Origin of the sequence: Mycobacterium sp. 852013-50091_SCH5140682, assembly GCF_001665685.1 — a bacterium.
GTDB lineage: Bacteria > Actinomycetota > Actinomycetes > Mycobacteriales > Mycobacteriaceae > Mycobacterium.
The window spans coordinates 1-57,671 of the sequence record NZ_LZTB01000095.1 but is presented as its reverse complement, the minus strand read 5'-3'; the positions used below and the strand labels follow the sequence as shown (position 1 = coordinate 57,671).

Annotated in this window: 54 protein-coding genes (1 of these 54 running past the window's edge); 30 read left to right on the top strand and 24 right to left on the bottom strand. The window is 67.2% G+C overall.

Translation table 11 applies throughout. The features are described 5' to 3' along the window. A protein-coding gene (gene dapC / locus A5784_RS24055) for a succinyldiaminopimelate transaminase (protein WP_064947386.1) crosses the window boundary here: on the top strand, positions 1-635 show its 3' portion. The gene continues 481 nt to the left of window position 1, outside the view; only the last 635 of its 1,116 coding nucleotides appear in the window; the start codon falls outside the window, past its left edge; the stop codon is at positions 633-635. Positions 636-728: 93 nt separating this feature from the next. On the opposite strand, the gene A5784_RS24050 is transcribed toward dapC, so the two are convergent. From A5784_RS24050 to A5784_RS24040, 3 genes are all read right to left on the bottom strand, one after another. Continuing rightward, on the bottom strand, positions 729-2,174 hold the full coding sequence (locus tag A5784_RS24050; RefSeq protein WP_064947385.1) for a gamma-aminobutyraldehyde dehydrogenase: 1,446 nt from the start codon (positions 2,172-2,174) through the stop codon (positions 729-731). Between the two features lie 14 nt (positions 2,175-2,188). Next, entirely contained in the window at positions 2,189-4,129 is a 1,941-nt protein-coding gene (locus A5784_RS24045) for a primary-amine oxidase (RefSeq protein WP_064947384.1), read from the bottom strand. A 108-nt stretch (positions 4,130-4,237) separates the two neighbouring features. Continuing rightward, complete coding sequence (locus A5784_RS24040) at positions 4,238-5,428, bottom strand: serine hydrolase domain-containing protein (RefSeq protein ID WP_082945048.1); 1,191 nt, start codon at positions 5,426-5,428, stop codon at positions 4,238-4,240. Positions 5,429-5,488: 60 nt separating this feature from the next. Here A5784_RS24040 and A5784_RS24035 point away from each other — a divergent pair, with 60 nt between their 5' ends. From A5784_RS24035 to A5784_RS24010, 6 genes are all read left to right on the top strand, one after another. Next, positions 5,489-6,727, top strand: a complete 1,239-nt coding sequence (locus tag A5784_RS24035) for a serine hydrolase domain-containing protein (RefSeq protein WP_197514860.1) — start codon at positions 5,489-5,491, stop codon at positions 6,725-6,727. Positions 6,728-7,146: 419 nt separating this feature from the next. Continuing rightward, positions 7,147-8,733, top strand: coding sequence for a biotin carboxylase (locus A5784_RS24030; RefSeq protein ID WP_502687539.1), 1,587 nt, complete (start codon positions 7,147-7,149; stop codon positions 8,731-8,733). Between the two features lie 260 nt (positions 8,734-8,993). Beyond that, positions 8,994-10,262: an HNH endonuclease signature motif containing protein gene (locus tag A5784_RS24025; RefSeq protein ID WP_064947382.1), complete on the top strand. Its 1,269-nt coding sequence runs from the start codon at positions 8,994-8,996 to the stop codon at positions 10,260-10,262. An 86-nt stretch (positions 10,263-10,348) separates the two neighbouring features. Further along, on the top strand, positions 10,349-11,701 hold the full coding sequence (gabT, locus tag A5784_RS24020; RefSeq protein ID WP_064947381.1) for a 4-aminobutyrate--2-oxoglutarate transaminase: 1,353 nt from the start codon (positions 10,349-10,351) through the stop codon (positions 11,699-11,701). A 24-nt stretch (positions 11,702-11,725) separates the two neighbouring features. Then, positions 11,726-13,171, top strand: coding sequence for an aldehyde dehydrogenase family protein (locus tag A5784_RS24015; RefSeq protein ID WP_197514859.1), 1,446 nt, complete (start codon positions 11,726-11,728; stop codon positions 13,169-13,171). Continuing rightward, positions 13,168-14,274 carry a CaiB/BaiF CoA transferase family protein gene (locus A5784_RS24010; protein ID WP_064947379.1) on the top strand — a complete coding sequence of 369 codons (1,107 nt, stop codon included), beginning with the start codon at positions 13,168-13,170 and terminating at the stop codon, positions 14,272-14,274. The genes A5784_RS24015 and A5784_RS24010 overlap by 4 nt, the downstream gene beginning before the upstream one ends. On the opposite strand, the gene A5784_RS24005 is transcribed toward A5784_RS24010, so the two are convergent. Together A5784_RS24005 and A5784_RS24000 are read right to left on the bottom strand one after the other, a co-directional pair. Next, positions 14,271-14,846: a DUF6199 family natural product biosynthesis protein gene (locus A5784_RS24005; protein WP_064947378.1), complete on the bottom strand. Its 576-nt coding sequence runs from the start codon at positions 14,844-14,846 to the stop codon at positions 14,271-14,273. The genes A5784_RS24010 and A5784_RS24005 overlap by 4 nt on opposite strands. A gap of 11 nt (positions 14,847-14,857) precedes the next feature. Further along, entirely contained in the window at positions 14,858-16,402 is a 1,545-nt protein-coding gene (locus tag A5784_RS24000; protein ID WP_064947377.1) for a PucR family transcriptional regulator, read from the bottom strand. A 109-nt stretch (positions 16,403-16,511) separates the two neighbouring features. Here A5784_RS24000 and A5784_RS23995 point away from each other — a divergent pair, with 109 nt between their 5' ends. Next, a complete protein-coding gene (locus tag A5784_RS23995; RefSeq protein WP_064947376.1) occupies positions 16,512-17,708 on the top strand; it encodes an acyl-CoA dehydrogenase family protein in 1,197 nt (398 codons plus the stop codon). Positions 17,709-17,723: 15 nt separating this feature from the next. Here the strand turns inward: A5784_RS23995 and A5784_RS23990 are convergent, their stop codons facing one another. Continuing rightward, positions 17,724-19,304, bottom strand: a complete 1,581-nt coding sequence (locus A5784_RS23990) for a PucR family transcriptional regulator (protein WP_064947375.1) — start codon at positions 19,302-19,304, stop codon at positions 17,724-17,726. Between the two features lie 84 nt (positions 19,305-19,388). Here A5784_RS23990 and pruA point away from each other — a divergent pair, with 84 nt between their 5' ends. Continuing rightward, positions 19,389-21,026 carry an L-glutamate gamma-semialdehyde dehydrogenase gene (gene pruA / locus A5784_RS23985; RefSeq protein ID WP_064947374.1) on the top strand — a complete coding sequence of 546 codons (1,638 nt, stop codon included), beginning with the start codon at positions 19,389-19,391 and terminating at the stop codon, positions 21,024-21,026. 1 nt (position 21,027) lies between these two features. Continuing rightward, complete coding sequence (locus tag A5784_RS23980; RefSeq protein ID WP_064947373.1) at positions 21,028-22,011, top strand: proline dehydrogenase family protein; 984 nt, start codon at positions 21,028-21,030, stop codon at positions 22,009-22,011. A 17-nt stretch (positions 22,012-22,028) separates the two neighbouring features. On the opposite strand, the gene A5784_RS23975 is transcribed toward A5784_RS23980, so the two are convergent. Together A5784_RS23975 and A5784_RS23970 are read right to left on the bottom strand one after the other, a co-directional pair. Continuing rightward, positions 22,029-22,514, bottom strand: coding sequence for an Rv2253 family sensor-like surface protein (locus A5784_RS23975; RefSeq protein ID WP_502687537.1), 486 nt, complete (start codon positions 22,512-22,514; stop codon positions 22,029-22,031). A gap of 13 nt (positions 22,515-22,527) precedes the next feature. Further along, entirely contained in the window at positions 22,528-23,073 is a 546-nt protein-coding gene (locus tag A5784_RS23970; protein WP_064947371.1) for an NUDIX domain-containing protein, read from the bottom strand. 49 nt (positions 23,074-23,122) lie between these two features. On the opposite strand from A5784_RS23970, the gene A5784_RS23965 reads away from it, so the two are divergent. From A5784_RS23965 to A5784_RS37785, 4 genes are all read left to right on the top strand, one after another. After that, positions 23,123-24,529: an acyl-CoA synthetase gene (locus tag A5784_RS23965; RefSeq protein WP_064947415.1), complete on the top strand. Its 1,407-nt coding sequence runs from the start codon at positions 23,123-23,125 to the stop codon at positions 24,527-24,529. Next, positions 24,520-24,867 (top strand): VOC family protein, encoded by a 348-nt coding sequence (locus A5784_RS23960; RefSeq protein WP_064947370.1) that lies wholly within the window; start codon positions 24,520-24,522, stop codon positions 24,865-24,867. The genes A5784_RS23965 and A5784_RS23960 overlap by 10 nt, the downstream gene beginning before the upstream one ends. A gap of 43 nt (positions 24,868-24,910) precedes the next feature. Continuing rightward, positions 24,911-26,152 (top strand): glycoside hydrolase family 27 protein, encoded by a 1,242-nt coding sequence (locus tag A5784_RS23955; protein ID WP_064947369.1) that lies wholly within the window; start codon positions 24,911-24,913, stop codon positions 26,150-26,152. A 132-nt stretch (positions 26,153-26,284) separates the two neighbouring features. Then, entirely contained in the window at positions 26,285-26,542 is a 258-nt protein-coding gene (locus tag A5784_RS37785; protein ID WP_082945046.1) for a hypothetical protein, read from the top strand. Between the two features lie 130 nt (positions 26,543-26,672). Here A5784_RS37785 and A5784_RS39980 read toward each other — a convergent pair whose 3' ends face one another. Both A5784_RS39980 and dapD read right to left on the bottom strand, forming a co-directional pair. After that, on the bottom strand, positions 26,673-26,807 hold the full coding sequence (locus A5784_RS39980) for a 9-bladed beta-propeller domain-containing protein (protein WP_502687538.1): 135 nt from the start codon (positions 26,805-26,807) through the stop codon (positions 26,673-26,675). Between the two features lie 81 nt (positions 26,808-26,888). Then, complete coding sequence (dapD, locus tag A5784_RS23950) at positions 26,889-27,833, bottom strand: 2,3,4,5-tetrahydropyridine-2,6-dicarboxylate N-succinyltransferase (protein WP_064947368.1); 945 nt, start codon at positions 27,831-27,833, stop codon at positions 26,889-26,891. Positions 27,834-27,867: 34 nt separating this feature from the next. Between dapD and dapE the strand changes: the two genes are divergently transcribed. The 3 genes from dapE (at position 27,868) to A5784_RS23935 (ending at position 31,075) form a co-directional block, all read left to right on the top strand. Further along, on the top strand, positions 27,868-28,938 hold the full coding sequence (gene dapE, locus A5784_RS23945) for a succinyl-diaminopimelate desuccinylase (RefSeq protein WP_064947367.1): 1,071 nt from the start codon (positions 27,868-27,870) through the stop codon (positions 28,936-28,938). Then, positions 28,935-29,300, top strand: coding sequence for an RNA-binding S4 domain-containing protein (locus tag A5784_RS23940; protein WP_064947366.1), 366 nt, complete (start codon positions 28,935-28,937; stop codon positions 29,298-29,300). Before dapE ends, A5784_RS23940 begins: the two co-directional genes overlap by 4 nt. A 164-nt stretch (positions 29,301-29,464) precedes the next feature. After that, on the top strand, positions 29,465-31,075 hold the full coding sequence (locus tag A5784_RS23935; protein ID WP_064947365.1) for an ABC-F family ATP-binding cassette domain-containing protein: 1,611 nt from the start codon (positions 29,465-29,467) through the stop codon (positions 31,073-31,075). Between the two features lie 3 nt (positions 31,076-31,078). On the opposite strand, the gene A5784_RS23930 is transcribed toward A5784_RS23935, so the two are convergent. Then, a complete protein-coding gene (locus tag A5784_RS23930) occupies positions 31,079-31,915 on the bottom strand; it encodes a type VII secretion target (protein WP_064947364.1) in 837 nt (278 codons plus the stop codon). Between the two features lie 36 nt (positions 31,916-31,951). Then, a complete protein-coding gene (locus A5784_RS23925) occupies positions 31,952-34,048 on the bottom strand; it encodes an ATP-binding protein (RefSeq protein WP_064947363.1) in 2,097 nt (698 codons plus the stop codon). A 75-nt stretch (positions 34,049-34,123) separates the two neighbouring features. Here A5784_RS23925 and log point away from each other — a divergent pair, with 75 nt between their 5' ends. From log to A5784_RS23890, 7 genes are all read left to right on the top strand, one after another. Beyond that, positions 34,124-34,684, top strand: a complete 561-nt coding sequence (gene log / locus A5784_RS23920; protein ID WP_064947414.1) for a cytokinin riboside 5'-monophosphate phosphoribohydrolase — start codon at positions 34,124-34,126, stop codon at positions 34,682-34,684. 101 nt (positions 34,685-34,785) lie between these two features. Beyond that, positions 34,786-36,564: a long-chain-acyl-CoA synthetase FadD6 gene (gene fadD6, locus A5784_RS23915; protein WP_064947362.1), complete on the top strand. Its 1,779-nt coding sequence runs from the start codon at positions 34,786-34,788 to the stop codon at positions 36,562-36,564. A gap of 104 nt (positions 36,565-36,668) precedes the next feature. Continuing rightward, positions 36,669-37,493 carry a dihydropteroate synthase gene (folP, locus tag A5784_RS23910; protein WP_064947413.1) on the top strand — a complete coding sequence of 275 codons (825 nt, stop codon included), beginning with the start codon at positions 36,669-36,671 and terminating at the stop codon, positions 37,491-37,493. Then, on the top strand, positions 37,490-38,440 hold the full coding sequence (locus tag A5784_RS23905; protein WP_064947361.1) for a glucosyl-3-phosphoglycerate synthase: 951 nt from the start codon (positions 37,490-37,492) through the stop codon (positions 38,438-38,440). The genes folP and A5784_RS23905 overlap by 4 nt, the downstream gene beginning before the upstream one ends. Positions 38,441-38,481: 41 nt before the next feature. Then, on the top strand, positions 38,482-38,850 hold the full coding sequence (locus A5784_RS23900; protein ID WP_064947360.1) for a DivIVA domain-containing protein: 369 nt from the start codon (positions 38,482-38,484) through the stop codon (positions 38,848-38,850). Beyond that, complete coding sequence (locus A5784_RS23895; protein ID WP_064947359.1) at positions 38,847-39,416, top strand: DNA-3-methyladenine glycosylase I; 570 nt, start codon at positions 38,847-38,849, stop codon at positions 39,414-39,416. The genes A5784_RS23900 and A5784_RS23895 overlap by 4 nt, the downstream gene beginning before the upstream one ends. Before the next feature lie 170 nt (positions 39,417-39,586). Further along, on the top strand, positions 39,587-39,754 hold the full coding sequence (locus tag A5784_RS23890; protein WP_003406247.1) for a DUF3117 domain-containing protein: 168 nt from the start codon (positions 39,587-39,589) through the stop codon (positions 39,752-39,754). A gap of 49 nt (positions 39,755-39,803) precedes the next feature. Here A5784_RS23890 and glgA read toward each other — a convergent pair whose 3' ends face one another. After that, positions 39,804-40,994: a glycogen synthase gene (gene glgA / locus A5784_RS23885; protein WP_156750742.1), complete on the bottom strand. Its 1,191-nt coding sequence runs from the start codon at positions 40,992-40,994 to the stop codon at positions 39,804-39,806. Between the two features lie 157 nt (positions 40,995-41,151). Here glgA and glgC point away from each other — a divergent pair, with 157 nt between their 5' ends. Further along, on the top strand, positions 41,152-42,366 hold the full coding sequence (gene glgC / locus A5784_RS23880) for a glucose-1-phosphate adenylyltransferase (protein ID WP_064947358.1): 1,215 nt from the start codon (positions 41,152-41,154) through the stop codon (positions 42,364-42,366). A 6-nt stretch (positions 42,367-42,372) separates the two neighbouring features. Here glgC and A5784_RS23875 read toward each other — a convergent pair whose 3' ends face one another. The 5 genes from A5784_RS23875 to A5784_RS23855 all read right to left on the bottom strand — a co-directional run bounded on the left by A5784_RS23875 (position 42,373) and on the right by A5784_RS23855 (position 47,048). Continuing rightward, the gene (locus A5784_RS23875) at positions 42,373-43,050 is read right to left on the bottom strand and encodes a methyltransferase family protein (RefSeq protein WP_064947357.1); all 678 of its coding nucleotides are present in this window, start codon (positions 43,048-43,050) and stop codon (positions 42,373-42,375) included. 13 nt (positions 43,051-43,063) lie between these two features. Then, positions 43,064-44,659, bottom strand: coding sequence for an ABC transporter permease (locus A5784_RS23870; RefSeq protein ID WP_064947356.1), 1,596 nt, complete (start codon positions 44,657-44,659; stop codon positions 43,064-43,066). Continuing rightward, entirely contained in the window at positions 44,656-45,552 is an 897-nt protein-coding gene (locus A5784_RS23865; protein ID WP_064947355.1) for an ABC transporter ATP-binding protein, read from the bottom strand. The genes A5784_RS23870 and A5784_RS23865 overlap by 4 nt, the downstream gene beginning before the upstream one ends. 2 nt (positions 45,553-45,554) lie before the next feature. Further along, complete coding sequence (locus A5784_RS23860) at positions 45,555-46,235, bottom strand: TetR/AcrR family transcriptional regulator (RefSeq protein ID WP_064947354.1); 681 nt, start codon at positions 46,233-46,235, stop codon at positions 45,555-45,557. Positions 46,236-46,382: 147 nt separating this feature from the next. Then, positions 46,383-47,048 (bottom strand): O-methyltransferase, encoded by a 666-nt coding sequence (locus tag A5784_RS23855; RefSeq protein WP_064947411.1) that lies wholly within the window; start codon positions 47,046-47,048, stop codon positions 46,383-46,385. Positions 47,049-47,223: 175 nt separating this feature from the next. Here A5784_RS23855 and sigE point away from each other — a divergent pair, with 175 nt between their 5' ends. The 4 genes from sigE (at position 47,224) to tatB (ending at position 50,443) form a co-directional block, all read left to right on the top strand. Continuing rightward, on the top strand, positions 47,224-47,988 hold the full coding sequence (gene sigE / locus A5784_RS23850; protein WP_064947353.1) for an RNA polymerase sigma factor SigE: 765 nt from the start codon (positions 47,224-47,226) through the stop codon (positions 47,986-47,988). Positions 47,989-48,066: 78 nt separating this feature from the next. Further along, entirely contained in the window at positions 48,067-48,465 is a 399-nt protein-coding gene (rseA, locus tag A5784_RS23845) for an anti-sigma E factor RseA (protein WP_064947352.1), read from the top strand. Positions 48,466-48,544: 79 nt separating this feature from the next. Next, on the top strand, positions 48,545-50,038 hold the full coding sequence (htrA, locus tag A5784_RS23840; RefSeq protein WP_064947351.1) for a serine protease HtrA: 1,494 nt from the start codon (positions 48,545-48,547) through the stop codon (positions 50,036-50,038). Between the two features lie 3 nt (positions 50,039-50,041). Continuing rightward, positions 50,042-50,443, top strand: a complete 402-nt coding sequence (gene tatB / locus A5784_RS23835) for a Sec-independent protein translocase protein TatB (RefSeq protein ID WP_064947350.1) — start codon at positions 50,042-50,044, stop codon at positions 50,441-50,443. A 936-nt stretch (positions 50,444-51,379) separates the two neighbouring features. On the opposite strand, the gene A5784_RS23830 is transcribed toward tatB, so the two are convergent. The 4 genes from A5784_RS23830 to A5784_RS23815 form a co-directional block, all read right to left on the bottom strand. Beyond that, positions 51,380-52,522, bottom strand: a complete 1,143-nt coding sequence (locus A5784_RS23830) for an Mrp/NBP35 family ATP-binding protein (protein ID WP_064947349.1) — start codon at positions 52,520-52,522, stop codon at positions 51,380-51,382. Positions 52,523-52,566: 44 nt separating this feature from the next. Beyond that, the gene (locus A5784_RS23825) at positions 52,567-53,778 is read right to left on the bottom strand and encodes a lytic transglycosylase domain-containing protein (RefSeq protein ID WP_064947348.1); all 1,212 of its coding nucleotides are present in this window, start codon (positions 53,776-53,778) and stop codon (positions 52,567-52,569) included. Between the two features lie 187 nt (positions 53,779-53,965). Beyond that, a complete protein-coding gene (locus A5784_RS23820; protein WP_064947347.1) occupies positions 53,966-54,550 on the bottom strand; it encodes a DUF1003 domain-containing protein in 585 nt (194 codons plus the stop codon). Next, on the bottom strand, positions 54,547-55,833 hold the full coding sequence (locus tag A5784_RS23815; RefSeq protein WP_064947346.1) for a magnesium transporter MgtE N-terminal domain-containing protein: 1,287 nt from the start codon (positions 55,831-55,833) through the stop codon (positions 54,547-54,549). The genes A5784_RS23820 and A5784_RS23815 overlap by 4 nt, the downstream gene beginning before the upstream one ends. A gap of 25 nt (positions 55,834-55,858) precedes the next feature. Here A5784_RS23815 and A5784_RS23810 point away from each other — a divergent pair, with 25 nt between their 5' ends. Further along, positions 55,859-56,815, top strand: coding sequence for an HpcH/HpaI aldolase/citrate lyase family protein (locus A5784_RS23810; RefSeq protein ID WP_156750740.1), 957 nt, complete (start codon positions 55,859-55,861; stop codon positions 56,813-56,815). On the opposite strand, the gene A5784_RS23805 is transcribed toward A5784_RS23810, so the two are convergent. Together A5784_RS23805 and A5784_RS23800 are read right to left on the bottom strand one after the other, a co-directional pair. Next, positions 56,816-57,280, bottom strand: coding sequence for a DUF4190 domain-containing protein (locus A5784_RS23805; RefSeq protein ID WP_232006228.1), 465 nt, complete (start codon positions 57,278-57,280; stop codon positions 56,816-56,818). A 1-nt stretch (position 57,281) separates the two neighbouring features. After that, positions 57,282-57,671: DUF4190 domain-containing protein (locus A5784_RS23800; RefSeq protein WP_156750739.1), on the bottom strand; the 390-nt coding region annotated here is incomplete at its 5' end.

The window sequence follows — 57,671 nt, the reverse complement described above, 5'->3', positions numbered from 1 at the left end:
ATCTCAACTCGCCGAGCAACCCGACCGGCCGCGTGCTGGGGCTGGACCACCTGCGCAAGGTGGTGACATGGGCACGTGAACGCGGCGTCCTCGTCGCGTCCGACGAGTGCTACCTCGGGCTCAGCTGGGATGCCGACCCGGTCAGCGTGCTGCATCCGACGGTCAGCGACGGTGACCACACCGGGCTTCTGGCCATCCACTCGCTGTCCAAGACGTCGTCCCTGGCGGGCTATCGCGCTGGATTCGTCGCCGGGGATCCTGCGGTGGTCGCCGAGTTGCTGGCGGTGCGCAAGCACGCAGGCATGATCGTCCCGACGCCGGTGCAGGCGGCGATGGTCGCGGCCCTCGACGACGACGAACACGAAGCCGTGCAACGGGATCGGTATGCGCGTCGCCGTGCGGTGCTGCTGCCGGCTCTGCAGTCGGCCGGCTTCACGGTCGAGCACTCCGAGGCCGGGCTCTACCTATGGGCGAGCCGCGGTGAACCGTGCCGGGACACCGTCGCGTGGCTGGCCGAACGCGGCATTCTGGTTGCGCCCGGCGAGTTCTACGGTCCGGCAGGCACCCAGCATGTGCGGGTCGCGTTGACGGCCACCGACGAACGCATCGACGCGGCCGTCGCTCGCCTCGCCTGATCTCTGCTCTGGGCGGCCGAGTGGCCAGTTGTCACCCGAGAAGTGCGGAAAAGTGGGCAACAACTGGCCATTCGACGCCCGGGCAGCAGCCGGCTATCCCTCGAAGCCGTGGTAGTGCATCACGTGCTTGATGCGGGTGTAGTCCTCAAGCCCGTACATCGACAGATCCTTGCCGTAGCCGGAGTGCTTGAAACCACCGTGCGGCATCTCGGCCACCAGCGGGATGTGGGTGTTGATCCACACACAGCCGAAGTCCAGTCGGGCCGACATCCGCGCCGCCACATCGACATTGCGGGTCCACACCGACGAGGCCAACCCGTACTCGGTGCCGTTGGCGTACGCCAGTGCCTCGTCTTCGGTGCTGAACTTCTGTGCGGTGACGACCGGCCCGAAGATCTCGGTCTGGATCAACTCGTCGTCCTGGCGCAGATCGGCGATCAGGGTGGGCTCGAAGAAGAAACCGGCGCCCTCTTTCTTCTTGCCACCGGCCAACACTCGGGCATGCTCGGGCGCCCGTGAGACCAGACCCGAGACGTGGGCCAGCTGGTTGGGATTGTTGATCGGGCCGAACAGGATGTCCTCGTCGTCGGGGTCGTACCCGGTCTTGGTGGCGGCAACCGATTCGGTCATCGCCGCCAGCAGCTCGTCGTAAATGCCCTCCTGGACGATCATGCGAGTGGCGGCGGTGCAGTCCTGGCCGGCGTTGAAATAGCCTGCGGCCGTGACGCCCTCGACGACTGCTGCGATGTCGGCGTCATTGAACACCACCACGGGGGCCTTGCCGCCGAGCTCGAGATGGGCTCGCTTGAGGTCCTGTGCGGCGCTCGTCGCGACTGCGACACCGGCACGGGTCGACCCGGTGATCGACACCAACTGCGGCACCGGGTGTGCGGTGAGCGCGGCGCCGGTATCCCGGTCGCCGCAGACCAGGTTGCACACCCCGGGCGGGAAGATCTCCTGCATCTTCTCGACCATCCAGTACGACGACGCCGGAGTGGTGTCCGACGGCTTGAGCACCACGGTGCAGCCCGCGGCGAGCGCCGGCGCGAACTTCCACACCGACATCATCATCGGGTAGTTCCACGGCGCGACCTGGGCCACCGGACCGACCGGTTCGCGTCGGATGGACGACGTGTGACCGCGCATGTACTCGCCCTGCGAGCGGCCCTCCAGCACCCGCGCGGCGCCGGCGAAGAACCGGATCTGGTCGAGCATCGGCGGAATCTCTTCCGACGCGGTCAGCGAAACCGGCTTGCCGGTGTTTTCGCACTCGATGGCGATGAGCTCGTCGGCGTTCTCCTCGATCACGTCGGCGAGCTTGAGCAGCGCCCGCTGCCGCTCGCTGGGAGTGGACCAGCGCCACGTCTCGAACGCTTTACCGGCCGCCTGGAACGCCAGATCCACATCCGCCGCAGACGAATTCGGCGCTGAGGCGAACACCTCGCCGGTGGACGGGTTGACAATGTCCATCATCTGGCCATCTGAGGCGGTCTGGATTTCTCCGTTGATGATGTTGTGGATGACTTTCTTATCCGACATGTAGATAACTCCGATCAGTGGGGGTGGTGACAGGCGGAAGGCGGGGTCGGCTCGACATCGAGAGCCGGATTGCGGTCGAAGAAGCCTGCCGGTTTGAGCCAGAAGGAGACGGCGTCCACCGGCATGATGGGCCATTCCTCGGGCCGCGGGATGTGATGGATGCCGAAGGTGTACCAGAGCACGACATCGGTGTTGTCGATCGGCCGGTTGGCGGCGGTCCACTCCGGCAGGCCGAGGCCCGGGCCGCTCTGGTTGACGAATTCGCCTGACGGCCAGCGCTCGTCGGGGCTGTTGGGGGTGACCCAGAGCGTGTGGGCGATGGCCTCGGCCCGCTGGAAGATGGGCGAGGCGGGGTCGAACATCGCGGGAAAGGCGGCGCCGGGCACCAGCTTGTACGACGGGTGGGTGCCCAGGCCGTTGGTGGTGTTCTCGTTGACCACTTTCCAGGCCCGCTGGGTGTGCCAGTTGTAGTCCTGCTTGCCCTCCGACTCGGTGCGAAGCGCAGTGTTCTTCTGCCGCAAGGACAATCCGTACGGGTTGTCCGGGCCTATCGGTTCGATCTCGGTTTCGGTTGCGTAGACGGTGTTGTCTGCGCCGTCCACGTCGAGGTCGAGCCGGGCGGTGATGAAGTGCTGGTGGAACGGTGCGTAGGTGTTGGTGTCCACCAGCGTGCCGTGCGGGTACTCCTCACCGTCGCGCAGATGGGTGGTGACCATCAAACCCGTTGCGCGGATCTCACATTCGATATTGCCGTCCTGGTAGAACCGCCAGTACACGAGATATTCGTAATTCGCGACGGTCATGTGGCTGGACACCGTGAGCCTGCGCATGCGGCGCACGTCGGCGCTGCCGCCGTGCTCAACGTGCTTCCACAGCACCGCGTTGTCTTCCTCGTGGATGCAGATCGCGTTGCGGATCGAGTACGGCTCGCCCTTGGTGTCGTGCAACACCGCGTCGAGGTAGCGGATCTCACCGAGGCAGTCGCAGCCCAGCTCCAGCGAGGTGGTCATGAACCCGATGCCCCACTCGCCGATGTCGAAGGCGGTGCGCCGGTAGTGATCCGGGCAGTGGTCGCGGTAGGGTACCGCCATCTCGGCCAGTGACATCCGATGCGCGATGGGCCGCACCCGGCCGTGGTCGTTGTAGCTGACCGTGTGCAGCGTCATGCCCTCGCGGTAGTTGAAACCGACTCGCAGCGACCAGTTCTGCCATTGCAGCAGGTTGCCGTCCAGGGTGAAGGACGGGCCTTCGGGCTGGGTGATGTCCAGGGGTTTCAGCGGTGGGCGAGTGCTGGACTCGCGTAGTTGTGCGGGGATGTTGGCGGGCCTGTACTCGGCCATCACCTCCGGGATGTCGATCGGTTCGCCTTCTTCGATCTCCAGCAGCTCCATCGTGTTCATGTCGACGACGCAGTGGAATCCCCGCAAATGGTGCGCGTAGATGTTGGCGCCGCCGGGGGAGCGCAGCCAGGTGTCGGTCCAGCCGAGCCTCCTGCCCTTGTACCGCTCCGGGATCAGGATGTCGCCGTAGGTCCAGACGTCCATGAACACCATGTCCATGTCGGTGACGCCGCGCCGGGCCAATGCGGCGATCACGTCGGGGTTGCTGCGCATCGCCCGATCGCACTCGTCCCATTCGTCGACGGTGAAGTTGGCTTGCACACCCGGCAGGTGCGTCCAGCTCAATACGGCGTCATCGGTGAGTGAGACGGTGGCCTTATAGGTGCTGTTGGAGTCTCGGTGGAAGCACACCACGAGCGCGCGGCGGTCCGGTGCCGTACCGGTCGTGTCATATGCGGCGAGCTGTTGTTTGTCGGGTTCAGCCAGTTCGATGGAGGCGAACCGCCACCGGTCGTCCACGCCACGGTCACGCCGCACGATGGCGGCTACCTGCCGGAATTCCTCCGGGCCCAGTGGATCAAGTGGGTGAAACGTCCGAACGACGGTGTCAGTCATCGACCCTCCGATGTGATTCAGTTCACGATCTGGATCAGTATGCGAGGGGTGCGATGTTTGCACAGCTGCCGAATTGGCCAATCGGCTGTGCGGGGATAGACGTTCCGTCTAAACGGCCAGGGCGGCGCAGGCGCGCAGCGTCGCGGCGAGGTACGTCGCATCCTGCGGCACCGGCCACGATGACATCTTGACGACGACGGTGCGTGACGCCCGGTCGACGTACACCAGTTGCCCGTGAATGCCCAGGCACAGCAACACCGGGCCGGACGTCCTGCGGTAGAACCAGAATTGGTTGCGGTACCAGCCCCCGGGCAGCATCGGCTCGTTGTCGGTGTGGGCAAACGCTTCCCGGACATCCGGTGTGGGATCGAAAGTCTCGGCGAGCCAGCGGGCGGGGATGACCTGGCGGCCGTGAGGGGCGACTCCGTCGTCGAGAATCAGCTGACCGAAGCGGCCGAGATCGCGCAGGGTGGCGCAGATTCCGCCGTCGTGTACCGCGGTACCCGTCGGGTCGCAGACCACCTCGGCGTCGTACTCGGCGCCCATGGGCTGCCATATCAACGTCGAGATCAAGTCGGCCATGCGAACGCCCGCAGCGCGTTCGCACATCCAGCCGAGCATGTCGGTGTCGCAGGAGCGGTAGGTGAACTCGCCGCCGTGCGGGCCGCCCGAACCGATTTGACGCAGGTACGCATATCCGCCGACGACATCGTCGGGCTGTAGCGGAGCCCATCCCACCGAACGTTCCATCTCCCGCACCTCGGAGTCGGGCGCCGTGTACGCCTCCCGGAATGCGACGCCCGTCCGCATGTCGAGCACGTTGCGCAGGGTCGCCCCGGCATACCCGCAGTCGGCGACCTCGGGCACGTATTCGGTCACCGGGGCGCCTGGGTCGAGATCGCCGCGCTCGACCAGGATGCCTGCGACGCACCCCACGAGCGATTTCGACACCGACATCAGCAGATGTCTGCTGGATTCGGTCATCGCGCCGAGATATTGCTCGGCGACGATGCGGCCGTCACGCAGCACCAGCAGCCCGTCGGTGTGGGTCGCGGCGAACACCTCCGACGCGGTGACCTCCCCACCGCCGGGCCAGATGACCTTCGGATCATCCAGCGATGCCTCGTGTTTGGGCAGCGAAGCGTGGTGGGCGTCGGCTGATATGCGGTGCGTCGGCAACAGCTCACGCAGGTGCTGGAAGGCCCACCGCAGACACCGCGGTTCCTGCCAGTTGGCGATGGTGACCTGATCGTCGGATGCCGGTGGGAACCCCGTCATGGGTTCGGCCTCGTCGTGCATGGCAGGAGATGGTACTGCCGGATTGGAGTTATGATGCGCGCTCTCGCCTACGATCGCCCTGTGGAGGTTAACGCCGACAACTGGCAGCAACCGCCGTTCAATCGGTGGGCGTACTGGCATATCGAAGATATCTTGCCGACGCAGCCGATACTTCGCGGCACCGGCCCGGTGCGCGCGCTGCCTGCTGTGGAGTCCGTTGATCCCTTGGAAGTCAACGTGATTCGGTCCGACGGCGAAGAGGCCACGGTCGGCGACGTGCTGGCGGACACCTACACGGACGCTTACGTGGTGCTGCAGGACGGCGGGCTGGTCGCCGAATGGTATGGCGCGGAGGGAGCCGCCGACCGCCCGCACGCGACGATGTCGATCACCAAGTCTGTGGTGGGCGCGGTGGCCGGCGTTCTGGTGGACCGCGGGCTGCTCGACGTCGGCCTGCCTGTCGTAGACATCGTCGGTGAACTCGCGGGCAGTGGCTACGCCGGTGCGACCGTGCGCGACATCCTCGACATGCGCAGCGGTGTGCGGTTCCGGGAGGACTACACCGACCCGCAGTCCGAGGTTCGGCTACTCGGCGATTGGTTGGGAGCCCGCGGGCTTTACGAGTATCTGGTCGGGTTGTCGGCCGAGGCGCCGCACGGGCAACGTTTTTTGTACCGCTCAGCGGAATCCGATGTATTGGGCTGGGTGTGTGAGCGAGTATCGGGCACACCGATGGCCGAATTGATCTCGACGTTGATCTGGCAACCGATGGGCGCCGAGTTCGATGCCGAGATTCTCTGCGACACAGTCGGTACCGCGATCCACGACGGTGGGCTGTGCGCGACCGCGCGGGATTTGGCGCGCTTCGGTCAGCTGCTCCTGGACGGCGGTGTGGTTCCCGATGACGGCGAGGACGGGGTGCGCACCGTGATCGGGCCGCGCTGGCTGCGAGAGGCCTGGGCGGTCGACGCCGATGCCCGGTCGGTATTCATCGAGTCGCCGAACGAGGTGTCGATGCCGGGCGGTTGGTATCGCAATCAGTTGTGGTTCCGCCCGGGTTTGTTTGGAGATGTGTTGCTTTGCTTGGGAATTCACGGCCAGATGATTCACGTCAGCCGACGCACCCGGACCGTCTGCGTGAAATTCTCGACGTGGCCACAGGCCCAGGAACCGCGCTTCATGCAGGACACCCTGCGGGCATTCGACGCGGTAGGAGGGGCGTTGAGCGGCCGCCAACGGATGGGAGACAAGCACCGTCTGCCCGGCATCGTCTCGGGCATGACGCGGCGATCCGGCGCAGGCAATCCTGGCCAGTGTTGAACGGTTCTGCCGAATGTCCGCCCACGGCGCCGTATTCGTCTTAGTCTGAGCGTCCGTCACATGTGAATCGAAGCCGGCTGGCGATGCGGGAGGTTGCAATGGCGAAACGGGTTCCTACGGCGAGCAAGGCCGCCAAAGCACCCGCGGCGCGTAAAGCTGCGAAAGCGCCTGCGGCGCAGAAGGTCACGAAACCACCGGTGCGCAAAGCGGCCGCCAAGAAGGCGCCCGCAGCCAAGCGGGAACCGGCCCGTACCGCGCCGGCCAATAAGGGTACCGCTACTGCTGCGGCGGCCAAGAAGAGCGCTGCGACCAAGTCAGCTGCCAAGCCGGCTGCGAAAAAGACTGCAGCCAAGAAGACTGCAGCCAAGAAGGCGCCAGCCAAGAAGGCGCCCGCCAAGAAGGCGACTGCAGCCAAAAAGGTGACTGCAGCCAGAAAGGTGACTGCAGCCAGAAAGGTGACTGCAGCCAAGAAGGCACCGGCTGCAAAGAAGGCACCCGTACGCAGGACCACCAAAGCGACTGCCGCCAAGAAAGCGACCAAGGCCCCCGCGCGCAAGGGGCCGCTCGGTGGCAAGACGCTCAACGGAATCTCCGAGATCCGTACCTTCTTCCGCACCAACACCCAGCCGATCTACTTCGTCGGGCCGACGGCATTCAATCTGCTCGGCATCGACCGCTGGGTGCGCAACTTCCAATACATCACCTACTACGACTCTTGGGACGGTGCGCATCCGCGGGTGTTCGCGCCGAAGAACAAGCCCTACGTCGAGTTCGAGTCCAGCGAACACATCAACAACTACCTGCTGCGTGATCCAGAGGTGCGCGCCTACCTGAAGCGGCGCGGCGGCACGCCGATGGTCGCGATGGTGTTCTTCGACGAGGAGACCGAGCAGATCTGCGAGGAGCTCGGCTACAAGCTGATCCTGCCGCCGGATTCACTGCGGCGGCGGTTGGACTCGAAGATCGTCACCACGCAGCTGGGTAATGAGGCCGGCGCGCCGTCGGTGCCCAACGTGCTGGGCAAGGCGAGCAACTACACGCAGCTGCGACGCCTTGCAGGCAAACAGCGGCTGGGCTCGGACCTGGTGGTGCAGACGCCTTACGGCGACTCCGGGAAGACCACGTTCTTCATCAAGTCGAAGGCGGACTGGGATAAGGACGCCGCGGACATGGTCGGCCAGGAACTCAAGGTGATGAAGCGGATCAACAACAAGGCCGCCGCGGTCGAAGCGTGCATCACCAGACACGGCACGATCGTCGGACCGTTCATGACCGACCTCACCGGGTACCCGGAGCTGACCCCTTACAAGGGCGGTTGGTGCGGCAACGACCTTTTCCCTGAAGCGCTTTCGGACGAGCAGCGCGCCACGGCGATCAGCCATGTCCGCAAGATGGGGGACCGGCTGGCCAAGGAGGGCTACCGCGGCTTCCTCGAGATCGATGTGCTCATCGACCTCGACACCGACGAGGTGTACCTGGGTGAGATCAACCCGCGCATCTCAGGTGCCTCGTCGATGACCAACGTGACAGCCGGCGCCTACGCCGACGTACCGCTGTTCCTGTTCCATCTCCTCGAGTTCATGGACGTGGACTACACCATCAACGTCGAGGAGATCAACGACCGGTGGCGGGATCTCGCCGCGGTCGACGTGTGGTCGCAGCTGATCATGAAGGAACCGAACAAGGCTGTGGAACGGATCCTGGCCGCACCGAAGACCGGGACGTGGCACCTCGACGACGACGGTGTGTTGACCTTCGCTCAAGTGGTCAACGACTGGCATGACATCACCGGCGAGGACGAGGCCTTCTTCCTCAGGGTCTATGGCGAAGGTGATTACCGGTTCAAGGGCGCCGATCTGGGCATCCTGGTGACGAAGGGCCGGATGCAGACCGCCGAAGGATTGACGCCGCGTTGCCTGCACTACATCGAGGGCATCCGCGACGCCTATCAATCCGAGCCGCTGCCCGATCCGCCGGCGGTCCATCCTGTCGCCTATGTGAAGTAGCAGCGCTCCGTTCGAGCGATCAGAGGGGTCCGATTTTGTCGGGCCCATTGAGGACAAGCGGCTAGTAGCCAGTTTCTGTAGGTGTCGTCGGTTGTAGTCCGCGATCGATAGCGTGCGCGATCACCGAGGCTGTACTCAGGGACAAATCCGGCGCGGGATTTGTCCCTGATGTGAATCTCGGTGCGGTCGGCCCACTGTTTGTCGGCCCACTGTTTTGTCGGCCTCCGGTTTTGTCGGACGCCTGCGCCATAATTGGTGGTATGTCTTCGCCGGCAACATGTTTCGACGCTGATGGGGTGAGCCCTGTGCAGCGGTTGGAGGTGTTGCTCGACGAATTGTCGGAACTGTGCGGGCAACGCAATGCCATCGACGGACGGATCGTCGACATCGTCGCCGAACTCGAACGTGACGAGTTGTGCGGTGCCACCGGCGCCCGGTCCATCGCCGAGTTGGTGGCCTGGAAAACCGGTGCCACCCCGCACAATGCCGGGATCATGGTCACGGTCGCTCGTCGCCTCGACGAATTCCCGCTGTGCGCCGAAGGAATGCGGGAAGGCCGGCTGTCCCTGGATCAGGTCGGGGTGATCGCCGAACGCGCCGCCGACGGTTCCGATGCGCACTACGCCGAACTGGCCGAGGTCGCCACCGTCACCCAACTGCGCACCGCGGTGAAACTCGAACCCCGCCCCGAACCGGAGCCGCGCCCGGAACCCAAACGCGCGTTCCGCAAAGACGTGCACGAGGACCACACCACCTACCAGATCACCCTGCCCCACGACGAAGCCGCCACCGTCGACGCCGCGATGCAATCCCATCAAGACGCGCTCATCGCAGAGTGGAAACGCGACCACGAAGACGAGGATGACGGGACCTCGGAGCAGGCGCCACCGTTCCCGGACACCGTGGATGCCTTCATGAGTGTGGTCGAGTCCGGCTGGGATACCGACGTGGCGCGCCGCCCGCACGGGCAGCGCACCACCGTCGTCGTACATGTCAATCTCGACCGAGACGGCGACAAGCCCGTCGCCGCGCTGCATCTCGGCCCAGTGCTGACCGAGGACGAGCGGCGCTACCTGAGTTGTGATGCCACCTGTGAGGTGTGGTTCCAACGCCACGGGCAGGTCATCGGCGCCGGACGGACCACCCGCACGGTCAACCGGCGGTTGCGCCGGGTGTTGGAGTATCGCGACCGCTGCTGCGCCGTACCCGGCTGCGGCGCGACCCGGGGTTTGCATGCCCACCACATCACCCACTGGGAGGATGGCGGCCCCACCGACCTCGACAATCTCGTGTTGCTCTGCCCCTACCATCATCGACTGCATCACAAAGGTGGCATCGCCATCACCGGCCCCGCCCACCACCTCAGCGTCACCGACCCCACCGGCAAGCAGCTACATCCCGGGTCCCTGGCCCGACGACCAACCACACCCCGACCCCAGGTTCCGCCCTACCCCGGGCCGACCGGCGAACGCGCCGATTGGTGGTGGTACACACCCTTCCAACCCGAACCACCACCGTCGGCCAACTAGCTTCTATACAAATAGTCGCGGATGGACATGGATACCCTCCATTTTGTACATCCAGTGATAGGGCATCTCTGCCTAAAGTCAGGGACATGACTGTCGTTGACACTCGCCAGGACCGCCCGAGCAGCGTGCGTCGAATCGTGACTGCGATCCCCGGGCCCCGCTCGGTCGAACTGGCCGCGCGCCGCGCCGCGGCACTGCCCGCCGGCCTCACCAGCTCGTCGTCCGTATACGCCGAACGAGCCGCCGACGGTGTCCTGGTCGATGTGGACGGCAACTCGTTCATCGACCTCGGCAGCGGTATCGCCGTCACCACCGTCGGCAACAGCGCGCCGCGAGTCGTCGAGCGCGCCGCCGCTCAGCTCGAGCGGTTCACCCACACCTGCTTCCTGGTCAACGGATACGAAAGCTATCTGCAGGTGTGCGAGACCCTGAACCGGCTCACTCCCGGGGACCATGAGAAGCGCACCGCGTTGTTCAACACCGGCGCCGAGGCAGTCGAGAACGCGGTCAAGTACGCGCGCGTCGCCACCGGCCGGCCCGCCGTCGTGGTGTTCGACCATGCCTTCCACGGCCGCAGCCTGCTGACCATGACCATGACGGCCAAGAACATGCCGTACAAGAACAACTTCGGACCGTTCGCGCCTGAGGTGTACCGGGTGCCGATGGCCTACTCGTACCGGTGGCCGAGCGGGCCGGACAACGCGTCCGCCGAGGCGTTTGAAGAATTCCGGCTCGTGGTAGACACGCAAATCGGTGCCGGTTCCGTCGCCGCGGTAGTGGTCGAGCCGATCCAAGGTGAGGGTGGATTCATCGTTCCCGCACCGGGATTCCTGCGCCAGGTCGCCGAATTCTGTGCCGAGCGGGGCATCCTGCTGATCGCCGACGAGGTGCAGACCGGCATCGCCCGCACCGGCCACTGGTTCGCCAGCGAACACGAAGGCATCGTTCCCGACCTCATCACGACGGCGAAGGGGCTGGGCGGTGGACTGCCGCTGGCCGCGGTGACCGGACGTGCCGAGGTGATGGACGTCGCACACGCCGGCGGCATCGGCGGGACCTACAGCGGCAACCCCGTCGCCTGTGAGGCGGCCCTGGGTGTCTTCGAGACGATCGAATCCGAAGACCTGCTGGCCCGCGCCCGCCGCATCGGCGACATCCTGCAGTCCGAGCTCACGGATATCGCGGCCGGCACCAACGTCATCGGCGACATCCGCGGCCGCGGAGCGATGATCGCCGCCGAGTTCATCACGGGTGACGACAAGACACCCAACCGGGACGCGGTCGCCGAGACCGTGCGGTATGCCCAGGACAACGGGGTGCTGACACTGACCGCGGGCACATTTGGCAACGTGCTGAGATTCCTTCCCCCGCTGACCATCCCGGACGAACTGCTGCGCGAGGGCCTCGGCGTGATCCGCGACGCCGTCGCCCGGATCTGATCCGGATCTGAAAGGACTATCGACGTGATACAGCTGCTGAACCACATCGACGGCGCATGGACCGACGGCGCCGCTGCGCAACTGGTCGACAACAATCCGGCGTTCCCCGAGCAGACGGTGGCCACCGGCACGCTCGCCGACCACGACCAGCTGGATCGGGCTGTGCGTGCTGCGCGTGACGCGGCGTCGCGATGGGCGCGCGAACCTATGCACGCCCGCGCGGCTGTGCTGTCACGCGCGGCCGACCTGATCGACCGGTCTGCCGAAGAGTGGGGCGCCGAGCTGACCCGCGAGGAGGGCAAGACGCTCGCGGAGGGCATCGGTGAGGTGCGCCGGGCCGCGCAGATCCTGCGGTACTACGGTGGTGCCGCTGACCGCGAAGCCGGAACGGTGTACTCGTCGCCGCGGGCCGGTGAGCAGATTCTGGTGACGCGCAAGCCGATCGGTGTCGTCGCCATCGTCACGCCGTTCAACTTCCCGATGGCGATCCCGGCGTGGAAGATCGCGCCGGCCCTGGTGTATGGCAACACCGTGGTGTTCAAGCCCGCCAGCGTGGTGCCCGTCCTGGCGATGCGGTTGACCGAGGCACTGGTCGAGGCCGGCCTGCCGCCCGGGGTGCTCAACCTGGTGATCGCCGGCGGCGCTGTGGCATCGGCTCTGGCCGAGCACCCCGGCGTGGATGCCATCAGCTTTACCGGATCGACCGCAGTGGGGCGGAGCATCGCCGCCGCTGCGGCCGCACGAGGGGTTCCGGTGCAGGCTGAGATGGGTGGCAAGAACGCCGCGGTCGTCCTGGAGGATGCCGATCTGGACCTCGCGGCCGAGCAGGTGATGCTGGGCGCGTTCCGCTCGTCCGGCCAGAAGTGCACGGCCACATCACGTCTCGTCGTCGCCGATGCCGTTGCCGACGAGTTCCTGGCTGAGCTGGCCATCCGGGTGAAGGGCCTTGAGGTCGGCGACCCGATGCAGGCGTCGGTCGCGGTGGGGCCGGTGGTCAACGAATCCGCCTGCCGCTACATCAAGCAACGCAGCGACGATGCCGTCTCCGACGGTGCCCGCGTGATCGCCGCCGCCGAGGAGCACCAATCCGGTTCTGGCGACGGCTACTTCGTCACGCCAACGGTCCTGCAGTTGCCGTCGGCGCAGGCGCCGCTGTGGTCGGAGGAACTGTTCGGCCCGGTGCTGTCGGTTCTGCGGGCGCCTAGCACCGAGCAGGCCTTCGCGCTCGCCAACAGCGGTGACTATGGCCTCTCGGCCGCGGTGTTCACCACCGATCTAGGCCGCGCGCTCGCTGCCGTCGACGATCTCGATGTCGGTGTGCTGCATGTCAATTCGGAGTCGGCGGGTGCTGACCCGCACGTCCCGTTCGGCGGCGCCAAGCGCAGCGGCTACGGCCCGAAGGAGCAGGGCGAGGCGGCCCGGGAATTCTTCACCCACACCACCACGGTGTACCTGCGTGGAGGCCGGTGATGGCCGGCGCGCTCGACGGTGTCGTCGTCGCGGATTTCAGCCGGGTACTGGCCGGGCCGTACGCGACCATGATGCTGGCCGATCTCGGCGCCGAGGTCATCAAGATCGAGCGGCCGGGTTCCGGTGATGACACTCGAAGTTGGGGACCGCCGTTCGACGCAGAGGGGCAGGCGACGTACTTCAACTCGGTCAACCGCAACAAGCGCTCGGTCGTCCTGGACCTGCAGACCCCGGAAGGCGTCGAGCAGGCGCGGGAGATCGTGCGCCGCGCAGACGTCGTCGTCGAGAACTTCCGCACCGGCACCATGGAACGTCTGGGGCTCGGCTACGACGACCTCGTCGAGCATCGGCCGGACCTCATCTATTGCTCCATCACGGGTTTCGGTTCCGGTCAGGGTGCCGACCTACCGGGCTACGACCTGCTGGTGCAGGCTGTCGGCGGCCTGATGAGTGTCACCGGGCCGCATCCCGGTGAACCCACCAAGGTGGGTGTCGCGCTGGTCGACGTGCTGGCCGGATTGCACGCCGCCACAGGTATTCTCGCCGCGCTGCACCACCGCACTGCCACCGGGCAGGGCCAGAAGGTGGAGACCAATCTGCTGTCGACCTTGTTGTCGTCGCTGGTGAACCAGGCGTCGGGGTATCTGGGCGCGGGCGTCGTCCCGGGCATCATGGGTAACCGGCATCCCAGTATCACGCCATATCAGGTGTTTTCGACCGCGGACCGGCCGTTGGTGCTGGCCGTCGGCAACGACAAGCAGTTCCGCGCGCTGTGCCGGGCGCTGGGCTGTGAATCGCTGGCCGACGCGGAAGACTACGCGGACAACATGTCTCGGGTACGTAATCGCGATGCGCTGGTTGCGGCACTGACCGAACGGCTCGTCACCCGCGGCTGCGATGAATGGTTCTCGGTGCTGACTGAGGCAGGTGTTCCCGTTGGCCCGATCAACGACATCGCCCAGGCCTTCGATCTCGCCAAGCGCCTCGAACTCGACGCCGTCGTCGACGTGCCCGGCACATCGGTGCCGCAGGTGGCCAACCCGATCCGTATGTCGGTCACACCGCCGCAATACCGCAGTGCGCCACCGAAATTGGGTAGCTAGACCGACGACGGGCGCGTGATGTCGCACTGCACGGCAGTCGGATCGAAGCCGAATGGACTGCCGAGGTAGTACAGAACGGTGCGGTGCGACTCGGGCAGCGTGGGGTCGAGCACCGTGAGATTGGTTGACGGTGGCGGCGGGTTTGTCACACCCCTCAACGCAGCGCTCGTGGTGATTTCGACCTCGACGCCGAGATCATGTGCCAGTGCCTGAACCTCCTGGGGATTCGTCAACTGACCTCCGCTGTTCCAATTGGCGGTCTCATTGAACCGCGGGCGCAACTCGGATGCGCACCGCTGCTCTGCAGCCGCATACAGTTCGTCCGTCGCCTGTTTCTCGCGTGCGCTCCGCTGATCAGAGTTGTATTGCGCGATGGCTCCGATGCCGACACCGATCGCCACGATGGCCCCGATGATCCGTCCCACGGTGTTGACGGCGACGTATGTCTCTGACGGTTCGGTTTTGCCGCGGAACTTCCACCCCTCGTCAAGGCGGAATGCCAGGTCCGGTTTGAACGCGAAGAACACCAGTGCGACGGCTGCGGCGAACGACAGAATTCCCAGCGCCAGCATCGCATTCCCCCTCAGCGGTTCGGCACATCCTGAGCCAGTAGCTCCCTGGCCTTGAGCGCGATCCACATCTCCGAGCGGGTGTGCGCGGAATCCAGGTCGCGGCCGGTGAGTTCGGCCACCCGGACCATGCGGCCCCGCAGGGTGTGGCGGTGCACGCCCAGTTCGGCCGCTGCGGCCTCCCAGTGACCATTGTGGTGCAGGAACGACTCAAGGGATTCCACCAATTTGGCGCCGGTCTCGGCGTCGTAGTCCTCCAGTGCCCCGAGCCAGCGGTTGGCGATCGACCGCAGCACGGTGTCGGGCTGGGTGCTCAGCAACAGGCTGAACGTGCCCAGTTCGTCGAACCCGACCAGCCGATGCCCGTTGGCTTCGGCCACTCGTACGGCTGAAAGTGCTTGCTGAAGGCTCAATCCGGCGTTGGAGATGGGTGCAGGCCCGCCGATCCCGCCGTTGATCGCGCGACGTAGCCCGGTGCGGGCCCGGTGGTAGACGCGGTCGAGTTCGGTGCCGGCTCCGTCGGCGTGAACCACCACCGCCAGGCCCTCGCCGTTGCGGACACCGGCCATCAGGTACGGCTGAGGGTCCAGTGCCGCCGCCAGTTGATGTTCGGCAGGCAGGGCGGGGCCGATGTCGGTGAACACCGCAACCACCACCGAGTCGTCGGGCGCGAAGCCGAAATAGCGCAGCAACGCCGGATCCACCTCGAGCGAGCTGTCCAGCAGCGCCTGCGTGACCCCGGTGCGTAGTCGTTGTTCGGCGTCGATCACCCGGGCGGGCTTGGCGAGTTCGATGGACAGCAGGGCCAGTGCGTGACCGACCAGCAGTCGCTCGCCGGCATCGAGCGGATCGGCCGACGACACCGCCAGATAGCCCTGCTTCTCGTCGGCTCCGGGAATCTGCTGGATGGTCAGGCTGCCCCGGTCGTCGACCACCACGCGGCTCACCCCGCGCCGCCGCTTCTGATCCTTGTCCAGTTGCTCCTGCACGCGTTCGACGACGCCGACGGTGTCCACCCCGGCTTCGGCCAGCACGACCCGGGAGCGATCCATCACGCACACTGCGCAGTCGAGTGCCGACGCGAGCGTGTCCACCAGCGCGGGGATGCCGCCCCGCATGGTCACCCGCGCCAGATTCTCCTGGCCCTGCACGACCTTCTGTACGAGCCGTACCTGGTCGGCGGTGATCTCGTCGATCACGGCTCGGGAAATCGCGATGAACGGCGTGCTGGGTGACACCGCCAGCACCGGGATGCCGTACTCGTCGGCTGCCGTACACACCGCTTCGGGCACCTTGTGGAAGCGCACTCCGGTATCGAATGCCAATGCGGCACTGCCGGATTCGACGATGCGGCGCACATAGTCGCGTTGCTCGTCAGCCGATTCGGGCAGGTGAAGGCCCGTCGTCATCACCAGCTCGCCACCTGCGAGCCAGGGGCTGGGATCGGTCAGTTCGATGGCGTGCGCCCAGGTGATCACGCGGTCGATCCCGTCCCGCCCTGCGACCAGTGACAACGCCAGGTCGTTGACACCGATCAGCCGGCGTACCGTCATCGCCATCGTGGCGTCCCTCTCCGCACTGCGACTGTACAAAATGTCGACCCTATCCGACTGGGCTAGACATTACTGACATATCTCGCCGCAAGTTTCGGCTCGTAGAGTTTGTGCCATGACCACGACGACCACCCCGGCTGCGTCCACGAACCTGCGGCCGCTCGAGATGTTCGGCATCGACAATCTCCTCGATGACGACGAACGTGACATTGCTGCCACCGTGCGCCGGTTCGTCGACACCCGGCTGCGCCCCAACCTCGCCGAATGGTTCGAGAAGGGCGAGCTGCCCGGCCGCGAACTCGCCAAGGAATTCGGCGACCTCGGTCTGCTCGGCATGCACCTGCAGGGATACGGCTGCGCAGGCACCAACGCCGTGAGCTACGGCCTGGCGTGCATGGAGCTCGAGGCCGGCGACAGCGGTCTGCGCAGTTTCGTCTCGGTGCAGGGCTCGCTGTCGATGTTCTCGATCCACCGGTGGGGATCCGAGGAGCAGAAGCAGGAGTGGCTGCCGCGGCTGGCCTCCGGTGACGCGATCGGCTGCTTCGGCCTGACCGAGGCCGACTTCGGCTCCAATCCCGGTGGCATGCGCACCACCGCGCGCCGCGACGGCTCCGACTGGATCCTGTCCGGCACCAAGATGTGGATCACCAACGGCAACCTCGCCGACGTGGCCACCGTGTGGGCACAGACCGATGAGGGCATCCGCGGCTTCGTCGTCCCCACCGACACCCCCGGTTTCAGCGCCAACGTCATCCACAAGAAGCTGTCGCTGCGCGCCTCGGTCACCTCCGAGCTGGTGCTCGACAACGTCCGGCTGCCCGCGTCGGCCCAACTGCCCGAGGCCGTCGGCCTGCGCGGTCCGCTGTCCTGCCTCAACGAGGCCCGGTTCGGCATCGTGTTCGGCGCCCTCGGTGCCGCCCGCGACAGCCTCGAGGCCGCCATCGACTACGCCGGCGCCCGCGACGTCTTCGATCGCCCGCTGTCCAGCTACCAGCTGACCCAGGAGAAGCTGGCCAACATGACCCTGGAGCTCGGCAAGGGCATGCTGCTCGCGCTGCAACTGGGACGGCTCAAGGACACCTCCGGGGTGACACCGGACCAGATCAGCCTCGGCAAGCTCAACAACGTCCGGGAAGCGCTGGCCATCGCACGCGAATCCCGCACCATCATGGGCGCCAGTGGCATCACGCTGGAGTACTCGCCGCTGCGCCACGCCAACAACCTGGAGTCGGTCCTCACCTACGAGGGCACCAGCGAGATGCACATGCTCTCCATCGGCCGTGCGCTCACGGGGCAGTCGGCGTTCCGCTGACCGCTCACGGCAGCGTCATGGTTGCGTGGCTCGCAGGCTGAGCGAAAGCAGCAGCCGCACATCGGGATCGGTGAGCGCGGTGGCCAGTAGCTGCTCGATGCGGCGCACCCGGTAGCGCACCGTGTTGGGATGCACGTGCAGCCACTGCGCCGCAGTCGCGACATCACCGAAGCTGTCGAGATAAGCCCGCAGCGTGTCGGCGAGGACGGGATCATTGTCCCGCAACGCCCGCGCGCGCGGGTCGATCAGCCGCTCGTCGGCGGCGATGGCCGTGACGATCTCGTCCAGCAGCACCGTCGTGCGGGCCTCGGCAAGCGACGTCACCTGCCCCAGGGCCCCCGGATGGCGCTCGGCGCTGTCGAGCACGCGATCCACTTCGAGACGGGCGGCCGCGGCGCCGGCCAGCCCGTTGACGGGTGTGGCGATGACGGCATGCAGTTCCAGTCCCAGCTCGGTGCGCAGCGCCGCAACGGTGCCGCGGATCCAGGAGGTGACCGCGGCGGGTTTCCCGGTGCTGGGGAACAGCACGTAGACGCGGGTACGCGCCGACGCGACTTGCGCGTCCTGGCGAAAAGCGCTGGCGCTCAACGACAGAATGTCCGAGAGTCGTGATCCTGGGATGCTGCCGTCGAATCCGATCAGGGCGGCGCGCCCGTCGACCGCGATGCCGAGCTCGCGAGCGATGAGGTCGATGTCGGGTGGCCCGTCACCGGGGCGCAGGCCGAGCAGTTCCTGGACGCGCACCATGTGGGTCGACGGGGTCGCCGCCAGCCGCGTCATGATGCGGGCGGCCAGCACCGCTGCGCCGCGCAGCACGTCGTCGGCGTCGTCGGCCAGCGGCCGGCTGCCCTGCTGCACCCAGATCGTCCCGGCGAACGCCGGGGCCCGGCGCTCGTCGGGCGACGGCTGGAAGATCCCGATCGCCGAGCGCGGCTGCAACCCGAGCTCGGGCCGCTCAGCGACATGCACGACATCCGGTTTCGCGCGGATCGCGTCGAAGATGCCCCACTGTGCGATCCACGCCAGGTGTTCCGACGGGCCTGCGCGGCCCAGGATCGATAGCCGGCGCAGGTCGTCCGCCTCGTCGTTGGACGCCGAATAGGCCAGCACGTGCGACTGGGCGTCTTCGATGCTGACCATCCCGTGGGTGCGGTCGGCGATGGACTGCGCGAGGCTGAACAGGTCCGTGCCTGAGTCGTCTGACTCGCGGTCGCCGTGATGCTCGAAGACGTGGTTGACCAGTCGGTACAGCCGTTCCCACCGGGCTCGCGGGTCGACGGCCACCACCGCGGTGCCTGCCGTGGTCGCGCGCGCGACCACGGCGGCCGACGGTTCCTTGATGAAGATCGCCGTCGGTGGGCGCCGGGCTATCTGCTGATCCACCCACATTCGGGCGTCGGCATCGGGTATGCCCAGCAGGAAGAACACGTCGGCCGACCCGGCGGACGGTGCCAGGCCCAGCCGTACGTCGTCGGAATCGATGAGTGCCGCCGATGCCACCGGCAGGTCGAGCCCGCGCGGCGCCTGCACCAGCTGGACCAGCGTGGCGTCCAAGGCCAGCAGGAGTTGGCCGAGGCTGACACCGCTTGTCGCCATGTTGTCCGATCGTACTGGTCGGCGGCCAAAGTGTTGTCGGATCGGACAAGAGTTGCGTGGGTCACGTCGGGGATTCTTAAGCCTATGGATGCCATCACCAACGTGCCGCTGCCAGCTAATGAACCGGTCCACGACTACGCCCCCGGCTCGGGTGAACGCACCCGGCTGACCGCCGCCCTCGCCGAATTCTCCGGCCTCGCCGACGCCCCGATCGACCTGCCGCACGTCATCGGCGGCACCCACCGCATGGGCAACGGCGCGCGCGTCGACGTGGTGCAACCGCACCGCCACGCCGCCCGCCTCGGCATCTTCACCAACGCCGAGCATGAGGACGCCACTGCAGCGATCGACGCCGCCCTGGCCGCCAAAAACGACTGGGCGGCGCTGCCGTTCGACGAGCGCGCCGCTGTCTTCCTGCGGGCCGCCGACCTGCTGTCCGGCCCGTGGCGGGAAAAGATCGCCGCCGCGACCATGCTCGGTCAGTCGAAGACCGCCTACCAGGCCGAGATCGACACGCCGTGCGAATTGATCGATTTCTGGCGGTTCAACGTCGAGTTCGCCCGTCGGATCCTCGCCGAGCAGCCCATCAGCAGCCCGGGGGTGTGGAACCGCACCGACCACCGACCGCTCGAAGGCTTCGTCTACGCCATCACCCCGTTCAACTTCACCGCGATCGCAGGCAACCTGCCGACCGCGCCCGCCCTCATGGGCAACACCGTGGTGTGGAAGCCGTCGCCCACCCAGGCCTTCGCCGCGTACCTGACGATGCAGTTGCTGGAAGCCGCGGGCCTGCCGCCCGGCGTGATCAACCTGGTCAACGGCGACGGCATCGCGGTTTCCGATGTCGCCCTTGCCGATCCGCGGCTGGCTGGTATCCACTTCACCGGCTCGACGGCCACGTTCCAGCACCTGTGGCGCGAGGTCGGCACCAACATCGACCGGTATAACACCTACCCGCGGCTTGTCGGCGAGACCGGCGGCAAGGACTTCGTCGTCGCCCACACCTCGGCGCGCCCGGATGTGCTGCGTACGGCGCTGATTCGCGGGGCCTTCGATTTCCAGGGCCAGAAGTGCTCGGCCGCGTCGCGGGCGTTCATCCCGCGGTCGGTGTGGCAGAAGATGGGCGACGACTTCCTGTCGGCCACCGAAGCCCTGACCTACGGCGACGTCACCGATTTGAGCAACTACGGCGGTGCGGTCATCGACAGCCGGTCATTTGCCAAGAACGTCAAGGCGATCGAACGCGCCAAGAGCGCCGCCGGGGTGACCGTCGCCGCCGGTGGTGAATACGACGACAGCGAAGGCTATTTCGTGCGTCCGACCGTGCTGCTGTCCGACGACCCGACCGACGAGTCGTTCTCCACCGAGTACTTCGGCCCGATCCTGTCGGTGCACGTCTACCCGGACAACGAGTACGAGCGGGTCCTTGGTGTCGTCGACTCCGGATCGCGCTACGCGCTGACCGGCGCGGTCATCGCCGACGATCGTGCCGCGGTGGTCACCGCGCAGGACCGGCTGCGCAACGCCGCGGGCAACTTCTACGTCAACGACAAGCCCACCGGCGCCGTGGTCGGCCAGCAGCCGTTCGGCGGGGCCAGGGCATCGGGCACCAACGACAAGGCTGGTTCTGCCCTGAACCTCTTGCGCTGGACCTCGGCTCGCTCGATCAAGGAGACCTTCGTGCCGCCCACCAACCACACCTACCCCCACATGGAGGCCTGACATGGCGAGTACGCGAGGTGCTTTGGAGTCCGCGTTCCAGCGGGCCGCACGGCCGGCGATCCTGGCTGCCGCGCGCTCTGCGCGACTGCGTCGGACAGCTGAACGACTTCCGTTGACCCGCAGTGTCGTGGACCGGTTCGTCGCGGGCGACACCATTCCCGATGCCGTGGATGCCGTTGCGGCGCTGCGTGCTTCGGGCCGTATGGTCACCATCGACTATCTCGGCGAGGACACCACCCGCATCGAGGACGCCGAACAGACCGTCAAGGCCTACTTGGCGCTGCTCGACCTGCTCGGCGAGCGCGACGAGGCCGCATCACCGGTGCGGCCGTTGGAAGTGTCGCTCAAGCTGTCCGCGCTGGGGCAGGCGCTGCCCCGTGACGGGGAGAAGATCGCGCTGGAGAATGCGCACACGATCTGCACCAAGGCCCGTGACGCCGGCGTCTGGGTGACCGTCGATGCCGAGGACCACACGACGACCGACTCCACCTTGTCGATCGTGCGCGACCTGCGAACCGAATTCGATTGGCTGGGCACCGTTTTGCAGGCATACCTGCACCGGACCGAGGGCGACTGCCGCGAATTCGCCGAGGCCGGCGCCCGAATTCGGTTGTGCAAGGGCGCCTATGACGAGCCGGCCACGGTGGCCTACCGCGACGCCGCCGAGGTCACCGCGTCGTACCTGCGTTGCCTGCGGGTGCTGATGGCAGGGTCGGGCTATCCGATGGTGGCCTCACACGATCCGGAGATCATCGAAGCCGTGCCTGGCCTCGCCCGCGAATTCGGTCGGGACGTGGACGGATTCGAGTACCAGATGCTGTACGGCATCCGGGATGCCGAGCAGCGCAGGCTGGCCGACGCAGGAAACCACGTCCGGGTGTACGTCCCGTTCGGCAACGAATGGTACGGCTACTTCGTGCGCAGGCTCGCCGAACGCCCGGCCAACTTCGGGTTCTTCCTGCGGGCGCTCGCCGAGCGTCGGTAACCGAGGCACCGCGAGCGTCAGGCCGGGAACGCCGCCACATCCATCTGCACGGTGCCGCCGCACGGACCACCCACGATCTGGGTGAGCCAGGTGCCCCGCAGGGTTCCGTCGGCCTGGGGTGCGTAATACGCCCACGACCGGGCCGGCGTCCACACTTTCGGAACCCCTTCTCCCATATAGCAATCCCACTGCCAGTCGTAGATGTGCACCCACCGGGTGCCGTCCCAGGTGTAGCGGGGCGGCAGCGGCAGCGTGGGATTCTTCGGCGTGGGGCCGTCGATCACCGTGGAAATGCAGGTGCCCGAAGAACAATCGGTCGAGAACGTGTACACGTCACTGAACGTCGGTTCGGGCTGCCTGGCGGCCAGGCTCGTGCCCGTCTTCTGGGCGGCGTAGCGGACCAACGAATACCGGCCGTTCCACACTTGATCCGCGGCATGCGCTGACGGCGCGGCAGTCAGGGCCGCGACGATCAACATGCCGAGCGCGACGGGTCGCCTCATCGTGGCGTCAACGCTAGCCCGTCGCGCGCTCATCGAGCAGGAGCAACGCCCACGCCGCGATCGACTGGGCGTCGGTGATCTCGCCCTCGCGCATCATCCGCTCGACCTCAGCGCGCTCGAACCAGGCGCTGTGCATGTCCTGTTCCTCGTGCTCGCGTTCGTGTTCACCCTCGCTCAGCCCGGCGGCCAGGTACACCCACCCGCGCTGGCTGCTCATCCCGGCGGCCACGTCGAGCTGGCCCAGCCGCCGCATGCTCGTCGCCCGCAGCCCGGTCTCCTCGCGCAGTTCCCGGTGGGCCAGCGCGTCCGGATCGAGATGCAGCCGATCCGGTGCGGTGCCTTGCGGGAACTCCCACCGACGCAGACCCAGCGGATACCGGAACTGCTCGACGAGGTGGTAGCGCTCCTCTTCCCGCGCGATGACCAGCGCATACGTCGGCTTGTCGATGACCGAGTAGATGCCCTCGGTGCCGTCCGGACGACGGATGGTGTCCTCCCGCAACGTCATCCAGTTGTTCCGATACACCTCGCGTGACTGCAGTTGCCGGATGACGCCCATCGGCCCAGTATCGCCGATCGAATCGGTGCGCCGGGGTAGCCTCACAGGCGTGCTGCTGGCCTCCTTGAACCCCGCAGCGGTTGCTGCCGGTGCCGACATCGACGACGCCGTCCGTATCGACGGCGCGGTACTCAGCCGAAGTGATGTGATCGGGGCGGCCACCTCGGTGGCCGAACGGGTGGCGTCGGCGCGGCGGGTTGCCGTCCTGGCCAAGCCGACCGTCACCACCGTGCTGGCGATCACCGGCTGCCTGATCGCAGGTGTCCCCGTGGTCCCCGTGCCCGCCGATGTCGGTGCCGCCGAACGCCGCCACATCCTCGCCGACTCCGAAGCCCAGGCGTGGCTGGGAGAGGTGCCCGAGGAGAACGAAGGACTGCCGCACATCCCGGTTCGTGTGCACGCGCGATCGTGGCACCGGTACGCCGAGCCGGCGCCCGAATCGACTGCCATCATCATGTACACCTCCGGCACCACGGGGCCGCCCAAAGGTGTGCCGATGACCAGACGCGCCATCGCCGCGGACATCGACGCGCTGGCCGCGGCGTGGAACTGGACAGATGCGGACACCCTGGTGCACGGCCTGCCCCTGTTCCATGTGCACGGCCTGGTGCTGGGCCTGCTCGGATCGCTGCGCATCGGAAACCGATTCGTGCACACCGGAAAACCGACGCCTGCGGCGTACGCGGAGGCCGGCGGCACGTTGTATTTCGGTGTGCCGACGGTGTGGTCGCGGGTGGTCAAAGACCTCGACGCCGCGCTCGCGCTGTCGTCGGCCCGGCTGCTGGTGTCGGGCAGTGCACCCCTGCCGGTACCGGTGTTCGACGAGTTGGTGCGGTTGACCGGACACGCGCCGATCGAACGCTACGGCAGCACCGAGTCGTTGATCACGCTGAGCACCTCCGTCGACGGCGAGCGCAGACCCGGTTGGGTGGGGTTGCCCCTGGCGGGTGTGGATACGCGGTTGGTCGACGAGAACGGTGCACTGGTGCCGCGGGACGGCGAAACCATCGGGCAGTTGCAGATCAAGGGGCCGATGGTGTTCGACGGATACCTCAACCGGCCCGACGCCACCGCAGCAGCTTTCGACGCCGATGGTTGGTACCGCACCGGTGATGTGGCGGTCATCGACGCCGAAGGCATGCACCGCATCGTGGGGCGCGAATCGGTCGACCTGATCAAGTCCGGGGGCTTCCGGATCGGTGCGGGCGAGATCGAGACCGTGCTGCTGGGGCATCCCGGTGTGGCCGAGGTTGCGGTGGTCGGTGTGCCCGACGACGACCTCGGCCAGCGCATCGTGGCTTACGTCGTCGGCGATGCCGAGCCTGCGGCGTTGATCGACTTTGTGGCACAGGAACTTTCGGTTCATAAGCGTCCTCGGGAGGTGCGCCTGGTGGAGCGCCTACCGCGCAACGCGATGGGCAAGGTGCTGAAAAAGGAACTGGCGCAATGGCACTGAGATTCTCCGAGATCTGCATCGACGCGCACGATCCTGAGGCGCTGGCCGCGTGGTGGGGTCGGGTGCTCGGCTGGCCGCACCACACCGACTCCGACGGCGACGTGGCGCTGACGCCGCCGCCCGGGCAAGGGCCGCTGTGGCTGTTCCTTGCGGTGCCCGACGCCAAAGTGGTCAAGAACCGCCTGCACCTCGACTTCACGCCCGATGATCAGCAGGCCGAAGTCGAGCGGCTGATCGGTCTGGGTGCGCGCCACGTCGACATCGGTCAGGGAGAGCAGACCTGGGTGGTGCTGGCCGACCCGGAGGGCAACGAGTTCTGCATACTTGCCCAGCGGTGACGGCTTTCGGGTAGTTGCCAGGCGACGATGCCACCATGGCCGCATGCGCCGACTGACTCGCCTGGCGGTATGCGTCGGTCTGCTCGCCGCTTGCAGCACACCCAATCCGCCGTCGCCGCCGCAGCTCCCGCCATTGGGCTGGAATTCCTGGAACTCCGGGATCCCGCTGACGGAGCAGACAGTGCACGACACGATCGATGCGATGGTGTCCTCGGGCATGCGGGACGCCGGCTACCGCTACGTCAACCTCGACGCCGGCTGGGCTGCACCCACCCGTGCCGATGACGGCTCGTTGCGGGCGGATCTCGACCGCTTCCCGCACGGTATCGCCGCGCTGGCCCGGTACGCGCATGATCGCGGCATGCTGCTGGGGATCTACCACAGTCCGTTCAACCAGGGCTGCGGTCAGGACCCCCGGATCGGCGGTGCGGGCCACGAGCAGGCTGATGCCAAGACCTTCGCCAGTTGGGGCGTCGACTACTTGAAGTACGACTGGTGCCGCACCGAAGCCGACCACGACGATCAAGTGCGCTACTTCACCGCCATGCGGGATGCGTTGCGCGACAGCGGCCGTCACATCATCTACAGCATCAACCCGAACAGCTCGGGTGATCCGGTCGCCGGTCTGGAGTATGACTGGTCGCACATCGCCGACGTGACGCGCGACGCCGTCGACCTGGTTCCGGCGTGGGGGGACACCGCACTGTGGCAGGAAGGTCTCGCCGGTGTGGTCCAGGCGTTCGCCGAAGCGGATTCGCTGGCACCGCACAGCAATTCGACCCACGTCAACGACCCCGACATGCTCGTGGTCGGCATCGGCTGGAAGCAGTTCGCCAGCGGGCATCCCACTATGGCGCTGGGTGCGCCGCGGGCCGACCTGACCGACACCGAGCAGCGCGCCCACTTCTCGCTGTGGGCCATGCTCGCCGCACCCTTGTTGGCCGGCAACGACATTCGCGATATGACCATCCAGACCCGCGACATCTTGACCAACCGAGACGTGATCGCCGTCGACCAGGACCCGCTGATGATGCAGGGGCGGCCACTCACTAGCGATGCGCGGGTGGTGATCAAACCGCTCGCCGACGGTGCGGTCGCCGTGGCACTGTTCAACCAGTCGGCAGAGCCTCAGAACGTCCGAACTTCGTTCGACGCCATCGGTCTTGGCGGGCATACCAGCGCGACCGTGCGAGATCTGTGGCAGCACACCGACAACACCAGCACCGGCACCATCGAACGGCAGGTGCCGGGGCATGGTGTGGTGATGCTGCGGGTGACTCCGTAGCACGCCCAATGTGAAGGAGATGGCGAACTTTTCGCCAAAGTTCGCCATCTTGTTCACGTTCGGCGGCCCAAGGAAGTCACAGGCGTAGGGTGGGAAACACACAGGTTGACGACGCAGAGGGAGGAGACCCCGGTGAATCTGAAGAAAGTCGCGGGGACGGCGATCCTCGCCGGTGCGCTCGCTGCGGGGCCCATCGGATTCGGTATGGCTTCGGCGCAGGCTGACCCCGGTTGGGGTCCGGACCTGCCCTGGATTCCCGGGCCGGGATGGGTCGACTGGAACGGTGGAGGCAACTGGGCTCCGCCACCTGGGCAGGTCAAGAAGCTATGCCCCTGGGATGCTCCGCCGGGTCACTGGATAGGCGGTCCGCACGGGGTGCCCTGCACCTGAGTGTTTGGGTCGGCCTAGCTACTTGGTACCGCAGGTGCAGTCGGACCCACAGTTGCAGTTCTCACACGTACAGTCCGGGTTTCCGCAGCCGGTGGATTCGGTGTTCGTATCGCTGCTCATGCATATGAGTCTAGGACGGGGCGACCAGCGAGTGGAGTTCTTTGCCGTCGTCTGAGAGCTCTACAAGGGTGTCATCGATTCTCCACAGTTCGTGAAATGAATCGGGATTGACCGGTGTGGTCCACAGCTTTTCGCAGGTGGCCAGGGTTCGCTAGCTGAATGTGAACTTGTGTGCCATATTTCCGCGAAGGTTTGGCACACAAGCTCACATTCGGCGCGTCGAGAGTTAGTTGGCGTGCAGCGCCTCGTTCAGGGTGATGCCGGTGCCGTCACGTTTGACGACCTCGACCGCGCCCGAGAGGGAGTTGCGGCGGAACAGCAGGTTGCTCGCCCCGGAGAGTTCCTTGGCCTTGATGGTCTGACCGTCAGCGGCGGTGACCTTCGTGCCGCCGGTGACGTAGAGACCGGCCTCGATGACGCAGTCGTCGCCCAGAGAGATGCCCAGCCCGGCGTTGGCGCCCAGCAGGCAACGCTTGCCGACCGAGATGACCTCTTTGCCGCCGCCGGACAGGGTGCCCATGATGGACGCGCCGCCACCGACGTCGGAGCCGTCGCCGACCACCACGCCGGCCGAGATGCGACCTTCGACCATCGAGGTGCCCAGCGTTCCGGCGTTGAAGTTCACGAAGCCCTCATGCATGACGGTGGTGCCCTCGGCCAGGTGTGCACCGAGGCGGACCCGGTCGGCGTCGGCGATCCGCACGCCCTTGGGTAGCACGTAGTCGACCATGCGCGGGAACTTGTCCACGCCGTAGACGGCTACCGCGCCACGCCGACGCAACCGCGCCCGCACGGCCTCGAAGCCCTCCACCGCGCACGGCCCGAAGCTGGTCCACACCACGTTGGCGAGCAGGCCGAAGATGCCGTCCAGGTTCGCCTCGTGCGGCTTGGTCAGCCGATGTGAAAGCAGGTGCAGCCGCAGGTAGGCGTCGTGGGTGTCGGCCGGCTTGTCGGCCAGGTCGGCGATCGTCGTCCGCACCGCCACCACCTCGACGCCGCGGTCGGCATCAGGGCCGGTGAGGCCCGCGAAGTCGGCGGGGACCTCGTCGCCGGTCAGCCGCACAGTGCCGGCTTCGCCGCTACCGGCGAGCTCGGGGGCGGGAAACCAGGTGTCCAGGACGGTTCCGTCGGCGGCGATCGTGGCCAGGCCGACGCCAGATGCGGCAGTCACGGTGGCCTAGATTACTGGACTACCGTGGACGTTCATGGGCCTAGACCTGCGAGCCGACCCGATCGCTCTGACCGCGGCGCTGGTGGACATTCCCAGCGAGTCCCGGCACGAGCAGCGCATCGCCGACGAGATCGAGGCCGCGCTGCGTGCGCAGGCTCCGACCTTCGAGGTCATCCGCAACGGGGACGCCGTGTTGGCCCGCACCCACCTGGGTCTGCCGTCGCGAGTGATGCTGGCCGGCCACATCGACACCGTGCCCGCCGCGGACAACGTGCCAAGCCGGATCGTCGGCGGCGACATGTACGGCTGCGGCACCTCCGACATGAAGTCGGGCGACGCGGTGTTCCTGCACCTGGCGGCTACCATCGCCGAACCCGCGCACGACCTCACGCTGGTCATGTACGACTGCGAGGAGATCGAGTCGAGCGCCAACGGGCTCGGACGCATCGAGCGTGAGCTGCCCGAGTGGCTGGCCGCCGATGTCGCGATTCTCGGCGAACCGTCGGGCGGCTACATCGAAGCCGGCTGCCAGGGCACCATCCGCGTCCTGGTCAGCGCCGCCGGAACGCGCGCGCACTCGGCGCGATCCTGGCTGGGGGACAACGCTATCCACAAACTCGGCGCGGTGCTGGACCGGCTGAGCACCTATCAGGTCCGCAGCGTGGACATCGACGGCTGTGTGTACCGCGAAGGCCTGTCGGCGGTCCGCATCGACGGTGGGATCGCCGGCAACGTGATTCCGGATGCCGCCTCGGTGACCGTCAACTTCCGGTTCGCTCCCGATCGCAGCGTGGAGCAGGCTTTGGCGCACGTGCACGAGGTGCTCGACGGGCTCGACGTGTCGATCGAGCTGACCGACGCGGCCGCAGGCGCACTGCCCGGCCTGACGAAGCCCGCCGCAGCGGCGCTGGTGGCCGCTGCCGGGGGAGCGGTGCGGGCGAAATACGGCTGGACAGACGTGGCCCGGTTCGCTGCGCTGGGCATTCCCGCAGTCAACTACGGGCCCGGCGATCCGAACCTGGCCCACAAGGTCGATGAGCGAGTCGAGACCGCGCAGATCACGACGGTCACCGACATGCTGCGCCGGTACCTGACGAGCAAATGAGTAGCGTTCGCGTCGACAGCTGGATCTGGGCCGTGCGGATCACCAAAACCCGCTCGGCCGCAGCCGCTGCTTGCCGCGCCGGCCACGTCCGTGTCAACAACGTGACCGCCAAACCGGCGCAACTGGTCAGCTCCGGCGACGAGGTGAGGGTGCGCATCGACGGGCGCGAGCGCATCGTGGAAGTCCTCCGGCCGATCGCCAAACGGGTGGGCGCCGCGATCGTCCCGGAATGCCTGATCGACCGCACCCCGCCGCCTCCGCCCAGGGAGATCGTGGCGGCGGTGCCGGTCCGCGATCGGGGAACCGGCAGGCCCACGAAACGCGAACGGCGACAACTGGATCGGCTGCGCGGCCACTCCTGAACCCGTTAATCGGTTGCGCCCGTCGGGTATTGTGGGTGACGCATCTGCTGTCGACCGAGGTGGGTTGAAACATGCTGGGAGACGACGACATCTCCGGGTGACCGGTGAGAGTCGATTCGTTCCTGTCCACTCTGCGCTGTGCGCAGCTCTTTTGGAGTTCCCGCATGTCTATTGTCTTTTCCCACGTCTCATTCGCATGGCCCGACGACACCGAGCTGTTCTCGGATCTGTCGTTCACCGTCGGTTCCGGTCGTACGGGACTCGTCGCGCCCAACGGTGCAGGTAAGAGCACGTTGCTCAAATTGATTGCCGGTGAGTACGTGCCGTCGGCGGGATCGGTGACCGTCGACGGCACGGTCGGCTATCTGCCCCAGACGCTGCCGTTCGTCGCCGACCTGACGGTGGCGCAGGTGCTGGGCATAGCGCCGGTGCTCGACGCGCTCACGGCCCTGGCCGCCGGTGACGCCAGTGAGACGGTCTTCGCGACCATCGGCGACGACTGGGATATCGAGGAGCGTTCTCGAGCCCAGCTGGACCGGCTCGGCCTGGCTGGGGTGGCGCTGGACCGCCCGCTCGGTACGTTGTCCGGCGGGGAGGTGGTGACGCTGGGCCTGGCCGCCGAACTGCTGAAGCGCCCCGATGTGCTGTTGCTCGACGAGCCCACCAACAATCTGGATCTTGACGCGCGACAGCGTCTTTACGCCGCCCTCGAAGAATTCGGCGGCACCCTGCTGCTGGTGAGTCACGACCGCATGCTGCTCGACCGCATGGATCAGATCGCCGAGTTGTACCGCGGCGACATCGTGTTCTACGGCGGAAATTTCACCACCTACCAAGAGGCGGTCCAGGCCGGACAACAGGTTGCCGAGAGCAACATCCGTAGTGCCGAGCAACAACTCAAGCGCGAGAAGCGTCAGATGCAGCAGGCTCGGGAACGCTCGGCGCGTCGTGCCGGCAATGCCGCCCGCAACGTCAAGGACGCCGGCCTGCCGAAAATCGTTGCGGGCAAACTCAAGCGCGATGCCCAGGAATCGGCTGCCCGCTCCGATGAGGTACACGCCCGCCGATTGGACGATGCGAAAGCGCGGTTGGACGACGCCGAACGCGCGCTGCGGGACGACAAGGCGATCGTCCTGGACCTTCCCGATACGGAGGTGCCTGCGGGCCGGACGCTGTTCGAGGCTCACGCCCTGCAGGTTCATCGTGATGGCCGGAAATTGTTCTCCGGCAACGGCGTCGACCTTTCCATCCGCGGGCCGGAACGCATCGCGTTGACGGGGCCCAACGGCGCGGGCAAGTCGACACTGCTGCGGATCGTCGACGGAACACTGCCGCCGGACGCGGGAACCGTGCAGCGGGCCGACGGGCGGATCGCCTATCTGTCGCAGCGCCTTGACCTGCTCGACCCCGAACGCACGGTGGCCGAGAGTCTGGTCACCGCCGCACCCAGCCTGTCACACACCCGCAGGATGCATCTGTTGGCGCAGTTCCTGTTTCGTGGCGATCGGATCGACCTCCCCGTCGGCGTCCTTTCCGGCGGAGAACGGCTGAGGGCGACGCTGGCGTGCGTGCTGTACGCCGAGCCCACACCGCAGTTGCTGTTGCTCGACGAGCCGACCAACAACCTCGATCTGGTCAGCGTCGGACAGCTCGAATCGGCGCTGAACGCCTACCGCGGCGCGTTCGTGGTGGTCAGCCACGACGAACGGTTCCTCAACGCGATCGGGATCGACCGCTGGTTGCGCCTCGACGACGGCGAGTTGAGCGTCGCGTGACGGTCACATCGGGCGGGTCGGCGCGGTAGGACCGGCCGGTTTGGGCGTCACGCCTGCATCGGGTGCGCGGTTGCCGACCTGCGATGACCGGTGGCTCTCGCTCCCGGTCTGCTTGCCGGCCTGGTGCCCTTGGCCGTCGCGGTCCCTGGCGTCCTTGGACTCTTTGCCGTCTTTGGCGTCGACCGGCGGCTTCTCGCCGTCCTTGGCGCCGTCGGCCCCCTCGGCCTTGGCCTTCTCGAGGGTCTCGGCGCCGCCTTGTGCGGCACCACCGCCGCCTTGCGTTGCCGCCTGCACGATGCCCTGGACGCCCTGCATGACCTGCTGGGGAATCTGACTGAGCCCCTGCGTCATGCCCTGGATCGGCTGGGTGACGGACTGCGCCATCTGTCCCATCATCTGACCCATTTGGCCGAGCATCTGTCCGGCCGCCTGGCTACCGCTGTCCTGACCAGCTGGAGCACCCCCGCCGCCGGGACTGCCTGCGCCACCGGGGGTTGCGGCCCCGGTGGGTGAGCCGCGTTGCGCGCCCGAACCTTCCAGCTCGGCGGCCTGGGCCCGCAGGCGCTCGGCTGCCGCGGTGTCGCCGCGCTCGTAGGCCTGAGCGGCCTGCCGAAGCAAGCCTCCCAGCTCCCCGGACGCGGCCTGGGTGGCCGCTACCGCGGCACTGCGCGACGCCTGGGTGCCGTCGAACGAACTCTGCATCGGAAAGCCGATGGCGCCATGGCTGTCGGACACACTGCCGATCGCGCCGTTGAGCACGTTGCTCGCCGACGAGCTGACATCATCGAGCTGCTGACCCAAGGCATTCACCGCCCCGATGTCTGCATTGAACTGTGTCATCTCGGCCCCTCGGATAGTGCGTTGCAGCTACCGATTCTACGGTCGGTTCGGGTGGGCCTCCGGCGCCTCATCCGCCATGGCTTGACGCGCTGCGTCGTTGGCGGCCGCAGACATCCCCAGGTCGTGATACCGCAGCGAAACCTCTTGCAGCCCACAGCTGTCGCCTGCAGCCAAGGCGCGAGCGTGGTCCATGGTGATTCTGCTGAACACGCAGTCCAGCCCGATCCGGGCCAGGCTGTCCACCGCCCGCGTGTCGCCGAGGCGTACTCCGTCGTGCAGGGCCCGTAACGCCACCGCTGACTGGCCACCGCGCTCCGCGGTCTTGGCGGCGTCGCGCGCGGCGGCGATGGCGCCGACGGAGTCCTTGCGAGCGTGGCACGTCCAGGCGCGGGCCAGCCCCAGCTCCGGCGCGAACAGCATGGATTTGAGTCCGTGCCGGGATTCCGCTCGGGACAACGCTTTTGCCGCCTCCATCGGCATCCCGTGCTGACCGAGGGCCTGCGCCAACAACATCCACGCCAAGGGCCCCCACGAGTACCCGGTCGGTGCCAGAGCTGCTGTCGCGCGGCGTAGTAAGGACACGGCCTGCAGCGACCCGCGGACCAGCAACACATCGGCGACCAGCACTTCACCGATCGCCCGGCCTGGCTGCTGCAACTGGGCGAAATCGGTCAGCTCCTGCGCCATGGACTGGGCCTCGTTCAGCTGACCGGTGAGCAGCAGGGCGGTGGTCTGCCCGAAACCACTGGTGAACCGCAACAGCCCGGGATGCCCGGCGTCCAGCGCCCGCTGGGCCATGGGATTGACGTCGTCGAACCGGCCCAGGCGTGCGCAGCTGAGCGCCGCCGCCGACGCGGCCCACCCGACAGCGGTGTCGTCGGCCGCATCGCTCTCCAGCACGTTTTCGGCGAGCGACAAAGCCCGTTGTGGTGCACCGGCATTCATCGAGAACGTGGCCGAAAGGGCATCGAGGGTGGTCTGGGCCTGCGGTGTGCTCACCCGGCCGCGGGTGGTCCGCAGAAACGCGGTGGCCCGCTCCGGTTCGGAGAGCATCCAGAATTGGTTGGCCGCCCGCGGCAACGCCCACGCCATCAGCTGGTCGTCATTGAGCTCGGCCGGGTCGACCGCTGAGAGCACCTCGTCGGCCTCCCGTCCGCGTCCCTGCCAGGCCAGCGAGTAGGCCAGCGTCAACCGGGCCTCGAAGCCCGCGGCCAATGCGGTCCGGCCCAGGTGCTCGGCCAGGTTCAGGTCACCCAGCCGCAGCGCGGTGGCCGCGGCGGCCGCGACTTCGAGTGGAGGCTGAGGCCGGTCGCTGTCCACGGCCAGCACCGCGACGCGCAGCTGGTCCACCACACCGCATCCCGGCGTCGCCAGCATGCGGTCCACCAACGCGGTGCGCAGCCGGCGCAGCGCGGGACCGCCGACCGAGGCGCGGACTGCGTCGCGGAACAGTGGGTGTGCGCAGCCCACCATGGCGTTCTCGATCCGCACGGCGCCGCTCTCCCTGGCCCGTTCGATGGCGTCGGCACCGGTCAGCGGAAGCAGTACCACCAGCGGCAGCGGATCGTGCACGGCCAGGTACCGCAGGGTGCGCAGGGCGTCGCCGGGCAGGTCGGAGACGAACGATGCCACCTGCTCGGCGAGCCGCGCGTCGTCATGACCGGCCGGACACACTTCGATCCGGGTGACCAAGCCGTCCCGCCACAGCGCAGTGACCTCCGCCGGACCTTCGTCGTCTGCGGTGGCGATCACCTTCGCCGCATCGCTGACGGCCAGTTGGTACACCAGGGCGGCCGACAACGGGTCGAGAAGATGTGCGTCGTCCACCACCAGAAGCAGGTCGGAACCCAATGACTCACGGCCCGCCCGGAGTACCTCGGCGGTCTTACCGACGTCGGGCACGTCGATCAGATGGTCCACCGCCGCAAAAGGAATGCCTGCGGCCGACTCGGTGCCCGTGACCCAGGCCACCCGGCGGTAGTCCGCACCGTGCTGTTCGGCTGCGCAGCGGGCCAGCGACGTCTTACCGACCCCATCGGGGCCGATCAGGACAGCGCCGGCCCGGTCGCGCAGACCGGCCTGAAGGCCGTCAAGAGCGCGGTCGCGCGGCGCGATCACCCAGTCGACAGACACCTACGGGATCTTATGGGCGCAGCTATCCCACCGGCCCGAAATCGGGCGTTCACTGCGAACCCTTACGTTGTGTACGTGTCCGGTGAAGTCGGCCGCCCATGGGCGGTATGTGTGTATTGCGCGTCTGGTCCCACCCACCCAGAGTTGCTGGCGCTGGCCAGCCAGGTGGGATTGGCGATCGCCAAGCGCGGCTGGACGCTGGTGTCCGGCGGCGGGAACGTCTCGGCGATGGGCGCGGTGGCCCGCGCCGCCCGCTCGGGTGCCGGGCACACCGTCGGAGTGATCCCGAAGGCCCTCGTGCACCGCGAACTTGCCGACATCGACGCCGCTGAACTCATCGTCACCGACACCATGCGCGAACGTAAGAAGGAGATGGAGGACCGCTCCGACGCCTTCATCGCACTGCCGGGCGGCATCGGCACGCTCGAGGAGTTCTTCGAGGCCTGGACCGCGGGCTACCTGGGGATGCATGACAAGCCGCTGGTGTTGCTCGACCCGTTCGGGCATTACGACGGGCTGCTGACCTGGCTGCACGGCCTCGTCGAAACGGGCTACGTGTCCCCGGGCGCGCTGGATCGGCTGGTAGTCGTCGACGACGTCGACGCCGCACTGGCGGCCTGCTCACCGCAGCCCTGACCGGGCGGTTCATCGGTACGTAGAACCGGCGGTAACGCCGATCACCTGCGTGGTTAAGGTGAGGCCCACACCTACGGGCCAATGTGGAGGGGATTCACCGTATGACCGACCAGAAATCGGGGACTCGCAGCAGCGTCGGGCTGCTCGACATCGCCACCCAGGTTCCCGGCCTGCTGATGGATGCTCCGGTGATCGTGCGCGGGGTACTCACCGGATTTCTGGCCCGCCCGACCGCGAAGACCTCCATCGGCAAGGTCTTCCAGGACCGCGCCGCGCAGCACGCCGACCGCGTGTTCATCAAGTTCGGCGACGAGCGCATCACCTACCGCGAGGCCAACGAGACCGTCAACCGCTACGCCGCGGTGCTGGCCGCACGCGGCGTCGGGCACGGTGACGTGGTCGGCGTGATGCTGCGGAACTCGCCCGACGCCGTACTGCTCATGCTGGCGATCGTGAAGTGCGGTGCGGTCACCGGGATGCTCAACTACCACCAGCGTGGCAAGGTGCTGGCGCACAGCATCGGCCTGCTGACCGCGACCGCCGTCGTCGCCGAGCCCGACCTGATCGACCCCATCGTCGAAAGTGGTGCCGACACCACCGGATTGATGACCATCGAAGAGTTGCACCGGCTGGCCGCCACCGCTCCCGTCGGCAATCCGGCCAGCGCGTCGGCCGTGCTGGCCAAGGACAAGGCGTTCTACATCTTCACCTCCGGCACCACAGGCATGCCGAAGGCCAGCGTCATGACGCACTACCGCTGGCTGCGTGCCCTGGGAGGGTTCGGCGGCCTGGGATTGCGCCTGCGCAACAACGACACCTTGTACTGCTGCCTGCCGCTGTACCACAACAACGCGCTGACCGTATCGCTCGGTTCGGTGTTGAACTCCGGCTCGGCGCTGGCGCTGGGCAAGTCGTTCTCGGCGTCGCGGTTCTGGGACGAGGTGATCGGCTACGAGGCCACTGCGTTCGTCTACATCGGCGAGATCTGCGGCTATCTGCTCAATCAGCCGCCCAAGCCGACCGACCGGGCACACAAGGTGCGGGTGATCGTCGGCAACGGACTGCGCCCGGCCATCTGGGACGAGTTCACCCAGCGCTTCGGCATCCCGCGGGTCTGCGAGTTCTACGGCGCCAGCGAAGGCAACACCGCCTTCGTCAACGTGTTCAACGTGTCCAAGTCGACCGGCATCTGCCCGAGCCCGGTGGCGTTCGTCGAGTACGACCCCGACAGCGGCGAACCGGCCCGAGGATCCGACGGCAGGCTGCACAAGGTCAAGTCGGGTGAACCCGGCCTGTTGCTGTCCAAGGTCAGCGACTTCCAGCCGTTCGACGGCTACACCGACAAATCAGCCACCGAGAAGAAGCTGATCCGCAATGCGTTCAAGGACGGCGACGTCTGGTTCAACACCGGCGACCTGATGCGCTCGCAAGGCTTGGGGCACGCCGCATTCGCCGACCGGCTCGGCGACACGTTCCGGTGGAAGGGCGAGAACGTGGCCACCACCGAGGTGGAGGCCGCCGTCGCCAGCAGTCCGCTGATCGAGGAGTGCACCGTGTTCGGCGTCGAGGTGCCGGGTGCCGGTGGCCGCGCCGGGATGGCCGCGGTACAGCTCAAGGACGGCAAGGAGTTCGACGGCAAAGCGCTGGCCGACGCGTTCTACGGCCACCTGCCGAGCTACGCGGTGCCGCTGTTCATCCGGGTTGTCGACAGCCTGGCGCACACTTCGACATTCAAGAGTCAGAAGGTGGAACTGCGCAAAGAGGGCTACGGCGACGAGGTCGCCGACTCGGTGTATGTGCTGGCCGGCCGCGACGAGGGATACGTGCCGTTCTACGCCGAGTACCCGGACGAAGTGGTGGCGGGCAAGCGACCGAAGTAGCCGCGAAATCGCACGACGTTAGCCTGGATGGCGTGTTGACGTCGTCACCGAGCCCCGGTCGGACCTTCTGTGGTCGTCCGGTGGCCGGTGACCGCGCGCTGATCATGGCCATCGTCAACCGAACCCCTGATTCGTTCTACGACCGTGGGGCCACCTTCACCGACGAGGCCGCCAAGTCCGCGGTCCATCGCATGATCGCCGAGGGCGCCGACGTGATCGACGTCGGAGGGGTCAAGGCGGGTCCCGGCAATGCAGTGGACGCCGACGAGGAGACCGCCCGTGTCGTGCCGTTCATCGAATGGTTGCGGGCCGCCTACCCGGACCAGCTGATCAGCGTCGACACCTGGCGCTCGACGGTCGCCAAACAGGCCTGCGCGGCCGGTGCCGATCTGATCAACGACACCTGGGCCGGCGCCGACCCGGGGCTGCCCGAGGTGGCCGCCGAGTTCGGGGCGGGTCTGGTGTGCTCGCACACGGGCGGGGCGGTGCCGCGCACCCGGCCGTTTCGCGTGAACTACGGCATCACCGAACGCGGTGTCGTCGACGACGTGATCGCGGAGGTGACCGCGGCGGCCGAGAACGCGGTGGCCGCCGGAGTCCCGCGGGACCGGATCCTCATCGATCCGACCCACGATTTCGGCAAAAACACTTACCACGGTCTTAGTTTGTTGCGCCACGTAAAAGATCTTGTTAAGACCGGATGGCCGGTCCTGATGGCCCTGAGCAATAAGGATTTTGTCGGGGAGACTCTGGGTGTGGACGTCACCGAGCGCCTGGAGGGCACCTTGGCTGCGACGGCATTGGCCGCCGCGGACGGTGCCGCGATGTTCCGGGTGCACGAGTGCGGACCCACTCGGCGCGTGCTCGAGATGGTCGCGTCGATCCAGGGAGTGCGGGCACCCGCACGAACAGTGAGGGGACTGGCATGACCCTAATGCCCGAGCTGGCCGTCAACGAGGGCGTCGCCGGACACCGCTGGCTGGCCGACCGCAGCTGGAACCGGCCGGCATGGACCATCGCCGAGTTGGAAGCGGCCAAGGCCGGTCGCACCGTCTCAGTGGTGCTGCCTGCCCTCAACGAGGAAGAAACCGTCGGCTCGGTGGTGGAGACCATCACCCCGCTGCTCGGCGGCCTGGTCGACGAGCTCATCGTGCTCGATTCCGGCTCGACCGATGACACCGAGATCCGCGCACTGGCCGCCGGTGCGCGGGTGATCAGCCGGGAGGTGGCACTGCCCGAGGTGGCGCCGCAACCCGGCAAGGGCGAGGTGCTGTGGCGCTCGCTGGCCGCGACCACGGGCGACATCATCGCCTTCGTCGATTCCGACCTGATCGACCCCGACCCCATGTTCGTGCCCAAGCTGCTGGGCCCGTTGCTCACGGTCGACGGTGTGCACCTGGTCAAGGGGTTCTACCGCCGGCCACTCAAGATCAGCGGCAGCGAGGACGCCAACGGCGGCGGACGGGTCACCGAGCTCGTCGCGCGCCCGCTGCTCGCCTCGCTGCGACCGGAGCTCACCTGTGTCTTTCAGCCGCTCGGAGGTGAGTACGCAGGCACCCGCGAGCTGCTGACGGCCGTTCCGTTCGCTCCCGGTTACGGCGTGGAGATCGGCCTGCTGGTCGACACCTACGACCGGCTCGGCATGGACGCGATAGCTCAGGTGAACCTCGGGGTGCGCGTGCACCGCAACCGGCCGCTGACCGAACTGGCCTCGATGAGCCGTCAGGTGATCGCCACCTTGCTGTCCCGCTGCGGCATCGCCGACTCTGGCGTCGGGCTCACGCAGTTCTTCGCCGACGGCGACGGGTTCACACCGCGCGCGTCATCGGTCTCACTCGCCGACCGGCCGCCCATGGTCACCCTGCGTCCGCGCTAGCCGCTGACCGCTTGTCAGGCGGTTGAGGCAGTATCGACGGTGTGACATTGATTCTGCTGTACCTGGTGGTGCTGGTCTTGGTGGCCACCGTGCTGTTCGGGGTGGGCAGTGTGATCTTCGGCCGGGGCGAGTCGTTGCCGCCGCTGCCGCGGGGGACGACGGCTACGGTCCTGCCGGCCTCCGGCGTCACCAGCGCCGACGTGGATGCCCTCCGGTTCGCCCAGACGGTGCGCGGCTACAAAACCAGCGAGGTCGACTGGGTTCTGGATCGGCTGGGGCAGGAGCTCGACGGGTTGCGCGGTGAGCTGGCCGCACTGCGCGCGACCTACGGCGTTCCCGACGATGCCGAGCGCGACGACGCCGAGGTGTCGGCCACGGCCGGCCAGATTCGCTCGTCGGACGACACGTGACCGACGACGGCCGCACCCGCTGTGGCTGGGCGGTCGACAGTGCCGCGGGCTCGACCCTGTACCGCGATTACCACGACACCGAGTGGGGCCGCCCGCTGCGGGACTCCGTGGCATTGTTCGAACGGGTCAGCCTCGAGGCGTTCCAGAGCGGGCTCTCGTGGCTGACCATCCTGCGTAAGCGCGAGAACTTCCGCCGGGCCTTCGACGACTTCGACCCCGAGAAAGTCGCGGAGTACGGCGACGCCGACATCGAGCGGCTGATGGCCGACACGGGCATCGTGCGCAACCGCGCCAAGGTCCTGGCCACCATCGCCAATGCCAGGGCCGTCACCGAGCTGGATGTCGACCTGGCTGAACTGCTGTGGTCGTTCGCGCCGCCGCCGCGCCCGCGACCCGCGGACCTCTCGGAAGTGCCCGCGGTAACCCCGGAGTCGACGGCGATGGCCAAGGAACTCAAGCGGCGCGGCTTCAAATTCGTCGGCCCCACGACCGCCTACGCATTGATGCAGGCCACCGGAATGGTGGACGACCACATCAGGTCCTGTTGGGTTCAGGCGTCCCGCTAGACGGCACGCCGCCCGACATCCGACGGGTCTTTGCACACCCATCGCCGCGGATAGGGAAGAATAGGGGTAGTTCAGTAGCAGTTCAGTGCCGGGTGCCGCCAACGAGTGGGCGGGGCCGGGCCCCGACCCGGCCCACCGACGTGGACGGGCTCATTTGGAGGGAGCACTCGATGGCGGCGATGAAGCCCCGGACCGGCGACGGTCCACTGGAAGCAACCAAAGAGGGGCGAGGCATCGTGATGCGAGTACCGCTCGAGGGTGGCGGGCGTCTGGTCGTCGAGCTGACCCCGGACGAGGCAGCCGCCCTCGGCGACGAACTCAAGGGCGTCACCAGCTAGTGCATTCGGCGTGACCGATTGCCCACCGGCAAGCGATCACGCCGAATCTCTATCCCGCCACTTTGCGGTAGATCTCCACTGTCTGCTCGGCGATGTGAGCCCAGGAGAATTCCCGGATGCATCGCTCGCGTCCGGCCGCGCCGTACCCGGCGGCGCGATCAGGGTCGGCCACCAGTGAGTTGACGGCTTCGGCCAGTCCCGCCTCGAAGGCGCCCGGTTCGCTCGCGTCGTAGTGCACAAGTAGTCCGGTCTCACCGTCGGCGACCACCTCGGGGATTCCGCCGACATCCGAGGCCACCACGGCCGTCGAGCATGCCATGGCTTCCAGATTGACGATGCCCAATGGCTCATACACCGACGGGCACACAAAAACCGTTGCAGCGGACAGAATTTCCCGGATCTTGTGAGCGGGCAGCATTTCCTGCACCCAGAACACGCCCGTGCGGACGCGAGCCAGCTCGGCTACCGCGCCGGAGATCTCCGCGGCGATTTCGGGGGTGTCGGGAGCTCCCGCGCACAACACCAGCTGCACATCGGGGCTGAAGGTGTGCGCGGCGGCGACCAGGTGCGCCACACCCTTCTGGCGGGTGATGCGTCCCACGAACGCGACGATGGGGCGGGTCGGGTCGACGCCGAGGTCGGCGAGCACCGATTCACCGTCGGTGGCGTGCGCATCTCCTGAATCGCTCCTCGCGTGCGCAGGGAACCACACGTCGGTATCGATCCCGTTGCGCACCACGTGCACTCGATCCGGATCCAAGCCGGGATAGGTACGCAGGACGTCCTCGCGCATGCCCGCACTCACCGCGATGACAGCGTCGGCCGCCTCGACCGCGGTCCGTTCGACCCACGACGAGATGCGGTAGCCGCCGCCGAGCTGCTCGGCCTTCCACGGCCGCATCGGTTCCAGTGAGTGTGCTGTCAGGACATGGGGAATGCCGTACAGCAGCGCGGTGAGATGCCCTGCCATCCCCGTGTACCACGTGTGCGAGTGCACCACCGTGGCCTGTGCAGCGCTGTTGACCATGTTCAGATCAGCCGACAGCGTCGACAGCGCCGCGTTGGCGCCCGTCAGCGCGGGGTCGGGCTGCGCCACGATGGCCCCCTCGCGCGGCGCGCCCATGCAGTGCACGTCGACCTCACACAAATGACGTAGCTGGGCGACGAGCTCTGTGACATGAACTCCCGCACCGCCGTACACCTCGGGTGGATACTCCCGAGTCATCATGGCCACCCGCATATCTGGAACCGTAATGGGCCGCCCCGCCGTAGCGCAGGATTGTGGGCAACCTCGTGCCGAGAATGTTGATGGCCGCGATGCGAAAAGGGTTGTGGACAGGGGCCACCAATCGTGTCAATGGCTGGCAGCACTGCGTGCCTGCGGATAGGTTTGCAGCATGAGGGAGCTGCCACACGTGCTGGGCATTGTTCTGGCCGGCGGAGAGGGCAAGCGGCTGTACCCGTTGACGGCGGACCGGGCCAAACCAGCGGTTCCGTTCGGCGGCGCATACCGGTTGATCGACTTTGTGCTGTCGAATCTGGTCAACGCACGTTATCTGCGCATCTGCGTTCTCACGCAATACAAATCGCATTCTCTGGACCGCCACATCAGCCAGAACTGGAGGTTGTCCGGTCTGGCCGGCGAGTACATCACGCCGGTGCCCGCACAGCAGCGGCTCGGGCCGCGCTGGTACACCGGATCGGCCGACGCGATCTATCAGTCGATGAACCTGATCTACGACGCGGATCCGGACTACATCATCATCTTCGGCGCCGACCACGTGTACCGCATGGATCCTGAGCAGATGCTGCAGTTCCACATCGAGACCGGGGCGGGTGCGACGGTCGCAGGCATCCGGGTTCCGCGCGCGGAGGCCAGCGCGTTCGGGTGCATCGACGCCGACGACACGGGCCGCATCCGCAATTTCATCGAAAAGCCGGCGGACCCGCCCGGCACACCCGACGATCCTGAGCAGACCTACGTTTCGATGGGCAACTACATCTTCACCACCAAGGTGCTGATCGACGCGATCCGGGCCGACGCCGACGAAGATGGCTCCGACCACGACATGGGTGGCGACATCATCCCGCGGCTGGTGTCCGACGGTATGGCCGCGGTCTACGACTTCAACAACAACGAGGTGCCCGGAGCCACCGAACGTGACCACGGCTACTGGCGCGACGTCGGCACCCTGGATGCGTTCTACGACGCGCACATGGATCTGGTCTCGGTGCACCCGGTGTTCAACCTGTACAACAAGCGCTGGCCGATCCGCGGCGAGTCGGAGAACCTGGCGCCTGCCAAATTCGTCAACGGCGGCTCGGCGCAGGAGTCCGTGGTCGGCGCGGGCAGCATCGTTTCCGCGGCCTCCGTACGCAATTCGGTGCTGTCGTCCAACGTCGTGATCGACGACGGCGCGATCGTCGAGGGCAGCGTGCTGATGCCCGGCACCCGGGTAGGTCGCGGCGCCGTGGTGCGTAAGGCGATCCTGGACAAGAACGTCGTCGTCGGGCCAGGCGAAATGGTCGGGGTCGACTTGGAAAAGGACCGCGAGCGGTTCTCGGTCAGTGCCGGCGGGGTGGTTGCCGTCGGCAAGGGCATCTGGATCTGATCCGCCTCACCACACGTACGGCAACAGCCGGTAGCGCACCTTCTCGGTGTAGGCGGTGTACCCGTCGAGCTCGGTGCGCAGCATCTTCTCCTCGTCGGTGATTCGCACCGCCAGCGCCGGCACGGTCACCGCGACCGCCAGCAGCGCCCAATAGGAGCCCAGCGCCAACGGTATTCCGATCATGAAGAGCACCGTGCCGACATACATGGGATGACGCACAACGCCGTACACGCCGGTGGTCACCACCCGCTGTTCGGACTCCACGCGGATGCTGGCTCCGGCGAAGCTGTTCTGGAAGACGACGGCCTGTGCCAGCGCGAGCCCGGCCACCACCAGCACGTCACCGAGGATCACCACGGGGATGGGCACGTACGACCAACCCTCGCGGTGGTCGACCGCACTGATGATCAGCACGGCGACCACGGATATCAGGCTCACGGTGATGACGACCTTCTGCACCGCCCTGGTTTCGGCTTTCGGTCCGCCGCGCATCCGGCGTCGCAGCGCGGCCGGGTCTTTGACTGCCAGATAGAAACTGGGAACCAGGGTGGCGACCGCGAACACGGCGATGAAAACCCAGGCCTGCCAGTAGTCGAGAGTGCCTGCCGACGCGAACAACGCGAAACCCAACAACACCACACCGAATACGGCCGACACCGCGGTTTGCACGATGAGCTTGAGCATGCTGACCTCCCTGTTACACGGCGTCGCGATTGCGGTAGATCCACCCGGCGATGAGCGTCAATATTGCTGCGGCGCAAAGCATTACCGCCAACGCGGTGAGCGGCACGTGGCTGGGTATGGTGGTCTGGCCGACGAGCGAGAGCTGCAACAGCCAGTGGGGGAGCCGCAGCAACGCCCCGAGGTACAGCGCGACGATGACGAAAGTGACTGCCAGCCAACCGATCCAGGGCCGCCGCAGGGCGACCGCAAGAGCCGCGACGCCGGCCAGCACTGCCATCGCGGGCACGAATCCCAGTCCGGCCAACGTGAGTCGTGCGATGGTGGCGGGCTCACCGAGTGTCACGCCCGCGCCCAAACCATTACCGAGGCCGGCCAGCAGCATCAGCACCGCCGAGCCGAGCACCGCCGCAGCCACCGCCTCGAGCAGCCAGCGCCATCGCGACGTAGCGCCCGCCAGCACCGGCTCACCGAGGCCGGCCTGCTCGTCGCTGTACACCCGCAGAACGGCCGAGACCACGTAGGCCGACGTCGCGGCAGCCAAGAACTGCGTCATGGTGGTGTACACCCCGTCGTTGCCCTGGGCGTCGAGCACCCGGGCGATCAGCTCGTTGGTGCGCGCCGCGTCCAACAGCGATTTCGTCATCGAACCGAACGCCAGCCCGGCCAGGAACAACCCCACGCCCCAACCGATGGTCGAACCGCGCTGCAGCGTCAGGTGCAGCTGGAAGGGTCCGGAAATTCGGTGGGCATTCACGCGTTCGCCGGTGGACGGCAGATTGCCGTCGTCATATTGCCGTCTGGTCTCCAACGCCGCTGCGAGCAGCATCAACACCACCGCGAGCGCCACGAGCATCGCCAGCGGCCACCAGCGCAGCTCCACGAACGACCGCATCTGCTGGGCCCACGCGATCGGCGAGAACCAGCTCAGTGCGCTGCCGGAGGAGTTGATGACGTCACCGACACCGCGCACCAGTGCGGCCAGCGCCAACGCGCCCATCGCGGCGCCGGTGGCGGTGCGGGCCTGCCGCCACAGCTGCGCGGTGACGGCGGCGACCGCGGCGAACACCATCGCGACCGCGGTGATGCCCAGACACATCGCGGCGGTGTCGACGACCGCGAACCCGGTCGAGGCCATCGCCACGGTCATGGTGACCGCCAGCACGGCATTGACCCCGCCGATCAACGCCAGCGCGGCAAAGGTGCGGGCGTGCCTGCCGACCACCGAGGACAGCACGAGTTCGGCCGCGCCGCTTTCCTCCTCGGCACGGGTGTGGCGAATCACCGTGGAGATGGCCAGAATCGAGGTGGCGATGATCAGGGTGAGCATCAGCTCGTTGGCCATCATCACGCCGAGGTCGGTCTCGTTGCGGCCGAACATCGGACCGCCGAGCATGGTACCCGCGGGTGTCTTGAGCAGTTCCACACGCGACAAGCGTTGCTGCTCTTCGGGATAGGCCAACTTGATGGCAGTGGGTGCGTAGACCATCATCATCGTCACAATGACGATCCAGACGCTGAGCCGCACCCGGTCGCGGCGGACCGCCAGCCGCAGCAGCGCTGCGGTACCGGCGAACGATGACCGCGCCGCGAGCGCGGGGGCGGTGGTCATGACGACACCCGCTGGTACTCGCGCAGGAACAGATCTTCCAGCGACGCCGGCGTCACCGACAGGTCCTTGATGCCGAGATCGGCCAGCTCTGCCATGGCCCGGTCGAGGTCGGTGCGGTCGACCGAGAAGCGGTAGTGGCCGTCGGCGATGGAGAAGTCGTGTACGAACGGCATCCGCTGCAGCACTTGGCCGTCGGTGCTGGTGCGTACCTGCACGGTGGTCTGCATGAGGTGCCGCAGCTGGCTGAGCGTGCCGGACCGCACGGTGCGGCCTGCGCGGATGATGGTCACGCTGTCGCACAGCTTCTCCACCTCGGCGAGAATATGGCTGGACAGCAGTACCGCGGCGCCGCGGGACGACACCTCGCTGACGCACTGCTGAAAAGCCTTCTCCATCAACGGATCAAGCCCCGATGTGGGCTCGTCGAGAATGTAGAGCTCGGCGTTGGTGCTGAAGGCCGCGACGATTGCCACTTTCTGCCGATTGCCCTTGGAGTAGGTCCTGGCCTTCTTGTGCGGATCCAGCTCGAAGCGCTCGATGAGCTGATCGCGCCTGTGGGTGTCGATGTTGTTGCCGCGCAGGCCCGTCAGGAAATCGATGACCTGCATGCCGGTGAGATTCGGCCACAACGTCACATCGCCCGGCACGTAGGCGATCCTGCGATGCAGGGCGACGGCGTCGTGCCAAGGGTCGCCCCCGAGCAGGCGGACGGTTCCGCCGTCGGCGCGCAGCAGGCCGAGCAGCACCCGGATGGTGGTGGACTTGCCTGCACCGTTGGGCCCGAGGAAGCCCGTGACGGAGCCTGGTGCCACACTCAGGTCGAGTCCGTCGAGTGCCTTGGTCCGTCCGAAAGACTTTGACAGACCGTGAATTTCGATTGCTGCGTCAGGCATGGTCACGCTCCTTCGGGGCGGGCTGCGGCAGTTGCGTCCGGGCCGCTGAACGGGATGCCCTTTTCACGCTGGGCCAGGAACGCGTCGTACATGGTGGAATCGGCCATCAGGCCGTTGGTGTAGATCTCGAGCGCGGGCAACACCATCTCCTCGCCGTAGTCGTGCAGGACTGTGCGCAGATCCGTTGGGTTTTCGTGCATCTGGATGTACAGCAGGAACGCGCCGCCGCCGCAGATCGCCAGATAGCGGGCCCGGGCCTTGGGGTCCCTGCTCGGCTTCAGCACGCCGGTGCGCACGCCCTCGTCGAGGTACTGCTCAGCATTCTCAAGCATCTTGAGCCAGAACGTCTTTGCCAGCTCGCTGCCGGCCTGCATGCTGCGCACCAGGTAGGCGACCAGGGGCGCGAACGACTCGATCTCGGACATCTGGGCAAGCCACCTCGCGGGGTCGGTGGTCTGCATCGACTCCGACTTGGCGTCGCGGATGACGTCGGCCACATAGGCATCGCAGGACTTGCGCAGACCGTCTTTGGAGCCGAAGTGGTGGATCACCAAGGCTGCACTCACGCCTGCGGCGTCGGCGATGGTGCGCAGGCCGACACTGAAGCCGTGTTGGCCGAACTGGTCGATCGCGGCGTCGCGGATTCTCGCCGTGGTCGTTCGATCTTCTTGTGCTGAACGCATGTTTAGTACGCTAAACACGCGTTCAGCGCGGCGTCAAGGGGTGTCCCGTCAGGAATCCGTAAAAGTCGCCAAACATGCGCGAGCAGTCACGGCGGTACGCCAAACGCGGCGTGTCGCGTACCGCAGCGTCTGCTCGGCGGAAAAAAGTTAGTCGCGAACGGCGGCGAGCAGGCCGTCGCCGAGGGGGATGAGCACCGGGGTGAGCCGTTCGTCCTCGGCGATGAGCCGGGCGGCTTCGCGGACCGCGGTCACCTCGGCGTCGCGTGCGGTGGCGTCGCCGGCACGGCCGCCGAGTGCGGCCCGGTGCACGACGATGGCGCCGCCCGCACGCAGCAGCCGGACGCCTTCGGTCACGAACTGCGGCTGGTCGACCGGGTCGGCGTCGACGAACACCAGGTCATAAGACTCGTCGGCGAGCCTGGTCAGCACATCCTGGGCGCGCCCGCTGATCAGCCGGGTCCGGCCCGGGCTCACGCCGGCCTCGCTGAATCCCTGCTTGGCGATCCGCAGATGCTCGGGCTCGACGTCGATCGTGGTGAGCACACCGTCGTCACGCATGCCCGACAGCAGCCACAGTCCGCTGACCCCGGCGCCGGTGCCCACCTCGACCACGGCTCGGCCGCCGGTCAGCCGGGCCAGCACGCTCAACAGCGCGCCGACCGCCGGGGTGACGGCCCCGGCGCCGATGTCGACGGCACGTTCACGGGCGGCGGCGACGATCGAATCCTCGGAAATCGACCGTTCGGCGTGCGTCACGATCGCCTCGGCGTGGCTGGGGTGCGCCTGACCCTGAGTCTCGTCGGAGCTGACCATGCCCGCAGCGTAGGCCAGTAGCCACCGCGGCCGTCGCGACACGCCCGCGCCGGGCAGCGATTCCGGTCGGAAATCAGGCGATTTGCCCAGGTTGTGACGCATATCGCTCGGATTCTCAGGGAAAGTTAAGTTTGCTCATATGCCCGCCTCACCGGCATGGGGAACGGTAACTCGCATGGAACACGGCCGTCTCCCGCGCTCTGTGGAGCGGATTTGGAATAACGACATTGGCCCGCGTGTTAGCTCTCTTGAGGTCTGTGAGCAGGAGGAACCGACGACCATCGCATCTCAGTCGATCAGCACATCCCAACCCGCCCCGGTGACCATGTCCCACCTGGAGCAGTACACCGACGGCGAGTGGGTTCAGCCGTCCGACGAACTGACCGGCACCGCCGTCTTCGACGCGACCGGCGACCAGGCTGCCATGCCGTCCTGGGACGAATTGGTCCGCCAACACGCCGACCGGGTGTACCGGCTGGCCTATCGCCTGTCCGGCAACCAGCACGACGCCGAGGACCTGACTCAGGAAACGTTCATCCGGGTGTTCCGGTCCCTGCAGAACTATCAGCCCGGCACATTCGAGGGCTGGCTGCACCGCATCACCACGAACCTGTTCCTGGACATGGTGCGACGCCGCGGACGCATCCGGATGGAAGCGCTGCCGGAGGACTACGACCGCGTGCCTGCCGACGACCCCAACCCCGAGCAGATCTACCACGACTCGCGGCTGGGTGCCGACCTCCAAGCCGCGCTGGACTCGCTGGCTCCCGAGTTCCGTGCCGCCGTGGTGTTGTGCGACATCGAGGGTCTGTCCTACGAGGAGATCGGCGCGACGCTCGACGTCAAACTGGGCACTGTGCGTAGCCGTATTCACCGCGGCCGGCAGGCGCTGCGTGACTATCTCGCCAAACACTCTCCGGAAACCGCTCAGTCCGCCTGAGCAGTCATGAGTGCCTCGGGCCGGGTCCCGCGCTACATTCACTAATGAGATGCAAATGTGCCCGAGAGGAGCTGGGTGATGGTCGACCCGGGACACGTGTTCCGTCGCGCATTCTCCTGGCTGCCTGCGCAATTTGCCTCGCAGAGCGATGCGCCGGTGGGTGCGCCACGCCAGTTCGGCTCCACTGAGCACCTGTCGACCGAGGCCATCGCGGCCTTCGTGGACGGCGAACTGCGGATGACCGCGCACCTGCGGGCCGCGCACCATCTTTCGCTGTGTCCCGATTGCGCGGCCGAGGTCGACGCTCAGGGGCAGGCCCGCGCGGCATTGCGGGACTCGTGCCCGATCTCCATTCCCCACACCTTGCTGGGCATGTTGTCGCAGATACCGCACCATGCGCCGCATCAGGGTCCCGAATGGCCGAACCAGGGCGAGTTTGCTGACGACCCGAATCGGGCCCGGCGTAAGCGCCGGTAGGCTAGAGCAACACGCGAGCTAGTGTCCCGCGCAGGCTATCTGGCCGCAGCGGGCGCTCCGATCAGAGAGTGATACACCGTTGACCGACCAGGATCAGCCCGGCGAGAACGACCGCTTGGCGCCCCGTGCTGTTCAGCGGCCACCCGTCGACCCGGCATCGCAACGTGCATTCGGGCGGCCGGCCGGCGTCGACGGATCGTTCCTCGGCGCCGATAAATATGCGGACCAGGGCGAGTACACGCCCAAGGACCAGGCCCCGGATCCGGTGTTGGCCGAGGCGTTCGGGCGCACCGGCGAGTACTCGCTGCAGCGTCACCCCGCCGACGCAGGCGCTCTGGCCGCCGAGCGGGACGGTGACGGCGAGGACGAGGTCGCCGACCCCTGGCGAGATCCGGCTGCTGCGGTTGCGTTGGGCACGCCGGCCCGCCCGCCGACGCCGCACCCGGTCAGCACCGAACCGGTCACCAAGCTGGGTCTGCGTGATGTGTTGTTCGGCCGCAGGGTCTCCGTACTCGCATTGGTCACGCTGGGGCTGATCGCCCTGCTGGTCGGCGTGTTCGGCGGCGTAGTGGGCCGCATGACGGCCGAGACCGTGCAGGCGTTCACCACGTCGAAGGTGACACTGGAGACCGGCAACAACCCGGAGCAGCCCGCGGGCCGGTTCGCGACCGTCGCCGCCGCCGTGGCCGATTCTGTCGTCACCATCGAGGCCAAGGGCAAGACCGAGGGCTCGCAGGGCTCGGGCGTCGTGATCGACAAGTCCGGCTTCATCGTCACCAACAACCACGTCATCTCGGACGCCGCCGCCAAGCCTGCCGATTACCAGCTCAGCGTGGTGTTCAACGACGGCACCGTCGTCCCGGCCCGCTTGATCGGCCGCGATCCCAAGACGGATGTCGCCGTGCTCAAAGTCGACAACGTCGACCACCTCACCGTGGCCCGCATGGGCGATTCGGAGAAGCTGCAGGTCGGTCAGGAAGTGATCGCCGCGGGTGCCCCGCTCGGCCTGCGCAGCACCGTCACGCACGGCATCATCAGCGCGCTGCACCGTCCCGTGCCGTTGTCCGGCGAAGGCTCTGACACCGACACCGTGATCGACGGCGTACAGACCGACGCGTCGATCAACCACGGCAACTCCGGTGGGCCGCTGATCAACATGGACTCCGAGGTCATCGGCATCAACACCGCGGGAAAGTCGTTGTCGGACAGCGCCAGTGGTCTGGGCTTCGCCATCCCGGTCAACGAGGTCAAGCGGGTGGCCGAGAAGCTCATCCAGGACGGCAAGATCGTGCACCCGTCGCTGGGGTTGACGGCCGTGTCGGTGAGCAACAGCGTCGCTTCCGGCGCCAAGGTCAGCGACGTGAGCCCGGGCAGCCCCGCCGAGAAGGCCGGACTGCAGGAGAACGACGTCGTGGTCAAGATCGGCGACCGCAAGGTGGCCGACGGTGACGAGTTCGTGGTCGCGGTGCGGCAGCTCAACGTCGGTCAGGAAGTTCCCATCGAGGTGGTCCGCGAAGGTCGTCCGCTGACCCTGATGATCACGCCCATCGGCGACGACCAAAAAAAGCAGTAAGTCGTGTTCGCCAACATCGGGTGGGGCGAGATGCTCGTGCTGGTGGTCGCCGGCCTGGTGATCCTCGGCCCGGAGCGGCTACCCGGTGCGATCCGCTGGACTTCGAGTGCGCTGCGCCAGGCCCGTGACTATGTCAGCGGCGCCACCAGCCAGCTGCGGGAAGATCTGGGCCCGGAGTTCGAAGACTTGCGCGAGCCGCTCGCCGAACTGCAGAAGCTGCGGGGCATGACGCCGCGTGCGGCCATCACCAAGCATCTGCTCGAGGGCGACGACTCGTTCCTCACGGGGAAATTCGACGAGAAGCAGGCACAGGAGCTGGCACAGCAGCCGCCGACGGTGACCCCGCCGCCGACGCCGCCGCAGCAGAAGCCGTCCGGGACGGTGTTCGACCCGGACGCCACCTGAGCGCCGACGCGTCGGCGCCGCGTTCGTCGAGCGAAACCACCCAGTACCGCACGCCCACTGTCCAACCCGCGACTACGGCCACGGCCAGGAGATTGGCCGGGATCAGTCGCGGGTCGTTGTAGGCGGTCACCGCCGCGTCTGCGGCGCTCGCGATGGCCAACACGACAAAGAAGTAGAAGACGATGCGGGCGATCACAGCCGTCCAGCGCTGGAACCGGTACAACAGCAGGGCCCGGCGAAACGTCAGCTTTCGGTCGCTGACCGCGGCGTTGGAGTTCTCGACGTGCACCGACCCGAAGCGAAAGGCCATCGCCGATGCCGTCATGATCGCGACGGCGGCGATGTCGTTGTAGACAGCCCCGCCGGAGAAGTAATTGGGGATGCCGAGCGTGTCGGGCCGCCCGAATGCGGAACCCAGCCCCGAACTGACGTTCTGAACAACCATGCCGAGGCAGAACCAGTAGAAGGCCCGAAGGGTCCGCGCCGCGCGGCGGTGCATCGGATAGGCGAGGAGGAGTCGACGCAGCGTGATCGCCGGCTTCTGCTCAACCGGCGGCGGTTCGGACTTGGCGACGAGCGTGGAAGCCTCGTCGAGCCAGCTCTGCGCTTGCTCGGCGGCTCGCCGGTGGGCTTCGGGGGAGTCGGTGACGAGCTTGGTGGCGTTCCACCACTCGGAGGCGAACGCTATCTGCCTGCTGGCATCGTCGAACGCCAGTTTGCGGCTCCCGGCCTGGGTGCGGCGCTCGCGCCAGTCTCCGATCATCAGCGCGACGATGCCGATTCCCGCGGTGAGAACCGGGGTCAGCACCGTCAGCGCAATGCGTACGACCTGGTCGGTATCCATGGCGCCTCGATCCCGCTCACATCGCGAGGGAGAGTAGAGGCTAATAATGCCATTGACGGCCCCGTCACCGCGGCCGTAAGCGCAAGGAGGGTCTAGCGGCCCGCCGGGTCGAGGCCCAGCGACATGCCCGCCAACCCGCGTTTGCGGCTGGAGAGCGCATCGGCGACCTTGCTCAGCTCCTGAGCGGCCGGTGAGTCCGGTGCGGACAGCACCAGCGGAACGCCGTCGTCGCCCGCGGACACCAGCGCCGGATCGATCGGGACCTGACCCAGCAGCGGCACCTCGGCGCCCACGGTACGGGTGAGCGAATCGGCCACCTGACGGCCGCCGCCTTCGCCGAACAACTGCAGTGTGGTGCCGTCGGGCAGCACCATGCCGGACATGTTCTCCACGACGCCGGCGATGCGCTGCCGCGTCTGCACCGCGATGGCGCCCGCGCGCTCGGCGACCTCGGCGGCGGCGGCCTGCGGGGTGGTCACCACGAGAATCTCCGCACCCGGGATCAGCTGCGCCACCGAGATCGCGACGTCACCGGTGCCCGGCGGCAGATCGAGCAGCAGCACGTCGAGATCGCCCCAGTACACGTCGGCCAGGAACTGCTGCAGTGCGCGGTGCAGCATGGGGCCGCGCCACACCACGGGCGTGTTGCCCTGGGTGAACATCGCGATCGAGATGACCTTCACGTCGTGGGCGACGGGCGGCAGGATCATCGAGTCGACCTGGGTGGGCCGGTCGGCCGTGCCCATCATCCGCGGCACCGAGTGCCCGTAGATGTCGGCGTCGAGCAGGCCGACGGACAGGCCGCGCGCAGCCAGCGCCGCGGCCAGGTTCACGGTCACGCTGGACTTGCCGACGCCACCCTTGCCGGACGCCACGGCGTACACCCGCGTCAGCGAACCCGACTGGGCGAACGGGATCACCGGCTCGCGGGAATCACCGCGGAGCTGCTTGCGCAGTTCGGCGCGCTGCTCGTCGTTCATCACGTCGAGGCTCACCTTGACCGCGCCGGTCCCGGGCACGTCGGTGACGGCCTTGGACACCAGATCGGCGATCTCGTTCTTCTTCGGGCAAGCCGCAGTGGTCAGGTAGATCTCGACGTGTACCCCGCTATCGGGTTCGATCGTGATGTTCTTGACCATGCCGAGATCGGTGATCGGTCTCCGGAGTTCGGGATCGATCACTTTGGTCAAGGCGGCGCGAACTGCGGCGGGCAGCTCAGTGGCAGATTCGGACATCACCGCAGATTCTACGGCTGCGTCTGATTGAGCTGGTCGCGGCGTCAGGCCGGGCCGGGCGCAGGCCCCGGTGCGGGGCCGAGCACGGGCCCTGGTACCGGGCCGGGCGCGGGCCCCGGGACAGGGGCCGGGGCGGCGGGCGGCGCGTCACTGAGGCAGAACACCACGCAGGTGGGCGGTGGCGGTGGCTGCTCCCAAGGCGGTGTCCATGGCGGCGGCGCGGCCGGCGGCGTCGGCGACGGCATGGCCTGTGCGGGCCCGGGCAGCGGCCCGAGCACCTGTCCCGGCGCGAATCCCGGCACGTTCGCGCCGGTCAGCTGGGCTGCGGCGTCACCGCCGCCAAGCACCGGGATGAGCGCCATCGGGTCACCGGGCGGCAGGCCGGTGGCATTGATGGGCAAACCGGGTCCGAGTCCTTCGGGGTTGTCCAGATGCGCATCGCCGATGGGTGGGATGGATCCGGTGATCGGGGGCAGATTGACAGGCACGACGCCGGTCGCATACGCCGCTGCCCAGCCCATGACGTTCTGGGCATAGGCGACGGAGTTGTTGTAGCGCAGGATCGCCGTCATCACCTGAGAGGAATCCCGCAGGTTGAGCCCGCCCGAGCACAGATACCGTGCGGCGGCAAGCGACGCGTCGAAGACGTTCTGGACGTCGGCCTTGGCGTCGCCGTCCCCGTCGGAGGCGTACCGGGCCCAGGTTCCGGGCAGGAACTGCATCGGCCCCATGGCCCTGGCGTAGGTGACCCGCCCGGCCTGGGCGCTCTGCACGATCACCTCGTTGCCAGGCAGGGTGCCGTCCAGTGCAGGCCCGTAGATCGGACGTACCGCTGTTCCGCGGACATCCGTGGCGCCGCCGTTGGCGTGCCCGGATTCGATCCGGCCGATGCCTGCGAGCAGGTTCCAGCTGATGCCGCAGCCGGGGGCGGCCGCCGCCATCATCCGCTCGGCGTTGCGATAGGCGGCCAGTGCGATGGACGGAATGCCAAGGGTCCCTGGGGAATTCACAATCATCGCGGGTGGGGGAGCCGTCACCGTCGCGGTGGCGATGTGGAACATGGTCGGCACTTTCGCCGCGGCGACCACCGCGGGCCCGGTTTGATCGACCGAGGGTTCGACGGCGGCCAGCGGCATGACCGCGGCGTCGCTGACGTTGCTGGCGGGTACCGGCCCGGACGCCCCGACGGCACCGGCCAGAATGATGGGGGAGAGCGCCGCAACGCCGAGAATTCCGCGCCCGCGGGGGCCGGACAAGATCTCGCGGACGTGAGGAGCAGAAAGGTTCTCGCGGACGTGAGGAGCAGAATAGTTTTTCGCATGGGCGAGCCGACCAAGTCGGCGTCGAGCGGCGACTACGAAAGCCGCACCTCCCCCTACGCGCACTTAACCGTCCTGACGTCGTTTTCGGCCGACAAAAAGCGTGTGAACCAAGTCACCATAACTAATCTGATTGCTCTTGTTGCGACAATGGTTCACTGACGTCGGCGTCACTGGCTTTCGCGGTGCGCTCGGAGTCATCGCCTTTGCCGGACCGTCCCCCGCGTTTCGTGCGTTTCTGCAATCCACTGATCACCTCGTGGAGTTCTTCCAATTCGCGGCGCAGATAGTCGCGGGTGGCGACTTCGCCGACCGCGAGCCGCAGCGCGGCCAGTTCCCGCGCCAGATACTCGGTATCGGCCTTGGTTTGCTCGGCGCGCCTGCGGTCCTCTTCAAGGGCCACGCGGTCGCGGTTCTCCTGCCGGTTCTGTGCCAGCAGGATCAGCGGGGCCGCGTAGGCCGCCTGCGTCGAGAACGCCAGGTTGAGCAGGATGAACGGGTACGGGTCCCACTGCAGCTTGATGGAGACCAGGTTCAGTGCGATCCAGACGATGACGATGATCGTCTGGATGGCCAGATAACGCCCGGTACCCAGAAACCGGGCGATGGATTCGCTGAACCGGCCCACCGCCTCGACGTCGACGTGCAGCCCCAAGCCGCGCGTGGTGCGAGGAGTGTCGAGCCGCTGACGCGCCGACAGATCGCTCATGAGCCCGCCACCGGCAGCGCAGGCTCTTCGCGCTCACGCCAGTCGTCGGGGAGTAGGTGGTCGAGCAGGTCGTCGACCGATACCGCGCCCAGCAAGTGGTTCTCCTCGTCGACGACTGGGCCGCAGACCAGGTTGTACGCGGCGAAGTACCGGGTGACCGCGGCCAGCGAATCCCCGGGACCCAGATTGGGCAGGTCGGTGTCGACGATGCCGCTGACCAGTGCCGCGGGCGGCTCACGCAGCAGCCGCTGCAGATGCACGCAGCCCAGGTACTGGCCGGTCGGGGTGGCCGTTGGTGCGCGGGCGACGAACGCCAGCGACGCCAGCGCGGGCGTCAGGTCCGGATCGCGTACCCGGGCCAGCGCCTCGGCCACGGTGGTGTCAGGGGCCAGCACCACGGGCTCTGAGGTCATCAGACCACCGGCGGTGTCCGGCGAGTGCGACAGCAGCCGTCGCACGTCCTCGGAGTCCTCCGGGTCCATGCGGCCCAGCAGCACCTCGGCGTCGGCGGGCGTCAACGTGCCGAGCAGGTCCGCGGCGTCGTCGGGATCCATCGCCTCGAGCACGTCGGCAGCGCGTTCGGTGTTGAGCTGCTGCAGCGCCTCGGCCTGCTCGTCCTCGGGCAGCTCCTGCAGCACATCGGCCAGGCGCTCGTCGTCGAGTGCGCGGAACAACTCGTAGCGGCGCTTGGCAGGCAGCTCGCGCAGCGCCTCGGCGACCTCCACGGGCCGCTGGCCCTCGAACTGCTCCAGCAGCGACGCCACGCCCTGATCGGGCATCGCCAGGCCGGACGGGGTCAACCCCTGCACGTTCTGCCAGTCGACCACGTGGATGTTGCTGCGGCGGCCGAGCCTGCGCTGCGGGCGCACCGCGACCCGCGTGACCACCCAGTCCCTGGTCCGGGTCTGCTCGATGCCGAGATCGGTTACCACGACGTCGATACCGGCAAGCTGCGGCAGGTCGGGATCGTCGACTCGGACCCGGGTCTCCACCACCTGGCCCAGCACCAGAACCTCGCCGGGCCGCTGGGCGAAACGGCGCAGCGACACACTGCCCGTCGCCAGCGTCACCGAGCCGGGTTCGATCGCGGTCACCCTCAGAATGGGGACGAAAATCCTTCGCCGCGTGAGCAATTCGACCACCAGGCCGAGCACCCTTGGCTGCTGGCGCACGATACTGATGCTGATCACCACATCGCGGACGCGGCCGATGGACTCCCCGTCGGGGCCCAGCACGACCATCCCCACCAGCCGGGCTGCGTAGACCCTGTTCACCGCCGCCATGAGTCAAAGGGTAGAGAGTGTGGTCGTGGACAACCTGTATCGGCCCCGTCGAACCTGTCTGTCGGTTCCCGGCAGCAGCGCGAAGATGATCGAGAAGGCCAAAACCCTGCCTGCCGACGAGGTGTTCCTGGACCTGGAAGACGCTGTCGCGCCCGACGCCAAGGCGCAGGCGCGCGCCCAGGTGGCCGCGGCGTTGTCCTCCGACGGCTGGGCTGGGCAGCTGCGCGGTATTCGGGTCAACGACTGGACGACACCGTGGACCCATGCCGACGTGATCGAGGTGGTATCGGCCGCGGGGGCCGCACTGGATCTGATCGTGCTGCCCAAGGTGACCGAGGTGGCGCACGTCCAGGCCCTCGATCTGCTGCTCACCCAGTTGGAGACGACGCACCGCCTGCCGGTGGGCCGCATCGGCATCGAGGCGCAGATCGAGAACGCGCAGGGACTGACCAACATCGACGCCATCGCCGCGGCGCCGCGGGTGCAGGCCCTGGTGTTGGGCCCCGGTGACATGGCGGCCAGTCTCAACATGCGCACGCTGGAGGTCGGCGGGCAGCCCGAGGGCTACGACATCGGCGACGCGCATCACCACGTGCTGATGCGGATCCTTATCGCCGCGCGGGCCCGGGGCATCAACGCGATCGACGGGCCGTACGTGAAGGTCCGCGACGTCGACGGGTTCCGGCGCGTGGCAGGCCGGTCGGCGGCGCTGGGCTACGACGGCAAATGGGTACTGCATCCCGACCAGATCGTCGCGGGAAACGAGATATTCAGCCCGCGTCAGGCTGATTACGATCACGCCGAACTGATCCTGGAGGCCTACGACTGGCACACCTCAGGGGCGGGCGGCGCCAGGGGAGCGGTGATGCTCGGCGACGAGATGATCGACGAAGCCAGCCGCAAGATGGCGCTCGTGGTCGCAGGCAAGGGCCGGGCGGCCGGGATGACGCGCCACGGCGCGCGTTTCGAGCCACCGCGCTGATCAGTGGGTGCCGCTGATGGCGACCATCACGATCATGAACAGGACGTACAGCACGATGCCCGCCGTGATCAGCGCACCGATGATGACGGCGGCCAACGCCAACCCGTAGCCTTCCTGGCCCGTGCGCTTGGTCTCGCGCATGGCCATGATGCCCAGGATCACGCCGATGGGCGCAGGCAGGCAGACCACCAGGCCTAAGGCCGAACAGACCAGCGCGCCGATCGCCATACCGCTCGTGCCGCGATGCGGCGGGTAGCCGTATGACGGGTACGTCGGATATCCGGGGTACGCCGCCGGATAGGGCTGCGGATAGCCGACCGGCCCGGGCGGCGGCGTCGGATACAGCGGCGGTGGCAGCCCCGCATCGGCCGGATAGTCCACCGGCGCAAGCGGATCCGTCGACCGCGAGTGCTCAATGGGCGGATACTCCCTGCCGCCGAACGACGGATCTGGCTGGTTGGTCACGTCAGTAGGTCGACGTCGAACTCGGCGACGCCGCGAGGACGATGATGAACACCACGATGGCCAGCAGCGGTACCGCCACGCCGACCACGATCCCTGCGATGGCCATACCGCGACCGCCCTGGCCGGACTGCTTGATCTGGTTGAGCGCGATGATGCCCATCACGATGCCTGCGATCGACGCCGCGAATCCGCTGAAGCAGAGGAACATCAGCGGCACCGAGAGCACCGAGGCGACCAGAGACCCGATGGCCAACGGGTTGTTGGTGCCGGGTGCCGGCCCTCCGTAGCCACCCACCGGATACCCGTCGGGCCCGGGATATCCCGGTGCGCCGTACGGGGCAGCCTGCGGATAGCCCGGCGGTGGCGGATAACCGGGTGCACCGCCGTAGGG

What these genes read in the sequence shown, in the direction of transcription:
- A5784_RS24050 (WP_064947385.1), bottom strand. Translation starts at nt 2,174, where the DNA reads ATGTCGGATAAGAAAGTCATCCACAACATCATCAACGGAGAAATCCAG.
- A5784_RS24045 (WP_064947384.1), bottom strand. Translation starts at nt 4,129, where the DNA reads ATGACTGACACCGTCGTTCGGACGTTTCACCCACTTGATCCACTGGGC.
- A5784_RS24040 (WP_082945048.1), bottom strand. Translation starts at nt 5,428, where the DNA reads ATGCACGACGAGGCCGAACCCATGACGGGGTTCCCACCGGCATCCGAC.
- A5784_RS24025 (WP_064947382.1), top strand. Translation starts at nt 8,994, where the DNA reads ATGTCTTCGCCGGCAACATGTTTCGACGCTGATGGGGTGAGCCCTGTG.
- gabT (WP_064947381.1), top strand. Translation starts at nt 10,349, where the DNA reads ATGACTGTCGTTGACACTCGCCAGGACCGCCCGAGCAGCGTGCGTCGA.
- A5784_RS24005 (WP_064947378.1), bottom strand. Translation starts at nt 14,846, where the DNA reads ATGCTGGCGCTGGGAATTCTGTCGTTCGCCGCAGCCGTCGCACTGGTG.
- A5784_RS24000 (WP_064947377.1), bottom strand. Translation starts at nt 16,402, where the DNA reads ATGGCGATGACGGTACGCCGGCTGATCGGTGTCAACGACCTGGCGTTG.
- A5784_RS23995 (WP_064947376.1), top strand. Translation starts at nt 16,512, where the DNA reads ATGACCACGACGACCACCCCGGCTGCGTCCACGAACCTGCGGCCGCTC.
- A5784_RS23990 (WP_064947375.1), bottom strand. Translation starts at nt 19,304, where the DNA reads ATGGCGACAAGCGGTGTCAGCCTCGGCCAACTCCTGCTGGCCTTGGAC.
- pruA (WP_064947374.1), top strand. Translation starts at nt 19,389, where the DNA reads ATGGATGCCATCACCAACGTGCCGCTGCCAGCTAATGAACCGGTCCAC.
- A5784_RS23980 (WP_064947373.1), top strand. Translation starts at nt 21,028, where the DNA reads ATGGCGAGTACGCGAGGTGCTTTGGAGTCCGCGTTCCAGCGGGCCGCA.
- A5784_RS23975 (WP_502687537.1), bottom strand. Translation starts at nt 22,514, where the DNA reads ATGAGGCGACCCGTCGCGCTCGGCATGTTGATCGTCGCGGCCCTGACT.
- A5784_RS23970 (WP_064947371.1), bottom strand. Translation starts at nt 23,073, where the DNA reads ATGGGCGTCATCCGGCAACTGCAGTCACGCGAGGTGTATCGGAACAAC.
- A5784_RS23960 (WP_064947370.1), top strand. Translation starts at nt 24,520, where the DNA reads ATGGCACTGAGATTCTCCGAGATCTGCATCGACGCGCACGATCCTGAG.
- A5784_RS23955 (WP_064947369.1), top strand. Translation starts at nt 24,911, where the DNA reads ATGCGCCGACTGACTCGCCTGGCGGTATGCGTCGGTCTGCTCGCCGCT.
- dapE (WP_064947367.1), top strand. Translation starts at nt 27,868, where the DNA reads ATGGGCCTAGACCTGCGAGCCGACCCGATCGCTCTGACCGCGGCGCTG.
- A5784_RS23940 (WP_064947366.1), top strand. Translation starts at nt 28,935, where the DNA reads ATGAGTAGCGTTCGCGTCGACAGCTGGATCTGGGCCGTGCGGATCACC.
- A5784_RS23935 (WP_064947365.1), top strand. Translation starts at nt 29,465, where the DNA reads ATGTCTATTGTCTTTTCCCACGTCTCATTCGCATGGCCCGACGACACC.
- A5784_RS23930 (WP_064947364.1), bottom strand. Translation starts at nt 31,915, where the DNA reads ATGACACAGTTCAATGCAGACATCGGGGCGGTGAATGCCTTGGGTCAG.
- fadD6 (WP_064947362.1), top strand. Translation starts at nt 34,786, where the DNA reads ATGACCGACCAGAAATCGGGGACTCGCAGCAGCGTCGGGCTGCTCGAC.
- folP (WP_064947413.1), top strand. Translation starts at nt 36,669, where the DNA reads ATGGCCATCGTCAACCGAACCCCTGATTCGTTCTACGACCGTGGGGCC.
- A5784_RS23905 (WP_064947361.1), top strand. Translation starts at nt 37,490, where the DNA reads ATGACCCTAATGCCCGAGCTGGCCGTCAACGAGGGCGTCGCCGGACAC.
- A5784_RS23890 (WP_003406247.1), top strand. Translation starts at nt 39,587, where the DNA reads ATGGCGGCGATGAAGCCCCGGACCGGCGACGGTCCACTGGAAGCAACC.
- glgA (WP_156750742.1), bottom strand. Translation starts at nt 40,994, where the DNA reads ATGCGGGTGGCCATGATGACTCGGGAGTATCCACCCGAGGTGTACGGC.
- glgC (WP_064947358.1), top strand. Translation starts at nt 41,152, where the DNA reads ATGAGGGAGCTGCCACACGTGCTGGGCATTGTTCTGGCCGGCGGAGAG.
- A5784_RS23875 (WP_064947357.1), bottom strand. Translation starts at nt 43,050, where the DNA reads ATGCTCAAGCTCATCGTGCAAACCGCGGTGTCGGCCGTATTCGGTGTG.
- A5784_RS23870 (WP_064947356.1), bottom strand. Translation starts at nt 44,659, where the DNA reads ATGACCACCGCCCCCGCGCTCGCGGCGCGGTCATCGTTCGCCGGTACC.
- A5784_RS23865 (WP_064947355.1), bottom strand. Translation starts at nt 45,552, where the DNA reads ATGCCTGACGCAGCAATCGAAATTCACGGTCTGTCAAAGTCTTTCGGA.
- A5784_RS23860 (WP_064947354.1), bottom strand. Translation starts at nt 46,235, where the DNA reads ATGCGTTCAGCACAAGAAGATCGAACGACCACGGCGAGAATCCGCGAC.
- A5784_RS23855 (WP_064947411.1), bottom strand. Translation starts at nt 47,048, where the DNA reads ATGGTCAGCTCCGACGAGACTCAGGGTCAGGCGCACCCCAGCCACGCC.
- sigE (WP_064947353.1), top strand. Translation starts at nt 47,224, where the DNA reads ATGGAACACGGCCGTCTCCCGCGCTCTGTGGAGCGGATTTGGAATAAC.
- rseA (WP_064947352.1), top strand. Translation starts at nt 48,067, where the DNA reads ATGGTCGACCCGGGACACGTGTTCCGTCGCGCATTCTCCTGGCTGCCT.
- A5784_RS23830 (WP_064947349.1), bottom strand. Translation starts at nt 52,522, where the DNA reads ATGTCCGAATCTGCCACTGAGCTGCCCGCCGCAGTTCGCGCCGCCTTG.
- A5784_RS23820 (WP_064947347.1), bottom strand. Translation starts at nt 54,550, where the DNA reads ATGAGCGATCTGTCGGCGCGTCAGCGGCTCGACACTCCTCGCACCACG.
- A5784_RS23815 (WP_064947346.1), bottom strand. Translation starts at nt 55,833, where the DNA reads ATGGCGGCGGTGAACAGGGTCTACGCAGCCCGGCTGGTGGGGATGGTC.